A 56,915-nucleotide genomic window follows, 5' to 3' on the forward strand; every position below is an offset into this window, starting at 1 on the left:
CCCGCCCACCCGGCGGGCCATTTCTCATTTCGGCGCCTGTCCACCGCCTCAACGTGGCCCATAGACTGCTCGTGATCCTGCGGCGTCACGCCGCCTGACTTGCCCTGGAGGGTGTTCATGTCCGATGAGAACCGTGGCCCGCGTCGTGATGGCGGTCGGGACGAGTCCCGTCGTGGGGGGCCCAACCGGGATGGCTCCCGAGGTCGTGACGCCAGTGGCCGAGGGCCACGCGGGGCCGGCCGCGGCGAGGGCAGCAGAGACGGGCGCGGCGGTGACGAACGGCGCGGAGGCGGCTTCGCCGGTCGGCGCGATGATCGCCGAGACGACCGTGGACCTCGCCGCGAGGGCGGGCGGGATGACCGGGGCCGGTCTCCTCGGGGCGGCGTCGACCGTGACCGGGAGCAGCGCGGCGGTCCTCGCCTGGCTCCCAAGACGCCGAAGCTTCCCGAGCCTCGGATTCCCGATGGCGTGACGGGGAAGGAGCTTGACCGCTCCGTTCACCATCAGCTGCGCACCCTGAGCAAGGAGAACGCCGAAGGCGTTGCGCAGCACCTGGTCATGGTGGCTGCGCTCCTCGAAGCCGACGAGTTCGACGCGGCGATGGCGCACGCTGAGACCGCTGTGCGTCGGGCCGGCCGTGTTCCGGCAGCCCGAGAGGCGCTGGGGATGGTGGCGTACCGAACCGGTGACTTTGCCCGGGCTCTCGGTGAGTTCCGCACTGTGCGGCGGATCAGCGGATCGGACCACTTGATCCCGCTCATGGTCGATTGTGAGCGAGGGCTCGGACGTCATGAGCGGGCACTGGATCTTGCCCAGTCACCCGAGGCGAAGCGACTTCCCGCGCAGGAGAAGGTCGAACTGGCCATCGTCGTGTCCGGCATCCGACGCGATCTGGGGCAGACGGATGCCGCGCTAGTCGCTCTGCAGATCCCGCAGCTCAAGAAGTCGAATCAGCCCCGTCTGGCCTATGCGTACGCGGACACCCTGCTCAGCCTCGGTCGCGAGGCTGAGGCACGAGAGTGGTTCGAGAAGGCAGCCGAGGCCGACAATGAGTATGAAACCGATGCGGTGGAACGGCTCGAGGAACTCGACGGCGTCGCCATGACCGACCTCCTCGGGGGAGCCGAGGAGGAGGACGAGGTCAACGAGTGAGGCTGGTCGACCGCTACGCAGCGATCGTGTGCGACCTCGACGGCGTGGTCTACCGCGGCGACCCGGCAGTCCCGTTTGCGGTCGAATCGCTGAGAGAAGCCGGCATACCGATTCAGTTCGCGACCAACAACGCCTCGCGGCCGCCATCGGCAGTGGGTGACCACTTGCGAAGGCTCGGACTCGAGGTCGACGACTCGAGCGTCGCGACAAGTAGCCAGGCCGCTGCCTGGGTGCTGTCACAACACGTCGAAGCAGGAGCCCGCGTCCTGGCGATCGGCGGCCAGGGAGTCGCGGACGCCCTGACGGATGCCGGTTTCGTGCCTGTCTCCGCAGCGGACGAGGAGCCGGTCGCGGTCGTTCAGGGCTACGGTCCCGCGGTCACTGCGACAGATCTCGCGCAGGCGGCCTATGCGGTTGAACGGGGCGCCTTGTGGTTGGCGACCAACACTGACCACACCCTCCCGACAGCGTCGGGGTACGCGCCCGGAAACGGTGCCCTCGTCCTCGCGGTCGGGGCAGCAGTCGGTCGTGGTCCGGACCTCGTCGCAGGCAAGCCGGACGAGCCGTTGTACCTCATGTGTGCCGAGCGTCTCGGTGTCGCACCGGGAGAAGTGTTGGCGATCGGTGATCGGCTCGAAACAGATATCGAGGGTGCACATCACGCAGGGATGGAATCGCTTCTCGTCCTCACGGGGGTGCACGGGATCCGTGACGCTGTCACTGCTCCGCCGCAGGCTCGACCGACATGGGTCGCCGGAGATCTGCGCGCCCTTGTGGCGGACGTCGAATCTCTCGAGCCGATCGCGAGCGCACTGGGCGAGGAATGGAATGCCCGTGACGCCGCACCCACGGGCTCCGACGTTGCGAGGGTCCTGCCCGAGGTTCTGGCGTTCCTCGAAGCGCGACACGTCATGAGTGACGGTGCGCCACAACGGGTGCGCTCCGAGTAGCGTGGGTCGGAACCACCACGAACCACAGGAGGAACCATGGCCAAGCGGTCGATTCAGGGCTACGTCGAGCTCGCCTCGGGACTCGGTGAAATGACGAAGGGCGCTGCCAAGGACGCGGCCGCCGAACTCGTCGCCCTCACGAACAGCGACTTGTCTCCCAAGAAGGTCACCAAGCAGGCGAGCAAGTTGGCTGATGACCTGATCGCCGCGGCCAACACCAACCGCAAGAACCTCGTGGCGCTCGTGCGCGCTGAGGTGGACAAGGCCGTGAACCGTATCGACGTGGCTGGCCTCCAACAAGAACTCTCCACTGTCTCGGACACGGTGCATGCCCTTCGCGGTCAGGTGGAGGATTTGGCTGTCAACCTGTCCGGTCGGCCGTCTGCAGCCGCTTCGAGCGCAGCCACCGGTGTTGCCAAGGTCGCGGATGCGGCAGGTGACGCTGTCTCCGATGTGGCGGCGACGAGCGCGCCCGCCACCCGCCGACCCGCACGATCCGCCCTGAAGAAGACGGCCTCGAAGACCTCGGCGAAGAAGTCGGCGGGCACGAAGTCGGCCGCGACCACGAGCGCTGCTGCTCCTGCGAAGAAGGCCCCAGCCACGAAGACCGCCTCCGCCAAGAAGGCCCCAGCCACGAAGACCGCCTCCGCCAAGAAGGCCCCGGCGAAGAAGGCCCCGGCGAAGAAGGCCGCGACCACGAAGACCGCCTCCGCCAAGAAGGCCCCGGCGAAGAAGGCCCCGGCGAAGAAGTCGGTTCCGGCGTCATCCAGTACCGCGCGTACGGTCACCACCCCCGCGGACAGCGCGTGAGCCAGGAGTTCTCAGGGCACGACCCGCACGTCGACCCGCACGTCGACCAGGACGAGCCAAGTGACGTGCAGCTGGACGAGGCACGAGATGCGAGCGACGTCGGGGACGCCCCCCATGGCTCGGACGCTGCCAGTCAGGCCGAGGTGGTCGAGGACCCGCGCGCGGTGGAACCTGCCGCGCCCGATGCCAGTGCGGAATCCGCGCCGGAGACAGGGGACCTCGTGATCGATGCGGCACTCCGAGACCTTGCGGCAGCATCGGAGGACGATCTCGACGCCCAGATCGAGAAGGGTGAACAAGTGCAGCGGACACTTCAGGGTCGACTGAGCGACCTCGGAGGCTGAGATCGCTCGACTCGACGCCGAGCTCGTGCAGCGTGGGCTGGCCCGGTCTCGCGGTGAGGCACGTGAGCTCATCGAGGCCGGGCTCGTCACCGTTGACGGTCGGCAGGCACGCAAGGCGGCGACGCCTGCGGACAGTGCCAGCGAACTGGTCGTCGCGCACGGTGGACCTCGGTGGGTGGGGCGAGCGGCGCACAAGCTGGATCATGCGCTCACCACGTGGGCACCTCTCGGTCTCACGGTTGCCGACCGTGCCTGCCTCGACGTGGGCGCCTCGACAGGCGGTTTCACGCAGGTCCTGCTGACACACGGGGCGTCGCACGTGGTTGCCCTCGACGTGGGGCGCGACCAACTGGTTGCCGACATCAGGAACGACCCGCGCGTCACGGAACGCAGCGGAACGTCGATTCGGGACGTCACGCCGGAGGACCTCGGAACGTTCGACCTCGTCGTGGGTGACCTGTCCTTCATCTCGTTGACGCTGGTCATGGAACCTCTCGTCCGTCTCACGAAGCTCGGCGGCGACGTGGTGCTGCTCGTCAAACCCCAGTTCGAGGTGGGACGAGGGCGCTTGAGCAAGAACGGCATCGTCACGGATCCGCGCCATCGGCGACAGGCGCTGGCGGATGTCGTGGATGCCACCCGTTCCGCTGGGCTCGGGATCCATGGCCTCGAGCGCAGCCCGATCAGCGGGGGAGAGGGCAACACGGAGTACCTCTTGTGGGCGCGGTCGGGGGTTTCGGGCACGATGGACCCCGACGCGGTGACTGCCGCAGTCCGCGAGCTGAGCAAGGAGGCGCGACGGTGACCGACTCGCGACGCATCCTGCTCGTCGTCCACCCCGCCCGGCCCGAAGTGCACGACCACGCGCTGGGGGTCGTCAAGCGGCTCACGGCTGCGGGCGTGGCCGTCGCCGTCATCATGGACGAGATGCGCGGGACCCCCCTGGAGGGCCATGCCGACCTCATTGCCGCTGACCCCCACGACCCCACTCGCGGCTGCGAGCTCGTCTGCATCCTCGGGGGAGACGGGTCGATCCTGCGTGCGGCCGAGCTGTCCCGCGGCTCGGGGGTTCCCCTTCTCGGGGTGAACTTCGGGCACGTCGGGTTCCTCGCCGAGGTCGAGCGAGACGACCTCGACGTCACGGTCGAGCGGATCGTGTCACGGCACTACACCGTGGAGGAGCGGATGACCCTGGAGGTCATGGCGTTCCACGACGGTGAAACAGTCTTCGAGAGCTGGGCCCTCAACGAGGTGACGGTTGAGAAGGCCTCGCGCGAGCGCATGATCGAGCTCACTGTCGAGATCGACGGCCGTCCACTGTCCACCTGGGGGTGCGACGGCGTGGTCATGGCCACGCCCACCGGCTCGACTGCCTACGCGTTCTCCGCCGGGGGCCCGGTCGTGTGGCCCGACGTCGAGGCCCTGCTGCTCGCGCCCATCAGTGCCCACGCGCTCTTTGCGAGGCCCCTTGTCGTCGGACCGGAGAGCCAACTGGCGGTCGAGGTGGTGCCACGCACCGAGGGCTCGGGCGTCGTCTGGTGCGATGGTCGCCGCGCCGTTGACCTGCCACCGGGAGCGCGCATCCAAGTGCACAAGAGCGCCGATCCCGTGCGTCTCGCTCGCTTCGCCGCATCCCCCTTCACGGATCGACTCGTCGAGAAGTTCGACCTCTCGGTCCACGGGTGGCGTGGCGCGGCTCGCCGCGCGATGGAGTCCGGCCCTACGCCGGCGGGCGGACACGAAGCGGATCGCACGCCCGGCCCCCTCACCAAGGACTGAGCCACGGTGCTTCAGGAGATCAGGATCCAGGACCTCGGCATCATCGATGAGTCCCTCATCGAGTTCGGCCCGGGGTTGACCGTCCTCACTGGTGAGACGGGAGCCGGCAAGACGATGGTCGTCACGAGCCTTGGGCTCCTCCTCGGCGCCCGATCGGACTCAGGCCTGGTGCGCGAAGGTGCCGAACGCGCGGTGGTCGAGGGCGTCTTCGACGTCGCGAGCGATCACCCCGCGACCGTGCGCGCCACCGAGGCGGGGGGTGAGGCCGACGACGGTCTCGTCCTCGTGCGGACCGTCAACAGTGAAGGACGGTCACGGGCCCATGTCGGTGGTCGCAGCGCACCGGTCGGGGTCCTCGGGGAGCTCGGGGAGCACCTCGTCGCGGTCCACGGCCAAGCCGACCAATGGCGCCTGCGGCGGCCCGAGGAGCATCGCGAGTTGCTCGACGCGTTCGGCGGGGAGGATCTCGCACGTGAGCGAACGGCATACGACGCGGTCTTTGCCGCGCACGCGGAGGCGCACGCCGAACTCGAGACCCTGCGTGCGGCCGGGCGGGAGCGCGCCCAAGAGCTCGATCTGCTGCACCGCGGGCTCGAACGTCTCGAGTCAGTCGAGCCCCAACCGGGGGAGGACGAGTCGCTGCGCGTCGAGGACGAGCGCCTCGCACATGCCGAGGAACTGAGACGCGGTTCCTCCGAGGCTCACGACCTGCTGACCGGCGGTGACGAGGCGGATGGCGCCGCCGACGACGGTGCACTGGGCACCCTTGGCCGGGCCCGCGCGGCGTTGGCCCAGGTCAGCGCCAACGACCCGGCCCTCGCCCAGCTCGAGGGTCGCTTGACCGAGGTGAGCCACCTCATCACCGACCTCGCCGGCGACCTGTCCGGCTATGTCGCCGACATCGATCTCGACCCCGGGCGGCTCGAATGGGTCCAGGAGCGCCGCGCGACCTTGACCGAGTTGACGCGCAGCTACGGCGACACCGTCGACGACGTCATTGCGTGGGGGGAGCGTGCGGCGCGACGGGTGCTCGAGCTCGAGGGCGATGACGACCGGATCGACGAGCTCGCACACCGGGTCGCCGAGCTCGAGGTGCAACGGACCAACGCAGCCGAAGCGCTGAGCGCGGCACGGCGAGACGTGGCGGAGGCTCTGGGGCGACGCATCGGCAACGAGTTGTCGCATCTCGCCATGGGTTCGGCACGCGTGACCGTCTCCGTCTCACCGTCAGGGCGGCTCGGTCCGCACGGCGCCGACGAGGTGGAGATCGGCCTCGCCGCCAACGTCGGCAGCACACCCAGGAGCGTGAGCAAGGCAGCGTCCGGTGGTGAGCTCTCGCGCGTGATGCTCGCCATCGAGGTTGCGACCGCGGAAGCGACCGGGTCCGTGCCCACCTTCGTCTTCGACGAAGTCGATGCAGGTGTGGGAGGTCGGGCTGCCCTCGACGTCGGTGCCAGACTCGCTGCGCTCGCACGTTCTGCCCAGGTCATCGTCGTCACCCACCTCGCGCAGGTGGCGGCCCACGCCGACCACCACCTTGTCGTTTCCAAGGCCGACGATGGCCAGGTGACCCGAAGCGGCGTCCGCCGTGTGACGGGGGAGGAGCGGGTCACCGAGCTGGCTCGGATGCTCGCGGGCACTGTCAGCGCTGCCGCACTGGACCACGCGCGCGACCTGTTGGCCGACCTGGGTCAGGGCGTCGACGCCTGACCAAGGTCACACCGACCGACGGCTCCACGGTCTCGCCGCCGTGCCGTGCGCGAGCGCCGGGGCCGAGCGTGGCACGATGGGTGGGATGCCCTTCACGACCCGCCTGCGCCGCGAACGCGAGCCCGGCCCCGCCGGTGTCGGCGGTCCGGCCCGCGTCGATCCGCGGACCAAAGACCTGACCAAGCGACTCAAACCGGGCGACGTCGCCGTGATCAACCACGTCGACATCGACAGGGTCAGCGCCGAAGCGCTCGTCGCCTGCCGCCCCGCAGCCGTCGTCAATGCCGCCGAGTCGATCTCCGGCCGATACCCCAACCTGGGCCCCGAGATCCTGCTCAACGCGGGCATCCCGCTCCTTGATGCGGTGGGCGAGGCCGTCATGGAGCTCGCCGAGGGCACCGTGGTGCAGGTTGTCGGGAACGAGCTCCTGTCCGGTGACACGGTCGTGGCTGCCGGGACGGCGCTCGACACGTCGGGCGTGGCCGAGTCGATGAGCGAAGCCAGGGCCGGTCTCAACGTCCAGCTCGAGGCCTTCGCCGCCAACACGATGGAGTACCTCAAGCAGGAGCGAGCGCTGCTGCTCGACGGCGTCGGGGTCCCGGACATCAAGACCGACCTCGACGGCCGCCACGCCCTCATCGTGGTGCGTGGCTACCACTACAAACAGGACCTGCAGATGCTGCGGTCCTACATACGCGAGTACAAGCCGATTCTCATTGGTGTCGACGGGGGAGCGGACGCGATCGTCGAGGCCCGGCACAAGCCAGACCTCATTGTCGGCGACATGGACTCGGTGTCCGACGCCACCCTCAAGTGCGGTGCCGAGGTCGTGGTGCACGCCTACCGCGACGGCCGCGCACCCGGACTCGAGCGCGTTCGCGAGCTCGGAGTGGAGCCGGTGGTCTTCCCGGCGACCGGGACGAGCGAGGACGTCGCCATGTTGCTCGCCGACGACAAGGGAGCCAAGCTCATCGTCGCCGTCGGTACCCACGCCACCTTGGTGGAGTTCCTCGACAAGGGGCGCGCGGGCATGGCCAGCACCTTCCTGACCCGACTCCGCGTGGGCGGCAAGCTCGTCGACGCCAAGGGTGTGAGTCGGCTGTATCGCTCACGGATCTCGGGGACCTGGCTGCTGCTGATGGTCCTCGTCGGTCTGTTGGCCCTCGCTGCCGCCCTGTGGGCCACGCCCGGCGGCAAGGTGCTGCTGCAAGTGCTCGGCGCCCGCCTCGATGATCTTTGGTCCGCCATCGGAGGAATCTTCACGTGATCGACTTCCGCTACCACCTCGTCTCCATCGTCTCGATCTTCATGGCCCTGGCCGTGGGGATCGTGCTCGGGGCCGGTCCCCTCGAGGGGCAGATCGGCGACACGCTGACCCAGGAGGTCACCCAACTTCGCGAGGACCGTGCCGCCCTGCGCACCCAGCTCGACGAGGCCCGTCAGGCGACCAATGCTCGCGACGAGTTCACTGCGGACGCGCGCGCCCGCCTCGTCGGGGGAACACTCGCGGAGAAGAAGATCGCCCTCGTGGTGTTGCCGAGTGCCGATGCCGACCACGTGACCGCCATTGCCGAGACGCTGACGGCCGCCGGTGCCACGATCGCCTCCCGAACCACCGTCGAGGAGTCGTGGACTCCGCAGGACGAGGAGGCGACCCAGCAGATCGCGACGGTGGCGGCCGAACTCCGCCGCGCTGTCGGCCTTCCTGGGGCCGGGACGTCAGAGGACTCACCCCTCGACGCCGTCCTTGCCTCCGCCCTCGTCGCCTCGGACGCCAGTGCAGCGAGCGACGCGGCGAAGGGCGCCCTCGAGCGCCTTGCGAGTGAGAACCTCATCGACCTCGACGCAGCAGATCTCGAGCGGGCGCACGCCGCCGTGGTCGTCGGCGCTCCGATCCCTGGCGACGCGGCCGCAGAACGTGATCGCGTCGCCGCTCGTCTCGCCGGGCTCGCGTTGGCGCTCGACGAGGCGGGCCAGGGTGCCGTGCTCGCGTCCGATGTCGGCGTCGCCGGCTCCGCCGGGGCATCGTCGGTCGTGCGGGCTGCGCGGGACGACGCCGGGACGTCTCGCGCGCTCTCCACGGTCGATGACGTCAGCTCGTCCCTGGGCCAAGTCAGCGTCGTCTATGCCCTCGTGCAGCAGATTGGCGGGGGCGTCGGCCAGTACGGCCTCGGCGATGGTGTGTCGGCCGGCTACCCGCCCATCCCCGCGCCATGAGTCGGCGCCCCCTCGTCGCAGCAGTCGTTGCGGGCGCGGCCGCGGCCATCGCGATGTCGCAGCGGCACAGGCTCCCGGCGTCCTTCCGCAGCACGTGGGATCGCACCAACCACGCGGGGGACACGGTCACCCTTCTGGAAGGCCCCGTGTATGCCGTCGCCGCAGCTGCGGGAGCTGTGGCGGCGGGGTCTCCGTCGGCTGCCAGTCTCGTCGCCGGCCTCGGGTCGGCGGGCTTCGGTGCCGTCGACGACCTCGTGGGTGACTCCTCGAGCAAGGGGCTCAGGGGTCACCTCGGGGCACTGGCGCGCGGGCAGGTCACCACGGGTGCCGTCAAGATCGTCGGTCTCGGGGCCACCGGCCTCGCCGCCGCGGCCCTGGCCGATCGGCGGACCGATCGCGGCGTTGTGGCGACGCTCGTCGGAGGCGCCGCGATCGCAGGTGCCGCCAACATCGCCAACCTTCTCGATCTCCGCCCCGGACGGGCCCTCAAGGTGACGGCCCTCGCCGGTGCTCCGCTCGTGCTCGGTGGCGGGAGCCACGCCACCGCCTCAGCAGCCGCGGCGGTGGGAGCTGCTGTCGGATCCCTGCCGAGCGACCTTCGTGGTGAATCCATGCTCGGAGACACGGGTGCGAACGCGGCGGGTGCGCTGGTTGGCCTGGCGCTCGTGGAGCGCACCGGTCTGGGTGGGCGGCTGGTTGCCCTTGCGGTCACCGCAGGGCTCACCGTCCTGTCCGAGAAGGTGTCCTTCAGCAAGGTCATCGAGGGCAACGACGTGCTGCGACGCCTCGACGCCTGGGGGCGTCCGCAACGATGAGTGCGCGCCGGGCCGCGGCCGGGATCGCCGGCGCCGCGGGGCTCATCGCCGTCACCACCCTCTTCGCGCGCGTTGCGGGTGTGGGTCGGATTTTCGTCTTTGCCGACAGCGTGCGAGCGGGCGGTGTCGGTGAGATCTACCAGAGCGTCAACGCCCTGCCCAACGTCCTGTTCGAGGTCGCGGCCGGCGGAATCCTCGCGGCGGTCGCCGTCCCCCTCATCGCTCACTGGCTGGGCGCAGGTGATCGCGAGCGTGCCGACCGCATCGCTTCGGTCCTGCTCACCTGGGCCCTGGTGGTCCTCGTGCCTGCCGCGGTGCTCCTGTGGGGCGTCGCTCCGGCGCTGGCCGCCTTCCTCGTCGACGACTTCGACCCGCAGGCGCAGGAGGTCGGTGCGAGGTTGCTGCGGATCTTCGCGGTCCAGGTGCCCCTCTACGGCGTCGGCATCATCCTCACCGGGCTGCTCCAAGCCCACCGGCGGTTCCTCATGGCGGCACTCGCGCCATTGCTGTCCTCGGTCGTGGTGCTGGTTTCCTACCTCTGGTTCGGCGCTGTCGTCGACGGCGAGACCGCGCCGTCCCGGGTCAGCGACCATGCCCTCTCGATCCTCGGCTGGGGCACGACGCTGGGAGTCGTGGCCCTGTCACTGCCTCTCGTGGTCCCCGCTCTGCGGACCGGCTGGAGGTGGCGTCCTGCCCTACGCCTCGACCCCGAGGACGCCCGCCGCATCAGTGGTCTCGCCGGTGCCGGAATCCTCGGGCTTGTCGCCCAACAGGCTGCCGTCCTGGCGACGATGTGGCTCACGAACCACTCCGGTGATCGCGGGGCGTTCCCGGTCTACCAGTACGTCCAGGCCGTCTACGTCCTCCCGTATGCCGTCCTCGCGGTTCCCGTGGCCGTCAGCGCCTTCCCGGCCCTCGCCGCGCGCACCGGTGCCGGCGAGGATGTGGGCTCGACGCTGGCCAGGGCCGTTCGGGGGGTGCTCGTCCTCACCGGCCTCTCCGTCGGAGTCCTGCTCGCGGCTGCCCCCGCCATTGGCGCGTTCTTCCAGCTCCTCGATGCCCGTAGGGGTGATGCGGGGTCCAGTCCCGCCGCCCTCGCCGCGATGTCGGGCGCGCTCGTCACCTATGCGCCGGGTCTTGTCGGCTTCGGCCTCACGGCGCTCCTGACCCGTGCGCTCTACGTGCGCGGCCGACCTCTCCACGCCGGTGCAGCCGTGGCCGCGGGCTGGCTCGTGGCCGTGGTGCCGGTCTTCGTCGTGGGCCCCGACCAAGGGCCAGGGGCGACCCTGCGCGCACTGGGACTTGCCTCGACTCTCGGGATGTCGCTCTCGGGGTTTGTCCTCGCCCTTCTCGTCCGGCGCGAGTGGGGGGCGACGGCGACCCGGGGGGCGGCGCGCACCGCCGGTGCCTTGGTCGTGGCGGCGGCAGCGTCGCTCACGGTCGGGGACGTGATCACGCGCGGTCGTGCCCTGGATGACTTCCCGGAGGTGCTCGCCACTGGACTCGGAGCCGGTGCGTCCGCACTCGTGGCGGGACTCCTGGTCCTCTGGTTCGCGGACCGGGAGATGATGACTGAAGTCCTGCGCCGTGGCAGGGCCCGACGCAGGGGAGGGGATGCACCGTGAGGATCGCTCTCGTCATGGGGACGAGCTCCGGCGGGACCGGCAGGCATGTGCATGACCTCGTGTCCGGGCTCGTGACGGCGGGGCACGACGTGGTGGTCCTCTCACCGGGCGGCGAGCTGGACCAGTTCGACTATGCGGGGGTCGGCGCAGCGACCGTCGAGTTGAACGTGGCGGACCGGCCCCATCCGGCCCGCGATGCCCGAGCCGTCGCGACGCTGCGAGACGTCTGTGGGGGAGCCGACATCGTCCACGCGCACGGGGCCCGGGTCGGCGCCCTCGCCGTGCTGGCCCTCGCCGGACTCGATGTCCCTCTCGTGGTGACGATCCACAACGCCTCTCCCGGCGGCGGCCTCCTTGGACGCATCCACCGCGTGCTCGAGACCGTCGTCGCGAGGGGAGCAGACCTCGTGCTGGGTGTCTCCGCCGACGTCGTCGAGCGTCAACGGGAGTTGCGGGTCAAGCGGGCCGAACTGGCCGTGATCGCTGCTCCGCCCCCGCGAGCAGTGTCCCGCGATCGCTACGCCGTGCGCCGGGACCTTGGCATCGACGCACGCACACTGCTGCTGGTGACTGTGGCCCGGCTCGCCCCACAGAAGGACCTCGATCTCCTCATCGACGCTCTCGCCGAGATGCTGGTGCGCCATGACATCGACGTCGTCGCCGCGGTCGCCGGCGACGGGCCGGACCGAGAGCGACTCCAGACCCGCATCGACACGCTGCAGGTGCCGGTGCGTTTGCTCGGACACCGCGGAGACGTCCCTGACCTCATTGCCGCGGCAGATGCCGTGGTGTCCACTGCCCGCTGGGAGGGGCAGCCGGTCGGCCTGCAGGAAGCCCTGCACTCAGGCGCCGCCATCGTCGCGACGGATGCTGGTGGGACGGCAGCCGTTGTCGGTGACGCGGCGATCCTCGTCCCCGTGGGCGACGTGCCCTCCATGGCGCGGGCCTTGGCCGATGTGCTCCTCCACGGGGCCGTCCGGGACGACCTCCGGTCGCGGGCCATCGGTCGGGGAGCCGAACTCCCGACGAGCGCCGACGCGCTGGAAGCCGCGCTCACGGCATACCGTTCCGTCGTCTGATCGTGACGACTTCTCCCGCGCGTCGCACAAGGCGTTGGTCGGGAGAGTCGCGTCGATGACGTATTGTTGAAGTCCGTGGTGGCTCAGACGAAACAGATCTTCGTGACCGGAGGCGTCGCCTCTTCGCTCGGCAAGGGCCTCACGGCTTCAAGCCTCGGATTCCTGCTCAGGGCACGCGGCCTTCGCGTGACGATGCAGAAGCTCGACCCCTATCTCAACGTCGACCCCGGGACGATGAACCCGTTCCAGCACGGCGAGGTGTTCGTCACCGACGACGGCGCCGAGACCGACCTCGACGTGGGGCACTACGAGCGCTTCCTCGACCGGAACCTCGTCGGCACGGCCAACGTCACGACCGGGCAGGTCTACAACAAGGTCATCGCCAAGGAGCGCCGCGGCGAGTACCTCGGTGACACGGTGCAGGTCATCCCGCACATCACCAACGAGATCCAGGAGCGCATGCGCGCCCAGGCCGCGGGTGCACCCGGCGTGGACGACTCCGAGGCCCCCGACGTCATCATCACCGAGATCGGTGGCACCGTCGGCGACATCGAGAGCCTGCCGTTCCTCGAAGCCGCCCGTCAGGTGCGTCACAGCCTGGGGCGCGACAACGTCTTCTTCCTCCACGTCTCGCTCGTGCCGTACCTCGCACCAAGCGGCGAACTCAAGACGAAGCCGACCCAGCACTCGGTCGCGGCCCTGCGCCAGGTCGGTATCCAGCCTGATGCCCTTGTCCTGAGGGCGGATCGGGAGATTCCCGAGTCGATCAAGCGCAAGATCTCGCTCATGTGCGACGTCGACACCGAGGGGGTCGCGGCAGCCGTCGACGCGCCGAGCATCTATGACATCCCCAAGGTGCTGCACCGCGAGGGCCTCGACGCCTACGTCATCCGTCGCCTGTCGCTCATCTTCCGCGACGTCGACTGGACCGACTGGGACAAACTCCTCGGCCGGGTGCACAACCCGGAGCACGAGGTCGAGGTCGCCCTCGTCGGCAAATACATCGATCTCCCTGATGCCTACCTGTCCGTCACCGAGGCGCTGCGCGCCGGAGGCTTCCACCACGACGCCAGGGTCAAGATCCGCTGGGTCGCGAGCGACGAGTGCCAGACGCCGGCGGGGGCGCAGAAGTCTCTCGGCGGCGTGGATGCGGTGCTCGTGCCGGGCGGCTTCGGGGTGCGTGGCATCGAGGGCAAGCTCGGAGCGCTGACTTGGGCGCGCGAGCATCGCGTGCCGACCCTCGGGATTTGCCTCGGCCTGCAGTGCATGGTCATCGAGTACGCCCGCAACAAGGCGGGCATCGAGGGCGCCAGCTCGACCGAGTTCGACCCCGGCACACCGGCGCCGGTCATCGCGACCATCGAGGAGCAGAAGCAGTTCGTCGACGGAGCGGGTGACCTCGGCGGCACGATGCGTCTCGGCTCTCAGCGCGCCGACCTCGTGCCGGGCTCCCTCGCCAGTGAGGTCTACGGCGCGACGAGTGCTGACGAGCGGCACCGTCACCGCTACGAGGTCAACGACTCCTACCGCCCTCAGCTCGAGGCCGCGGGCCTGCGGATCTCGGGAACTCACCCCGAGCTCGGACTCGTCGAGTTCGTCGAGCTCGACCGCGAGGAGCACCCCTACTACGTCTCGACCCAGGCACACCCCGAGTTCAAGTCGCGCCCGACGCGGGCTCACCCGTTGTTTGCCGGGCTCATCGGGGCGGCCATCGAGGAGCAGCGCGCCGCGCGGCTCGTCGAGGTGGAGCGTCCCAAGGTGGCAGCCGACGCCGAGGTCCTGTGAGCGTCGAGCCACTGGCGGATCGGGTCGACCCCCAGCCGGTGACCCGATCTGACGTCCTGCTGCACGGGCGCGTCTGGGACGTGGTGCGTGACGAAGTGGATCTCGGCGATGCGGGCAGGCACGTACGCGAGTACGTCCGACACCCTGGTGCAGTCGCGGTTCTCGTCCTGGACGAGCAAGGCCGCACCTGTCTGATCCAGCAGTACCGCCATCCCATCCGCACCCGCGACTGGGAGATCCCTGCTGGGCTGCTCGATGTCCCCGGGGAGCCTGCCTGGGAGGCAGCGGCCCGCGAGCTCTTGGAGGAAGCGGACCTGCTCGTGGGAAGACTCGACGTCCTCGTCGACCTGCGCCCGTCCCCGGGGGGCCTCGACGAAGCGATCCGGGTCTTTCTCGCGCGTGGATGCACCCCGGTTCCCGAAGCGGATCGGCATGCTCGAGAGGCCGAAGAACACGGTATGCCGCGTGTCTGGGTTCCGTTGGACGACGTGGTCGAGGCCGCACTCGAGGGGCGACTTCAGAACGGCATCCTCGTCGCGGCCGTGCTTGCGGCTCAGGTCGCCCGCCTGCGCGACTGGGACACGCTCCGTCCGCACGACGCAGCGTGGCCTCAGCGGCCCGACGCACCGGAGGGAGACGCATCGTGAGTGCCGCGTCGGCGGAGCGCACGTGTCCGTGTGGTGGGAGGCCCGAGGGCGCGACCCTGGCTGCCTGCTGTGGCCCGTACCTCGCGGGGGAGGCGTGGCCCCCGGAACCGGAAGCGGTCATGCGATCGCGCTACACGGCGTACGCGACGGGTGACGCAGACCATGTCTTCCGCACTTGGCATCCGGCCACCCGGCCCAGCGAGGTCGACCTCGACCCAGCGATTCGCTGGACCGGCCTCGACGTGCTGTCCGCGTCCGGCGATGACACTGAGGGCACCGTCGAGTTCGCGGCGCACTGGCTCTCGGGTGACGGTGCGGCACGACAGCGGGGGGGTGATGCGTGAACGCAGTCGGTTCACCCGCCGCGCGGGACGCTGGTTCTACATGGACGGCGTGGTCGAGTCGGGCTGACGCTGGCTCGCGATTGGCCCGTGTCTGTTCCGCACGTGCGGCGTGACGTTGGGTATTTTCGAGAGGCCCCCACATGACGATTCGGGGGTGCCCCATGGCCGAGTGGCCGCGGGGCCGGATCGAATCGGAAGGACCAGCCCCCATGGGTTTCCTGGACGACCTCAAGAAGGGTCTCGGCTTCGACGACGACAACGACGCCGTCAACGAGGCACAGAAGCAGGCCGACGACGCCAAGAAGAAGGCTGACGAGGCAGCAGAGAAGGCCCGCAAGGAGAGCGGCGACAAGGCCGCCGAGGCCAAGAAGAAGGCGGACGAGGCCGCGGCAGAGGCCGCCAAGCGCAAGGCTGAGTACGAGCAGGCCGCCAAGGAGGCTGGCGAGCGCGCCGGCACCCCGGCTCCTGCTCCGGCTCCGAAGAAGGCCCCGGCGCCAGCGCCCGCGCCGAAGAAGGCCGCCCGTGTCCACACGGTCAAGAAGGGCGACACGCTCTCCGAGATCGGCGAGAAGTACGGCGTGAGCTGGAAGAAGATCGCCAAGGCGAACAACATCGAGAACCCGGACCTGATCTTCCCGGGCCAGAAGTTCAACATCCCCGACTGATCGGGGTCCGGCCTCGTGCCGGCAGTGACCGAGGGCCGTGTCCACAGCGTCGTGGGTGCGGCCCTCTGTCGTGCCCCACGAATCAGTGGAGGATTGCGGTTCGTGCCGATGGCCCGCCACTCCGTAGGATGAGCCGCGTTCATCCACACCCTCGAGAAGGATCTCCCGTGCTCCGCACCCATGAGGCCGGCACCCTGCGCGCCGACCACACCAGTTCGACCGTCACGCTCACCGGCTGGGTCGGTAAGCGTCGCGATCATGGGGGAGTCGCCTTCATCGATCTGCGGGATGCCAGCGGGGTCGTCCAGGTCGTCGCACGTGACGAGGTGTTGACCGGCGCGGCTCACGACCTGCGGGCCGAGTTCTGCATCAAGGTGACCGGCGAGGTCGTCGCCCGCACCGAGGCCAACGTCAACCCCGAACTCCCGACCGGTGAGGTGGAGGTGGTCGCCTCGGCGATCGAGGTGCTCGCGCCGAGCGCGCCGCTGCCCTTCCAGATCGACGAGCGCGTGACGGTCGGCGAGGAGGCGCGTCTCAAGCACCGCTACCTCGACCTGCGCCGTCCGGGGGCATCGTCGGCCGGCGCCGCGCTGCGCCTGCGGTCCAAGGTCAACGCCGCCGCCCGCTCGGTCCTCGGTGAGCGCGACTTCGTCGAGATCGAAACCCCGACCCTGACGCGTTCCACCCCGGAAGGTGCCCGCGACTTCCTCGTGCCTGCGCGTCTCGCACCCGGCTCGTGGTACGCCCTGCCGCAGAGCCCGCAGCTGTTCAAGCAACTCCTCATGGTCTCTGGCATGGAGCGCTACTACCAGATCGCCCGCTGCTACCGCGACGAGGACTTCCGCGCCGACCGCCAGCCCGAGTTCACCCAGCTCGACATCGAGATGTCGTTCGTCGAGCAGGCCGACGTCCTCGAGCTCGGAGAGGCCATCGTCAAGGCTGTGTGGAAGCTCATCGATGTCGACCTCGACACGCCGTTCGAGCAGATGACCTACGCGGACGCCATGAAGCGCTTCGGCTCGGACAAGCCCGACCTGCGCTTCGGCAACGAGCTCGTCGAGTGCACCGACTACTTCAAGGACACGCCGTTCCGGGTGTTCCAGGCCGACTACGTCGGCGCCGTGGTCATGCCCGGCGGTGCAAGCCAGCCGCGCAAGCAGCTCGACGCCTGGCAGGACTGGGCCAAGAGCCGCGGTGCCAAGGGCCTCGCCTACGTCCTCGTTCAAGAGGACGGCGAACTCGGTGGCCCGGTGGCCAAGAACCTGTCGGACGACGAGAAGGCCGGCCTCGCGGCTCACGTCGGCGCCAAGCCCGGGGACTGCGTGTTCTTCGCTGCCGGCCCGACCAAGTCGTCGCGTGCCCTCCTCGGCGCCGCGCGACTTGAGATCGGCAAGCGATGCGACCTCATCGACGAAAGTGCCTGGAGCTTCCTCTGGGTGCTCGACGCTCCGCTCTTCGAGCCGGCGTCGGAGGCCGTTGCAGCCGGTGACGTCGCGGTGGGTGGGGGAGCGTGGACCGCTGTGCACCACGCCTTCACCTCGCCCAAGGCAGAGTTCCTCGACACCTTCGACACCGACCCCGGCCCGGCCCTCGCCTACGCCTACGACATGGTGTGCAACGGCAACGAGATCGGCGGTGGCTCGATCCGAATCCACCGTCGGGACGTTCAGGAGCGGGTCTTCAAGGTCATGGGGCTCTCCGAGGAGGAGGCGCAGGAGAAGTTCGGCTTCCTCCTTGAGGCCTTCCAGTTCGGTGCGCCGCCGCACGGTGGCATCGCGTTCGGCTGGGACCGCATCGTCTCGCTCCTGGCCGGCACCGAGTCCATCCGCGACGTCATCGCCTTCCCCAAGTCGGGCGGCGGCTACGACCCGCTGACGGCCGCACCTGCCCCGATCACGCCGGAGCAGCGCAAGGAGGCGGGTGTCGACGCCAAGCCCGAGCCCAAGGGCGCGGCTCAGGGTGACGGTCAGGGCGAGCCGACGGCGGCGTCCGCCTGATGTCGAGTGCGGCCGATGCCCTGATGCAGGATGCCCGGCCGCTCGATCCAGCACGGCCCGTCCGCGTCCTCCTCTGGGACGCGGACGGGGTGCTGCAGCACCCGCAGCATGATTGGGATGCCGGCATCCTGGACCACTGGGGCGGTCCCGGCTTTGCCGAGGCGCTGTTCGCCGCCGAGGTTCCGGCACTCCGCGGTGAGGTGACCTTCAGAGAGTGCCTGGCAGACCTCTTGGATCAATGGCCTCTGGCCACCGCGGGGGTCGATGACCTGCTCGGTCTCTGGGAACGGGTCGACAGAGACGACGAAGCGATCCGTCTGGTGCGTGACGTGGCTGCCAGCGGGGTGACGTGTGTCCTCGCGACGAACCAGCAGGACCACCGCAAAGAGTTCCTGCGGCGGCACTTCGGCTACGACGAGGTGTTCGCCCGCTCATTCTATTCGTGCGACCTCGGCGCGATGAAGCCGGAAGCGGCCTACTTCGAGCGGGTGCTGGAGGCCCTGGGCGTCTCCGCGGAGGAGGTCGGCGGCGTGGGTTTCGTCGATGACAGCCGCGCCAACGTCGACACGGCGCTCGGACTGGGGATCCGTGCAGTGCACCACGACCCCACCTCCGGCGTTGTCGGGCTCCGAAGCCTGCTTGGGTGGACTCATGAGTGACCCCGAGGACCTCAACTCCGCGACTGCCAGCGCCCCTTCCCGCGGTGACGTCCTGCGCGAGGCGATCCAGCGCTACAGCGCGCTGCAGCCCGAGCTCCGGCAGGTCGCGGACGAGTTCGTCGCCATGGTCACCGTGCTGCTCGACGAGGCCGGCATCAACTACGTCAGCGTCACCGGGCGGGCCAAGAGCATCGCGTCGTTCGCCGGCAAGGCCGGCCGCACGGTCGATGGTGAACCGGTCTACGTCGACCCCTTCTCCGAGATCACGGACACGGTCGGCGTGCGTGTCGTCACCTACCTCCAGGGCGATGTTGCCGCGGTCGCCGATCTGCTCGCCCACGAGTTCAGCGTCCTCGACGACCGTGACCTCGGCCAGGAGACCGCCAGCGAGGGTCGTTGGGGTTATGCCAGCCGACACCTCTTGGTGACCCTCGACGACGAAGGCGTCGACCCGGCATACGTGCACCTTCGCGGTCGGTCCGCGTCCGTCCAAGTACGTACGATCCTCCAGCACGCCTGGGCCGAGTTCGAGCACGACGTGCGCTACAAGGGATCGGTTCCGGCGGCCGACCTGCCAGACCTCGATCGGCGCTTCACGCTGGCGGCCGGACTGCTCGAGCTCGCCGACCGGGAATTCACCGCGATCCGGGACCGTCTCCTGTCCGGCGTCGGCGCCCCGGGACTTGAGTCCGGGGACGACGACCCGCGACTCAGCGGCACCGATCTCGCGGCGTTCCTGTCGTCGCAGTTCCAGGAGGCGGGCTGGTCCCGCACCGACCACTACACGTGGATCGCCGGGCTCCTGCTCGAACTGGGCATCACGTCCCTCGACGAGCTGGGGGGACTGCTCGGCACCATCGACGTCGACGGGATCAACGAGCGGATGGGCTACAAGTACCCGGCGGGAGCAGTGCGCCGACTCGATGACGCACTGCTCGCCGTGTTCGGGCCGCGCTACATCAGGCTCCATGGCAACGCCCACCGGGTCGAGTCACTCACCGCCCGCCTCGAGAAGGTTCGTGGGTCGGCCGGACTCTGAGCTCACCGCGAGCCGACGACGAATCGCGTTCTCGCGGCGAAGCCGACGCGGTAGCCGAGGCGCTCGTACAGAACGCGAGCACGTGGGTTGTCCTCGAAGACACCCAGCGAGGATGCGCCCGTGCGGGCGATCGCTTCGCGTGTGAGGTATGCCGTGATCGCGCCACCCAACCCCTGCCCCTGGTGGGCGGAGTCGACGGTGATCCCGCCGAGCAGGGGGACCTCCGCGTTGCCGGGTTCGGCGCACCCGCAGCCGATGATCCGACCCGCTTCATCGCGGATCACCACCCACTCCTGCCCCGGCCGTGCGAACGGCGCCGCGTGCGTCCCCGGGTTGTGGGTGCGGAGGAAGTCGACGAGGGCGTCGTGCTCGTCGACCCGGATCGGCTGGACCCTGGACTCGGCTGGCGTCGCTGGGGGCGGAGTCACGGTCCACATCCAGTCCCAGGTGTTTCCCCCTCGGACCGGGAGGGCCGCGTCCACGGCCGAGTAGGCGTCGCGCGGTGCGGAGACATGCGCGGGTGCGTGCCCGGCGAACCACTCGGGAAAGGACGGCGAGGCGAGCAGATCCGAGAGCTCGTCGACCCTTCCGAGGAACTGCACGCCTCGCCGTCCATCGGGCCACGTCTGGGCCCACGCCACGGCAGTAGTCGACGTGAGCACCAGGGCTGGGAGCAGCAGGCCGGCGCCCGTGTCGAACCGAATGACAGGGTCGCCTGCGCTCGCGACCTCGAGCGCCTCTCGCGAGTCGAGGCGCTCGACGAATCCTCGCCCGCGACTCAACGCGTCAGGAAGTCAACGAGCGCCGCGTTGAACTCCTCGGCGTGGCTGACGTTGACGCCGTGTGGTCCGTCCTTGATGACGACGAGTTCGCTTCCGGCGACCTGCTCGTGGGCGCGCTGACCGGACACCTCCAGCGGCACGATGGCATCGGCGTCGCCGTGGATGACGAGGGTCGGCACCGTCACCTTCGCGAGGTCCTCCGTGAAGTCCGTGAGCCAGGACTCGATGCTGGCCTCGGCGGCATCGAGGTCGGCCTGGGCGGCCAGCGCGAGCGCTTCGGCACGCTGCTCCTCGGACACCTTGAGCTCCCCGGAGGAACTGAAGAAGTTCGTCATGAACGCGTCCAGGAATCCCTCCCGATCGGCACGCAGCCCAGCCTGCATCTTCTCTGCCTCGGCGCGGGGAAGGCCGCCGTCGGGGTTGTCCTCGTTCTTCTCGAGCCACGGCGGAATGGCGGCAGCGAAGGCGATGCTGTGCAGGCGGTCCTGCCCGTGGTTGCCGACATAGCGCGCGACCTCGCCGCCGCCCATCGAGAATCCGACGAGGGAGACATCACGCAGGTCGAGCTCCTCGAGCAGTCCAGCCAGGTCGGCTGCGAGGGAGTCATAGTCGTATTGCCCGTCCGGTGCAGGCTCGGATTCACCGAACCCGCGGCGGTCGTAGGTGATGACGCGGAGGCCGGCTGCCGTCAGCGCGGGAACGGTGTCACTCCAGGAGGCGCCGGACAAGGGCCAGCCGTGGATGAGGACGACCGGGCGCCCGTCGCCCCCGGTGTCCTCGCGGTGCAGCGTGGGGGAGTTGTCGGACATGACGTCACCTTCCGTCGGAAGCGCTGGGGTTCCCAGCCTATGCAGGCGGCGCCGGTGTGTCAGTCGTGGCCGTTAGGCTGATTCGGTGCCCGCCGCCGACCTCTTTGCTGCCAGCGAGGGGGATTCGACGACGTCGACCTTGCCCCCGCTCGCGGTCCGCATGCGACCCGCCACGATCGAGGAGGTCCGAGGGCAGGCCGACATCCTGAGGCCCGGTAGCCCACTACGACGCCTCATCGAGGGCTCTGGTGGCACGGCGGGCGCCCTGAGTGCGATCCTCTGGGGCCCCCCCGGCACGGGCAAGACGACGTTGGCCCATCTCGTGGCGACCGCGGCGAACCGCGAATTCGTCGAACTGTCGGCGGTGACTGCTGGCGTCAAGGACGTCAGGACCGTCATGGAGCTCGCGGCGCGCAATCGCGACCTCTACAACCGACAGACCGTGCTGTTCCTGGACGAGATCCACCGCTTCAGCAAGGCGCAGCAGGACGCGCTGCTGCCCGGCGTCGAGACCCGTCAGGTCATCCTTGTCGCCGCGACGACCGAGAACCCGTCGTTCTCCATCATTGCCCCACTGCTGTCGCGGTCGATGCTCATCACCCTGACCTCGCTCGATGACTCCGAGATCGGGGACGTCCTCGACGTCGCGGTGAGGGACGAACGTGGACTCGACGCGGCATACACGTTGACCGACGAGGCGAGGGAGCACCTCGTGCGCATCGCGCAGGGCGATGCGCGGAGGGCGCTCACCTCTCTGGAGGCATCGGCGGGGGTGGCGCTCGACGACGCGCCGGCCGGTCGGGCCGACGAGGAGCCCTTGGAGATCACGCTCGCGCACGCAGAACAAGCGGTCGCGCAGGCGATGGTGCGCTACGACAAGACGGGGGACCAGCACTACGACGTGGCTTCGGCCTTCATCAAGTCCATGCGCGGATCGGACGTCGACGCGGCCCTGCACTACCTCGCGCGGCAGCTGGAAGCGGGGGAGGACCCACGTTTCATCGCGCGCCGGATCGTCATCGCGGCCAGCGAGGACGTGGGCATGGGTGACCCGACGGCACTCCAGACGGCGGTGGCTGCCATGCATGCCGTGGCACAGATCGGCATGCCCGAGGCGCGCATCATCCTCGCCCAGGCTGTCGTCCACAACGCGCTCGCGCCCAAGAGCAATGCGGCGTATGCCGGGATCAACGCTGCCGTCTCCGACGTGCGTTCCGGACGTGGCGGGGCCGTGCCTGCCCACCTTCGGGGGAGCGGGTATGCCGGTGCGTCCCGACTCGGGCACGGCAAGGGCTACGTCTATGCCCACGACGAAGCCGACGGGGTGGCCAGGCAGCAGTACCTCCCGGACGACCTGCATGGGAAGACCGACTACTACCAACCCACCGACCGCGGGTTCGAGGCGCGACTCCAGGAGCGCTGGACCTGGCTCAAGGAGCGCCTCGGCCGCAACTGAGGCGATGTGCCCGGGTCAGACTCCACCGAATGTCGTTCGAGCGATTCCGCCCTGGTCCGTTCGTTGGTCGCGTTGCTTCGGGTCACGGATGCGCCCGCAACGGGTGCACTCGAGCGCGAAGACCGTCGGGTCTGCCGACCCGGTGTGGATCCGGCGGTCATGGTGGCGTCCCACGTAGCAGAAGGCCGCGCCGGATCCCGCCTGTGAACTCAGGACCTCCCAGCGAAGGTGAGGTGCCCCGAACAGGGTCGAGACGGCATACCCGAGTTGTTTGGTGCGTGGCAGGGACTCGAGATCCGCCTCGAACTCCGCGACGTAGCGGCGTCGGACCGGCGAGGGGAGGATCTTGATCGAGAGGCTGAGGAGGGGGTCGGCGAGTCGAGTCATGACGTCGCTCCTTGGGGTCGTGCTGCCGACGGGGCTCGCGAGGCGAGCCGGGCCTGCTTTGCCTTGGCGCTCGCGACCGCCGCCCGTGCCTGCGCCAGGCCGTCGCCCGTGAGCTGGTAGAGCCGTCGGCGAGGACGACCGGCGTCGACCGGATCGATGTCCTCCCACGTGCTCGTGACCCAACCGAGGCCCTCGAGGCGGGCCAGGATCGGATGGACGGTGCCGCTCGGCAGGGCGGTGGTGGCGCCGATCGCGAGTCCGTAGTGGACCGCGTCGGGTGCGGCGAGAAGGGTCTCGAGGACGGCTCTCGTCGGGCCCGTCATGCGCAACGTGCCTCGTGCCATGGTCTAACTCTACCTAGGGTGTCAAGGGTCGGCGAGGAACGCGGCGGCGCGCGGACGGACCGGACACGTAGGATTCACCGGTGCCCCATCCGGGCCTGACGCCTTCGACCAGATGCCTTTCGACCCCAGGGACTGACACACATGGAAACCGCTGAGATCCGGCGCCGCTGGCTCGCCTTCTTCGAGAAGAACGGCCACACGGTGGTGCCCTCCGCGCCCCTGATCCACGACGACCCCAACCTGCTGTTCGTCAACGCGGGCATGGTGCCGTTCAAGCCCTACTTCCTGGGTCAGGAGTCGCCCCAGTGGCAGCGGGCCACGAGCGTCCAGAAATGTGTCCGGACCGGTGACATCGAGGAGGTCGGCAAGACCTCGCGGCACGGCACCTTCTTCCAGATGAACGGCAACTTCTCGTTCGGGGACTACTTCAAGAAGGACGCGATCAAGTTCGCTTGGGCGCTGCTCACGACATCGCAGGACGAGGGCGGCTACGGGTTGGATCCCGACCGTCTGTGGGCCACCGTCTATGAGGACGACGACGAGGCCGAGCGTCTGTGGGCCGAATACACGACCATCCCCATGGAGCGCATCGTGCGCCGCGGCAAGGCCGACAACTACTGGCACATGGGTGTGGCAGGTCCGGGTGGCCCCTGCAGCGAGATCTTCTACGACCGCGGGGAGGAGTACGGCCAGGAAGGCGGCCCCGCTGTCGACGAGGACCGCTACATGGAGATCTGGAACCTCGTCTTCATGCAGTACGAACTGAGCGAGGTCCGGTCGAAGGTCGATTTCGACGTGTCCGGCCCGCTGCCGGCCGAGAACGTCGACACCGGCATGGGGCTGGAGCGCATTGCTTCGGTCCTGCAGGGCGTCGACAACCTGTACGAGATCGACGAGGTCTACCCGGTCCTCGAGAAGGCCGCGGAACTGACGGGCAAGACCTATGGGGCGCAGTCGGCGCACGACGCCGCGCACAGCCACCCGGACGACGTCCGGTTACGGGTCGTCGCCGACCACGTGCGTTCCTCGCTCATGCTCATCGGTGACGGCGTGACGCCGGGCAACGAGGGCCGTGGCTACGTCCTGCGCCGGATGCTCCGCCGCGCCGTGCGCTCGATGCGACTGCTCGGCTTCGACGAGCCGGCACTCCCGCTGCTTCTCCCGGTCTCCATGGAGCGGATGAAGCAGTCCTACCCAGAACTCGAGACGGGTTTTGACCGGATCAGCCAGATCGCCTATGCGGAGGAAGAGGCCTTCCGCCGCACACTTGCGTCGGGCACGACGATCCTCGACACCGCCGTCGCACGGACCAAGGAGTCCGGCGGGACGACGCTTGCGGGCGACCAGGCCTTCCAGCTCCACGACACCTACGGCTTCCCGATCGACCTCACGCTGGAAATGGCCGAGGAACAGGGCCTCGCGGTCGACCGCGAAGGCTTCACCCGCCTCATGCAGGAGCAGCGGGATCGTGCCAAGGCTGACGCCAAGGCGAAGAAGTCGGGCCACGCCAACACGGAGGTCTGGAAGGACCTGCGGGCAGCTGGCGAGACCGACTTCCGCGCGTGGCAGGAACTCACCAGCGAGGCGAAGGTCCTCGGCCTCGTCATCGACGGTGAGCGAGTGGAGGAGATCGAGCCGGGCCAGCGCGGCCAGGTCGTCCTCGATCGGACGCCCTTCTATGCGGAGTCCGGTGGCCAGATCGCCGACGAGGGCATCATCACGGCCGACGGAGTGCACCTCAAGGTCATCGACGTGCAGCGCCCCGTCAAGGGCCTCATCGCACACACGGTCGAGGTCGTGCACGGGCCGCTGCGAGCCGGTGCGCCAGTCCTCGCGGAGGTCGATCCGGAGTGGCGGCTCTCGGCCTGCCAGGCGCACTCGGGGACCCACGTCATCCACGCGGCCCTGCGGCAGGTGCTCGGCCCGTCGGCCCTGCAGTCCGGCTCCTACAACAAGCCCGGCTACCTCCGCCTCGACTTCGCCTGGGGTCAGGCGCTCTCGCCGGAGACCCGCAGTGAGATCGAGGAGGTCGCCAACCTCGCGGTCCGCAAGGACCTGCCCGTGTCCGCTTCATGGATGCCCTTGGCGCAGGCCCGCGAGATCGGCGCCCTCGCGCTGTTCGGCGAGACCTATGCCGAGGACGTGCGGGTCGTCGAGATCGGCGGCCCCTGGTCGCGCGAACTCTGCGGTGGCACCCATGTCGGGCACTCGTCGCAGGTCGGGGCCCTCACCGTCACCGGGGAGTCCTCGGTCGGCTCCGGTGTGCGTCGCCTCGAGGCCTACGTCGGCATGGACGCGTTGCGCTACCTGGCTCGCGAGCGGGCCATCGTCGCCGAGCTCACCGGCATCGTCGGCGGCCAGCCGGGCGAGCTGACCGATCGCGTCGGTGCCATGGTGTCGCGGCTCAAGGACGCTGAGCGCGAGCTGGAGCGAACGCGCAAGGAGGCTGTGCTTGCCGCGGCCGGATCGCTGTCCGACAAGGCCAAGGATGTCAATGGCGTCCGCTTCGTCGGCCATGACGCCGGTGGCGACACCGGTGCCGACGACGTGCGTGCCATGGTCCTCGATGCGCGACAGAAGCTCGGCGAAGGTGCCCCCTCGGTCGTGGCCGTCACCGGCAGCGCCAAGGGGCGGCCCGTCATCGTCATCGCCACGAACCAGGCGGCGCGCGACAAGGGCATCAAGGCAGGCGAACTCGTCCGCATCGCCGCACAGACTCTGGGTGGCGGCGGTGGCGGCAAGGACGACATCGCCCAGGGCGGTGGCCAGGATCCCGCGAAGACCGCCGAGGCGATCAACGCCGTCGAGTGGCGCGTCGGGGAGCTGGTCGGTTGAGCATGCGCCCCGGGGTTCGTCTGGGGGTCGACGTCGGCACCGTGCGTGTCGGGGTCGCCGTCAGCGACCCGGGGGGCGTTCTGGCCACGCCACACGCCACGCTGACGAGGTCGTGGCCGGACGCCTCGACGGGCCCTGATGACGTGGACGAGATCGTGGCCCTCTGTGCTGACCGAACGGCGATCGAGATCATCGTCGGACTCCCTCGATCACTTTCGGGTGATGAGGGACCGTCTGCTGCGGCAGCGCGCACGTATGCTGCGGAGTTGGCCCGGCGGGTTGTCCCCGTGGGTGTCCGTCTGGTCGATGAGCGACTGACCAGTGTGGACGCTCACAGGGCCTTGCGGGAGAGTGGAATGACTGGTCGGCGGCAGAGAGCCGTTGTCGACCAGGCCGCAGCAGTGCTCATCCTTCAGAACGCGTTGGACGAGGAGCGTAGTTCGGGCCGCCCAGCGGGCGAGCCCGTGAAGCACAAGCGGCGAAGGCCAAAGACGAAGGACGGACAACGGTGACGCAGAACCACCTCGACACGACCCTCTTCGGCGAGCCTCCGCCCGACGAACCACGACACCGCCGTCGCCAGCGCGAGAAGCGCAGCAAGGGCCGACGCACCATCGCGATGATCCTGGCCGTCCTCCTCGTCGGCACCGCCACGGTCGCGGCGTTCACGTTCCTGCGCCCCCTCGTCTCGTCGATCGGTGGTGGGAGCGGCTCCGAGGCCGAGGACTTCCCCGGTCCGGGCGAGGGAGACGTCCAGGTGACCGTCAAGCCTGGGGACAGCGGGGAAGCCATTGCGACGACGCTCAAGGCGGCCGGTGTCGTCAAGACCCGCACGGCGTACCTCAACGCCTCCGCAGCAGAACCGGCACTCAGCGCCAAGATCCAGTCGGGCACCTACACCCTCAAGAAGGGCATGAAGGGTGTCGACGCGTTCAGCGCGCTCACCGACCCGGCCAACCGCGGCGGGCCCCGGGCGACGATCCGGGAGGGCTTGTGGGTCAGTGAGACCTTCGCCGCGCTGAGCAAGGCCACGGGCGTTCCGGTCGAGGACTACGAGGCCGCAACCGAGGACCCCGAGGCCATCGGACTCCCCGCGGAGGCTGAGGGCAACGTCGAGGGCTATCTCTTCCCGTCGACCTATGAGTTCACCAAGGAGACGCCGGCCGCTGAGCAGCTCAAGCAGATGATCGCGATGACGCTCGCCGAGCTGGAGAAGACGGGTGTCGATCCAAGCGACTACACCCGCGTTCTCACCGTTGCCTCGATCATCGAGGGCGAGGTCAACGGAGACGGTGACCGGGCCAAGGTGGCACGGGTCATCGAGAACCGGCTGGCAGACCCCAATGGTCCGACTGTGGGGCTTCTCCAGATGGACTCGACGGTTCACTACATCGAGCAGGAACGCGGTCGCGCCGGCACCTCCAACGAGGCCCGCAACTCGGACAGCCCCTACAACACCTACAAGGTCAAGGGGCTCCCGCCCGGCCCGATCAACAGCCCGGGTGCCGCGTCGATCGAAGCGGCTGCGAACCCTGCGGACGGTCCCTGGTTCTACTTCGTCGCGGTGAACCCGACGACGGGGGAGACGAAGTTCGCGGTCACCCAGGCCGAGCACGACCGCAACGTGCAGGAGTTCCAGCGGTGGTGTTCGGAGAACAGGGACAAGTGTTGAGGGCTGCCGTCTTCGGCTCGCCCGTCTCGCATTCCCTGTCACCGATCCTCCACGAAGCCGCGTATGCCGCGCTCGGCCTTCGCGACTGGACCTACGGTCGACGTGAGGTCACCGCGGATGAGCTGGCAGCCGTCGTCGCCGGACTCGACCTCGAATGGCGCGGCCTGAGCCTGACGATGCCGCTCAAGGAAGTGGCCTTCGACGTCGCCGAGGCGGTGACTGACGTCGCCCGCGAGGCAGGGGCGATCAACACGCTGGTGCGTCGATCGGACGGCCGTTGGGACGGGGCCAACACCGACGTCGCAGGCATCGTCGGTGCCGTCGCCCACGCGAAGCAGGACGGTCGGGCGACGCTCCTCGGCTCCGGAGCGACGAGCCGCTCCGCAGCCCTCGCGCTCGTCCAGCTGGGAGTTCGCGACGTGCGGGTCGCCGCACGCAACGAGGCCGCGACCAACGACGTCCTTGCACTGCTGGAGAGGCACGGCGTCAGCGGTGCCCACGTCGCTCTGGCTGACTGGGCAGTCGAGTCCCGACCACTCGTGATCTCCACCCTTGCCCCCGCCGCGAGCTCCTCGGCGGCAGATGCCCTGAAGGAGGCTGGCTCGACCCTGGGCGGCGTCACCCTGCTGGACGTCGTCTACGCCGACTGGCCGACCCCGTTGGCGAGGGCTGCGGGAGATGCGGGAGCTGTGGTCGTGTCCGGCCTCGACATGCTGGTCCATCAGGCCGCCGAGCAGGTCGAGTTGTTCACCGGACGCCGGCCGCCAGTCGAGGTCATGTTCGCCGCCGCTCGACGAGCCACGATCGCCTGATGTCGTCCATCGTGCTCGACGTCGGCGCGGTCGTGCTGCTGGCCCTCGCCGCCCTGGTCATCGGCCACTTCACCGCGCGGGAACTTTCGACCGGCGGCTACCGCATCCCCGAGGACGAGGCGACGCATCCGACGCCGTCCTCGTGGTGGGTCGCACCGCTTCTGGCCGCCCTCGCCGTCCTTCTCGCCGTGACGATCGGTGACACGGCCGCGTATGCCGCGCTGCCGGCATACCTGCTCTTCGCGTGGTTGACCGTCTGTCTCGTGTGGATCGACATCGATGTCCATCGCCTTCCCGTTGGTCTCACGAGACCAGCGCTGCCGGCGTTCGCGATCCTGCTCGTGCCGCCCACGATTGCCACTGGGGAGTGGGACCGCCTGCTGACTGCGGGCCTGTGCAGTCTGGGGCTCACGGTCCTCTATGTCGCCTTCGCGTTCCTTCCCGGTGGCGGGTTCGGCGGCGGTGACGTGCAACTGGCCCCGACCATCGGGCTGTTGCTCGGCTGGTTCTCGGTCGGACACGTCGTCGTCGGCACGATGGCCGCGTTCGTCGTCGGTGGCGTGACTGCGCTCTTCCTCCTCGTCACGGGGCGGGCGGGGCGCAAGTCAGCGATGGCGTTCGGTCCTTCCATGTGCGCCGGCGCGATCATCGCCGTTGCCTGGACCGATCAGATTGTCGGTGGGCTCGCCGGTACCTGATCGTCCTGATCGACCGCCACGCTGCCCGTGTCCGGTCGCACGCTGAGCCTGCGTGCAGGGCGCCCGCGGGTGGTCATTGCAGTGGCCGCCACCGTGGGTGGTTGCCGCTGACGACTTCACCGCCGAAAGTCGGGACTACTCGGCCCCCGCCGATGGGGACCCGCAGCAGGCCGTCGAGGTCGTGGCTGGGGTCTGAGCCCACGAAGTCGACGAACGACCCGTCCGCCGAGAAGGTCGGCTGGATGCCTGTGCCGCCGCCCTTAGTCAGGTCTGTGAGTTGCCTCCGCCCGGTCCCATCCGCCTTGACGGTGAAGATCTCCGTTGGTTCGGAGCCGGCATTCACTCGCGCGTCGTAGGTGATGTGCTCGCCGTTCGGGCTCCAGTCGGCCGTCTCGGCGAAGACGGCCGGGTCGGTCAGCCCCTTCGTCGTCACAGGCGTGGTCGACAGGTCGATGAGCGTCAGGGTCGCGGCCGTGATCGCGTCGTAGTCGGTGGGCGTCGCCTTGACCCACTCTGCGACCAGGAATCGACCCGACGGGGAGGCCTCGGCGCCGACCAAGAACTCACCGGGTGGCGCCGTGATGAGGGTGGACGTCGCCCGGTCGGTGAGGTTCACCTGTTCGAGGCGCCCACCCGACTTCGGCCCGGGCTCGTGTCGGCTGTAGAAGATCAAGCCACCATCGGCGGACCACGTGGGGTCGTCGAAGTACTGGCAGGGCAGGGTGCAGTCGGCCACCTTCGTCAGTCCGCTGCCGTCGACATTGGCGACCCAGAGGTCGGCGGGGCCGCCCGTTGGGTCGGCTCCAGTGAAGGCCACCTGCTGCCCGTCGGGCGACCACACCGGGTTGTCCTGCGGCCCCGCGGCCTGCGGCAGGAGCTCGTGGTCGCCGGTGCCGTCGGCCCGAACGAGGTGGATCCGGGCATCCTTGTCCTCGTAGGCAAGCCAAGGATCGCCCGGCCCGATCATGGGACGGGAAGCGGTCGTGGCTCCGGCCGAAGGTTCACGCACGGATTCCGTCGACGGCTGCCGCTGGTCGAGGGCTCGGGTTCCGTCGGCGCACCCGCCCAGTAGCAGCGCGGTGACTCCTACGACGATCACGCTCCGGGTCATGTGCCACCTCCTCGAACGAGTGTCCACCCGCGACAAGCGGGTCCGCAGGCGGATGGAGATGTCTAGAACTGTTGGATCGGCCCCGGGGTGGCGACGTTGAACGTCTCGCGCAGGAAGGAGGCTTGGCCATTGGCCTCGAGTGCCTCGGCGGTCTTGTTCACCGAGCGCGCCCCGGGCCAGACGTGCAACACCATGAGCGCGAGCGAGACAACGGCGCCGACCGCATAGGTCCACACGCCGCCATCGATGATGAATGCGGCCACGAGCGAGCCGATGGCGACGACTTCGATGAGCGCGAACCGCAGCATCATGGAACTCTGCCAGCGAACGCGTCCAGCACTCGCAGCGTCCTCGTCGCTCATGCTCGGATCGAGCGGCTCAGCTCGGTAGCCCGCTGCTTCCACCGCGAGGTGGATCGCGACGCCAACACCGAGCTGCACCAGGAGCACCCACACCGGGGGAGTCGCGTCCGTCCCCAGCACGAAGAAGAGCGCGACCCCAAAGAAGACCAGCGCACCCATGAGGGCGCCGCACAGGGTGCGAGCGGAGAGGGCGAAGGCGGTGGCCGCAGGGGAGGGTGTCGTCATGGCGCGAGGGTAGCGGGTGATCACCCCGCAGGTGGGGTGCCCCCAAGTCGCTCGGTGAGGTGCACGGTGACCTCGTCGCCAGTGTCCTTGCCGATCGCCTGTCGCACCGGCTTGCTGAGGGCGAGCTTGTGCGTGCCGTCACCGAGGGCCATGAACGAGCCCCGGAACGGGTGGTCGTCGACCGTGCCGGCGACCTTGACGAGGCCGCGGGTGCCGAAGAACTCAGCGCTCCAGTCGGTGACGAGGTAGGTCCAGCCGCCGTCGGCCTCGCTCGTCACGAGGGTTCCGGTGAAGGTCTTGTCGAGGATGCTCATGTCTCGCTCCTTCGGGGAGGTGGCTCAGCCATACATCAGCGAGCCGGGGGTGGTGAGTTCGGTGCCGGTCTCGAGCCAGGTCTTCAGGCCGGAGAGCACCATGGGCCAGCCGCCGTGGATCGCCTCCGAGACGTCGTCGGGCAGTTGGTCGTGGGTCACGACGAGGCGACACGAGTCGCCGATCTCCTCGATCTCCCACGTGACGCGGGACGTGCCCGCGGACTCGGCGTCGTCGTCCCAATGCGCGCGGAAGCTCTGGACGAGCAGGCGCGGGGGATCGATGGTGAGGTTCTCGCCGTCCACGAGAGGGCCGTCGACGCCCTCATGGGTGACTGCGTAGGCAGATCCCTCGGTCCAGTCCGACGCGATGGTGTTGCCGAAGTGGAAGCGGCGCCGCACCTCTGGGTCGGTGATCGCGTCCCAGAGTCGCTCCGGGGACGTGCGGATATAGATCTCGAAAACCTTGGTCAGGGCCATGCTCGGTGCCTCCAGCTCGTCTCGCAGCCCCAGCAGGCCGGCGGCCCAGGGCTCGGTGTATTTGCTGACCCAGCGGTCGTGGACCTGACGGATGCCCACCGGGTTGAGGAAGTGATGCTTCTCGCGGCCGTCACGCCTGGTGACGACGAGACCCGCCTCCTCGAGCAGGGACAGGTGCTTGGCGACCCCGATGCGAGTCATGTCGAAGCGCGCCACAAGAGCCCCCAGGGTCTGGCCGTCCTCGATGAAGAGCGCGTCGAGGAGCGACCTGCGGGTCGGGTCGGCGAGTGCTCGGAAGATGAGGTCCACGTCCCCACAATAGGAAACCATATGGTTTCCTGTCAAGATCCCGTATGCCGTCCGCTCGCCCCTGCGCCCACGTGCTGACCGCGGCCGCGGGCCATCGTCGACCCCGTGCGAAGATCGGGCCCATGCTCCGTTGGTTGACCGCAGGTGAATCGCACGGCCCTGCACTCCTCGCCACGATCGAAGGCCTGCCCGCAGGGGTCGAGGTGACCCGAGTTGATCTCGCGGCGGCACTGGCCCGTCGGCGGCTCGGAGCCGGTCGGGGGGCCCGGATGAAGTTCGAGCAGGACGAGGTTGAGTTTCTCGGCGGTGTGCGGCATGGCCTGACGATGGGCTCGCCGGTCGCGATCCGCATCGGCAACACCGAATGGCCGAAGTGGCAGACGGTCATGTCCGCGGACCCGGTGTCCGACGAGGCCTACGCCGCCTCCGACGACGTGAACGCCGAGAAGGAGATCGCTCGCAACAAGCCGTTGACGCGCCCGCGGCCAGGTCACGCCGACCTCGTCGGGATGCAGAAATACGCCTTCGACGACGCCCGTCCCGTCCTTGAGCGGGCCTCCGCCCGTGAGACCGCGGCTCGGGTGGCTCTGGGTGAGGTCGCGGCTCGCTTCCTCGAGCAGGCCTACGGCATCCGCCTCGTCTCGCACACCATCTCGATGGGCACTGCGGCGGTGGCCGAGAACGCGCCGTTGCCGACGCCCGACCAACTGGCCGACATCGACGCCGACCCCGTGCGGACCCTTGACGCAGCAGGCTCCGCCGCCATGGTCGCCGAGGTCGAGGCGGCCAAGAAGGACGGCGACACCCTCGGTGGGGTCGTCGAGGTCCTGGCCTACGGGCTGCCCCCGGGCCTCGGCTCGCACGTCCACTGGGACCGGCGTCTGGACGCCCGGCTCGCTGGAGCCCTCATGGGGATCCAGGCCATCAAGGGTGTCGAGGTGGGTGACGGGTTCCGCACGGCGGCTCGTCGGGGCTCCGAAGCCCACGACGAGATGGAGCGAGACGAGAAGGGCGCCATCCGTCGTCGCACGGGCCGTGCAGGCGGGACCGAGGGCGGGATGTCGAACGGCGACGTCCTGCGAGTGCGGGCCGCGATGAAGCCCATCTCGACGGTGCCACGTGCGCTGGACACCATCGACACGACGGGTGAGGGCGAGGCCAAGGCCATCCACCAACGTTCCGACGTCTCGGCCGTGCCGGCAGCCGGCGTGGTCGCCGAGGCCATGGTCGCGCTGGTCCTCGCCGAAGCCTGTTTGGAGAAGTTCGGTGGCGACTCGGTCGAGGAGACGCGACGCAACCACGCGGCATACATCGCTTCGGTGCCCGAGACGATGCGCTCGTGGTGACCGCGACGCGTCCCGTGGCCGTGCTCGTGGGCCCCCCCGGGTCCGGCAAGTCAACGATCGGCGCAGCGCTCGCGGCGACGCTGGGCGTCGACTTCCACGACACCGACGCGGCCATCGAGTCCCAACAGGGCTGCTCGATCTCCGACATCTTCGTCCTTGAGGGCGAGCCGGCCTTCCGTGCGCTTGAGAGGGCCGAGGTGGCCCGGGCCGTGGGTGCCGAGAGTGGCGTGGTGGCCCTGGGTGGCGGCGCGCCCATGGAGCCGGCCACGCAGGAGGTGTTGGGGGACCACGTCGTCGTCTTCCTCGATGTGGGAATCGCCGATGCTGCCAAGCGTGTGGGCTTCGACGGCAGCCGACCGCTCCTTGCGATCAACCCACGTGCCGCGTGGACCAAGCTGATGAACGAACGGCGTCCCACCTACGAGCGGGTGGCGACGCATCGCATCGACACGGCGGGTCGGTCCGTTGACGACGTCGTCGCTGACATCGTCGAACGATTGGGGGCCTCCTCATGACAGTGGTGTCTGTCGGTGGTGACTACGACGTCGTGATCGAACGTGGCTGCTCCCACCGGGTCGCGGACCTCGTCGGTGACGGTGTGCAGCGCGCACTCGTCGTGCATCCGGCATCCATGCGGTCCTTGGGCGAGAAGGTCACTGCATCGTTGCGGGACAACGGAATCGATGCGTATGCCGTCGGCGTGCCGGACGCGGAGGACGCCAAGACTGCGGCAATCGCGGCAGATCTCTGGGCCTTCCTGGGACGCCACGGCTTCACGCGCACCGACGTCGTCGTGGGTGTCGGTGGCGGCACGGTGACGGACCTTGCTGGGTTCGTCGCAGCCACCTGGTTGCGGGGAGTGCCCGTGATCCAGGTCCCCACGACCCTGCTCGGCATGGTCGATGCTGCCGTCGGTGGCAAGACCGGGATCAACACCGCCGAGGGCAAGAACCTCGTGGGTTCCTTCCACCCGCCGCGAGCGGTCCTGTGTGATCTCGACGTGCTTGCCACGCTGCCTCGTGCTGACTACGTGGCCGGGATGGCCGAGATCATCAAGGCCGGCTTCATCGTCGACCCGGTGATCCTGGACCTCGTCGAGGCCGACCCCGAGGGCGCAACTCGGCCGGACAGTCCGCACACCCTCGAGCTCATCGAACGCGCCATCCAGGTCAAGGCCGACGTCGTCAGTGAGGACCTCAAGGAGTCTTCACTGCGCGAGATCCTCAACTACGGGCACACGTTCGGCCACGCGATCGAGCAGGTCGAGCGCTATCAACGGCGTCACGGCGAGGCAGTGGCGATCGGAATGGTGTACGCCGCCGAATTGGCCTGCGCTGCAGGTGTTCTCGCTCGTGACGTCGTGGCCCGTCACCGTGACGTTCTGACCTCCGTGGGCTTGCCGACGACCTATGAGGCCGGACGGTGGGCCGATCTCGAGACCGCCATGCGCCGCGACAAGAAGACCCGCGGCTCGCTGCTCCGCTTCGTCGTCCTCGAGGACATTGCCCGCCCCGTGCGGCTCGAAGGGCCGACACCGGAACAGTTGCACACGGCATACAACGCGGTCTCGGTCTGACAAGCCGCTGAACCCGACGAGAGTAGGCAGAATCCCGCCGCCGATCTCCGAAGGCGGGATTCTGCCTACTCTCGACTGGCGGAGCGCTCAGCCGGTGGCGGTGGGGGAGGCGGGAGCCTCAGAGACGTGATCGCTCTCCGGGGACATGATGCGAGTGATCTCGGCTGCGAGGTCAGGGCCCAGCGTGCCCCATCCCGGCTCGTAGTCGTAGACCTCGCGCAGAGGCACGCCCCGGCGGTTGCCGTGGAGGAACTCGACTGCGTCGGCGTCGATGAGGCCTGGGTGCGCGACGCCGCACGCCTCCGAGACCTGGAGGAGGTCGCGACGCAGAGTCGTCAAGTAGTTCGCGACCCGCACTGACTTCAGTGTCGGGTCGAGCCCGCGAACGAGCCACGGGTTCTGGGTCGCCACTCCGGTGGGGCAGTGGTCGGTGTGGCACTCCTGGGCCTGGATGCACCCGAGAGCGAACATCGCCTCGCGCGCGACGTTGACCATGTCGGCGCCGAGAGCGAACGCCACGAGCGCGTTGTCGGGCACCCCCAGCTTGCCGCCGCCGATGAACGTGACGTCATCGGTGAGCCCAGCCCGGGCGAAGGTGGAATACACGCGCGCGAAGCCGACCCGGAACGGGAGGGCGACGCTGTCGCTGAAAACGAGCGGGGCGGCGCCGGTGCCGCCTTCGCCACCGTCGATGGTGATGAAGTCAACGCCGCGGCTGCGGTCGGCCATGCGCTCGGCGAGCTCGGTCCAGATCTCCTGCTCCCCGACAGCCGACTTGATGCCGACCGGCAGCCCCGTCTCCGATGCGATGAGCTCGACGAAGTCGAGCATGCTGTCGACGCTGTGGAACTCGGCGTGCCGCGATGGGCTCGCGCAGTCCTCGCCCATCGGGATACTGCGGATCCGGCTGATCTCCTCGGTGATCTTCGCTGCGGGGAGGAGCCCGCCGAGCCCGGGCTTCGCTCCTTGGCTCAACTTGATCTCGATGGCTTTGACGGGTGCGCTCTGGACCAGGTCCTTGAGTTTGGCGAGATCGAACCGGCCCTGCGCGTCACGGCAGCCGAAGTAGGCGGTGCCGATCTGGAGGATCAGATCGCCCCCCTTGCGGTGATGATCCGAGAGTCCACCCTCTCCGGTGTTGTGCATGGCGCCGGCGAGGGCAACGCCGCGGTTGAGGGCTTCGATCGCGGGGGCGGACAGGGACCCGAAGCTCATGGCCGAGACGTTGACCACGGAGGTGGGGCGGAAGGCGTGGGTTCGGCCGCGCGGCCCCCCGAGGACCTTGGCAGCGGGCAGACGGACCACATCGTCGTGCTTGCCGTGCGCCACCGCCGTCGAGGGGGCGGAGGTGGAGAAGGTGCGGTGTTTGACGATGGGGTAGCCCTCGGCGTGCTCCACGTCGTTGTCCGTGCCGAAGCCGAAGTAGTTGTTCTCCTTCTTGCTGCTCGCGTAGACCCAGCTTCGCTGGTCGCGTGAGAACGGACGCTCGGCGTCGTTGCTCGTGATGATGTATTGCCTCAGCTCGGGCCCGATCGACTCGAGCATGTACCGAAAGTTGGCGATGACCGGGAAGTTGCGTTTGAGGGCGTGCTTCTTCTGGGTGAGGTCGCGGATCGCGACCCCGGCCAGTGCGACGACAGCGGCGCCCGCGAGCGATTTCCCGATCATGGCCTGCAGTCTGCCGTGAGTCGGGGACATCCGGAAGGAACACACTCACAGGATCCGCACAGTCGCGTCCCGGGCCAGAACGGGACGGGGGGAGGACAGTGGGGGCATGAGTGAACGCGATGTGCCCTCGCAGGCTCACCCCAGTCACGATCGTGGACTCGAGTTCGACGTCGCCACCCTGCTCGACCGACGGCGCGCGCTCGGGCTCCTGGGCGGCGCCGGCCTCATGGCGCTCGCCGGCTGCACCTCGGACGGTGGTGATGGTGGTGGCGCGACCACGAACGCGCCACCCGGCACACCGAGCACGAGTGCATCCGGCACACCGACTGGCACCGTAACCGCGAGTGCCTCGGGTGCCACCGCCGAGGTCCCCGACGAGACCGGAGGACCGTTCCCCGGCAACGGCACCAACGGGGCGAACGTCCTGGACGACTCCGGAATCATCCGCTCGGACATCACCCGCTCCATCGGCACGTCGACCACCAAGGCCGAAGGCGTCGCGCTCACCGTGAACCTCACGGTCACCGACAGTGCCAAGGGATATGCCGCCATGGAGGGCGCCGCCGTCTACGTCTGGCAGTGCGATCGCGAGGGCAGGTACTCGATGTACTCGGACGGCGTCGAGGACGAGAACTACCTGCGCGGCGTGCAGCCGACCAACGCCACTGGCACGGCGACGTTCAGGACGATCTTCCCCGCGGCGTACCCGGGTCGTTGGCCGCACATCCATTTCCAGGTGTTCCGGTCCACGTCCGAGGCGACCAGCAGTGGAGAGATCGTCAAGACCTCGCAGCTCGCGCTGCCGGACGCGGTATGCAGGGCGGTCTACGCGACACCCGGCTATGAGCAGAGCGCCACCGTCCACGCGGAGACCACACTCACCTCCGACAACGTCTTCGGGGACGACGGCGGGATCCACCAGCTCGCCACGGTGACTGGCGACGCGACGAGTGGATACATCGCGAACCTCACCATCGGCGTCTGACAGCGTCCGACCTACCTTCGCCTCACGCCTAGACTCCGAACATGGCCGACGACGCAGTGCTCACGTACCTCCTTGTCGATGGCGAGAACATCGATGCGACCCTGGGGACCTCGATTCTCGGTCGGCGTCCACAGCCGGACGAGCGGCCGCGCTGGGATCGCCTCCTCGACTTCGCCAAGGACGCCTGGGACCAGGAGGTCAAGGGGCTCTTCTTCCTCAACGCGACGACGACGATGCCGATGTCGTTCATCCAGGCGCTCAACGCCCTCGGCTTCCAACCGGTGCCGCTGTCCGGTGACTCCGACGTCAAGGTCGTCGACGTCGCCATTCAGAAGACTCTGCGGGCGATCAAGGACCGCGACGCCGACGTCATGCTCGTCAGCCACGACGGCGACTTCCTCGAGGAGGTCGAGGCCCTCCTCGAGGACGACGACCGGCGCGTGGGACTCATGGCCTTCCGGGAGTTCCGCAACAGTGGCTTCACGGCACTCGAGGCTGATGGTCTCGAGAGCTTCGACCTCGAGTACGACGTCAAGGCCTTCACGTCGGCGCTTCCGCGCATCCGCGTCATCCCGATCGAGCAGTTCGACCCGACCCAGTTCCTCTGAGTTGCCCCGGGGACGCCGCGGATTCGGGCTGGGTGGGCCGCGGCGGATAGACTCCTCCGCGATCCCAGCACGGCACCCACGGGACGTACCCGCGCGCCCGGCGCGACGGCATACCGGCCCTCCTGAACCGAAATCGAAAGCGAACACAACGTGGCATCGACGAACGACCTCAAGAACGGCCTCGTCCTCAACCTCGAGGGCCAGCTCTGGACCGTCGTGGAGTTCCAGCACGTCAAGCCCGGCAAGGGCCCGGCCTTCGTGCGCACCAAGCTCAAGAACGTCCTCTCGGGCAAGGTCGTCGACAAGACGTTCAACGCCGGCGTGAAGGTCGAGACGGCCAACGTCGACAAGCGCAACATGCAGTACCTCTACAACGACGGCACCGACTACGTCTTCATGGACGGCGACACCTACGACCAGATCTCGGTCTCGCCGGAGATCGTCGGCGACGCCGCGAAGTTCATGCTCGAGAACCAGGAAGCGATCGTGGCCCGCCACGACGGCAACGTCCTCTTCATCGAGCTCCCCGCGTCGGTCGTCCTCGAGATCCAGTACACCGAGCCCGGCCTCCAGGGCGACCGCTCGACCGGTGGCACCAAGCCGGCCACCCTCGAGACCGGCGCCGAGATCGGCGTCCCGCTGTTCCTCAACACCGGCGACAAGGTCAAGGTGGACACCCGCGACGGGTCCTACCTCAGCCGCGTCAACTGACCTGTGGCTGCACGCACCAAGTCGCGCCGCCGCGCAATCGACCTGCTCTTCGAGGCCGAGCAGCGCAAGGTCAACGCCGGTGAGCTGCTCAAGGAGCGTCTCGCCGCGCCCGTGACCGAGGCTCCGCTCAACGAGTTCACCGCGGACCTCGTCAGTGGCGTCGTCGACAACTGGAACCAGATCAACGACCTGCTCACGACGTACTCGCAGGGGTGGACGCTCGAGCGCATGCCGGCCGTCGACCGCGCGATCCTTCGAGTGGGGGCCTTCGAGGTGCTCTACTCCGAGGTGCCCGAGGGGGTCGCGATCAGCGAGGCCGTCGCGCTCGCGACCGAGTTGTCGACCGACGACTCGCCGAAGTTCGTCAACGGGCTGCTGGCCCGCCTCGCCGAGGTCAAGCCGACCTTGGCCTGACCCCGTTTCGTTTCAACCGACGGCCGCCGACCTTCCCAGGTCGGCGGCCGTTGCCATGTGGTCCAGACCTTCTTCTCGGTATGCCGTGCGCTCACCTCCGCTTCTGCCGCGCAGCGCTAGCATTGACAGCACTCTACGAGCGAGAGGGACAGCGATGAGCACACTGACGATCCGTCAGGTGAACGAAGACGTGAAAAGGCGGCTCCAAGTGCCCGCTGCCCAGAACGGGCGCTCCATGGAGGCCGAAGTGCGCGCGATCCTGGCTGAGGCGGTGTCGATCGACATCGCCGTGGAGACGGATGATCCTCTCTTCGCCGCATTGCGTGACTTCCGCCGACTGACCGGGGGCGTCGAACTGGACATCCCGTCTCGGTCCGACGACGTCGAGCGGCCTGTCCCTGACTTCTCGTGATCGTCCTCGACACCGACGTGCTGTCCGAGATGTTGCAGCCTGCTCCCGATGAGGGTGTGGTCACGTGGCTGCTCAACCTGCCCCATCAGCATCGCCGCATCACCGTGGTCACCGCAGCAGAGCTCTTGCAGGGGGTGTCCAGGACGGCCCAGGCTCGACGCCGAGACCAGTTGCATGGAGCTGTCGAAGGCATCCTGGAGACGTTCCACGGCCGAATTCTCGAAGCGGATCTGCGTTCCGCCCCCTACTTCGCCGACATCAGGGCCACCAGGCGACGACTGGGGCGCCCCATCGGATCGATGGACGCGTGGATTGCGGCGATCTGCCGCCGCCACGACGTCCCGCTCGCGACGCGCAACGTCAAGGACTTCGATGGCACGGGCATTGCCGTCGTCAACCCTTGGGAACCCGCCTGACAGGATCGGGTGATGCGCAAACTGGCCTACTACGTCGCTGTCACCCTTGACGGATTCATCGCCGGTCCGGGCGGAGGGGACCCGAGCGGAGCCGAGTTCTTCCCGATCACACCTGACCTGGTCGAGTTCATCGCGACGAACTACCCCGAGACGCTGCCCGGCCCGGCGCGGGACGCGATGGGGATCGAGGGCCCGGGCCAGCACTTCGACACGGTGATCGAGGGGCGGGCGTCCTACGAGCTCGGCCTGGCAGCCGGCATCGACGACGCCTATCCGCACCTGCGACACCTTGTCGTCTCGAGCACGCTGGGGGAGCGCGCGGACCTGCCGGTCGAGGTCGTGACCGAGGACCCGCTGGCTCGGGTGCGCGAACTCAAGGCCGAGGCGGGCCTCGACATCTGGCTGGTCGGCGGCGGCACGCTGGCCCACACCCTGTTGCCCGAGATCGACCGGCTCATCCTCAAGGTGAACCCGTCAGTCATCGGTTCCGGCATCGGGCTGTTCGCAGGGGAGTTCACGCATGCGCACTTCACCGAGGTCGACCAGGTGGCCTTGGTCGGCGGAGTTCGAGTCATCACCCTCGACCGGGTGTCATGACGGGGGCAGACGGTCGCCACGTTCGGTGACCGCTCCTGCGCATCCTCGACCTCGGTGGCGCCGACGCCTTCGAGACCTTCCGCATGCCGTCCGCGAGGATCCTGGCATCGTTGCGGATCCGGCTGCGGGCTTCCTCAGCTCACCGTGACGCGGCCGTGGCTGGGATCCTGGCGCCGAAGACGACCTCGGGCCAGGCAGCCCGGGCAAGCCACGCTCGATAGGTGTCGGCGTCCGCGTCGCGCGGCGGGAAGAGCGCCGGACGCGCCGGACTGGTGGCACACGTGTTGCCGGAGGTGGGTGTCGTGAGCGTCTGCGGGTGCACGGGTGCCTCCTTCGGCGGCTGGGTGAACGATCGCCATTACATCACGAGGTGTTGGGGCACGCATAGCGTGACGTTATGTGTCTCACGGCCTGAGAACTGCACACCGGGGCGGATTGGGGCCGTCACGACTCAGTCGCTACAGTGGGGCGACCGACATCCTTTAACGACCTGTCCTGTGAGGCAGGGAAGGAGGTCACGACACTGATGTGTCCTGACGCTGCTGTGCCCCCGCATTCCCAGAAGTCCCAGAGCTCCTCGAGTGAGACCGACCCCGCGCACGACGGGAGGACGGTCCTCGGAGCGGCCGACATCTCCCGGGCGTTGCGCCGCATCGCTCACGAGATCGTCGAAGCCAACAAGGGCGCCGACAACCTTGTCCTCGTGGGTATCCCGTCTCGCGGCGTGCCCCTGGCCCGGCGACTCGCGGCGACCATCGCCGAGTTCGAGGGTCGGGACATCCCCGTCGGGGCACTCGACATCACGATGTATCGCGACGACCTCCGTCATCAGCCGACTCGCGCTCCGATGCCGACGGACATTCCCGAGAGCGGAGTCGACGGCAAGGTCGTCGTCCTCGTCGATGACGTCCTCTACAGCGGGCGCACGGTCCGTGCCGCCCTCGACGCCCTGGCCGATCACGGACGCCCTGCTGCCGTGCGCCTGGCCGTCCTCGTCGACCGTGGTCACCGTGAGCTCCCCATCCGTGCTGACCACGTCGGCAAGAACCTTCCTACCGCTCAGAGCGAAAAGGTTCGGGTGCGGCTGGCAGAGACCGACGATGTCGACAGCGTGACGATCACCGGGGGCGATCGATGAGCGAGCAGGCGATTCCACAGCGGATGCCGCGCCACCTCCTCTCGATGGCCGATCTCGACGCGACCGCCATCCGCACGATCCTCGACACGGCGACGCAGATGCATGACGTGCAGAAGCGCGAGGTCAAGAAGATCCCGACGCTGCGCGGCCGGACCATCATCAACCTCTTCTTCGAAGACTCCACCCGCACGCGCAGTTCCTTCGAGATCGCCGGCAAGTGGATGAGCGCCGACACGATCAACATCACGGGCAAGGGCTCATCGGCGTCCAAGGGCGAGTCCCTGCGCGACACCGTCAGGACCATCGACGCCATGGGTGTGGACGCGCTGGTCATCCGGCACGGCGCTTCCGGGGCGTGCCATCAGGTGGCCGGTTGGGTCGATGCCCACGTCATCAACGCCGGAGACGGCACGCACGAGCACCCGACGCAGGCGCTGCTCGACGCCTACACGATGGAACGGCGCCTCGGATCGCTCGAGGGCAAGCACGTTGCCATCGTCGGTGACCTCACCCACTCGCGCGTGGTGCGTTCCAACCTCATCTCGCTGCGCCGCCTCGGCGCCGACGTCACGCTCGTGGCCCCGCCGACGCTCATGCCGAGTGGGATTCAGACCTGGGCGGAGCGCGACGGGTTCGCACTCAGCCACGACCTGGATGGTGTGCTGCAGGGCGGCGGGTCCGGCCGTCCGATCGACGCGCTCATGATGCTGCGCGTCCAGAAGGAGCGCATGAGTGGCGGCTACTTCCCGACCCCGCGTGAATACACCGTCGGCTACGGACTCACCCGCGACCGCCTCGCGCGGCTGACCGACCAGAACCCGGAGATCGTCATCTGTCACCCCGGCCCCATGAACCGAGGACTCGAGATCAGCGCAGACGCGGCCGACGCAGCCCAGAGCCTCGTGCTCGACCAGGTGAGCGCCGGTGTGGCAGTCCGGATGTCGGTGCTCTATCACCTGCTGGCGGGGGAGGAATCGGCCACGAACGTTGGGGCCACGAACGAGGGGAGTGCGGCATGAGCGACCTGCTCATCACGGGGGCTCGACTCCTCGGGGGCGAGGCCAAGGACGTCCTCGTCGTCGAGGGCAACATCGCCGAGATCGGCACGGGCCTGGACGCCCCGGACGGTGCCGAACGCGTCAACGCCGATGGTCTCGCCTTGCTGCCCGGTTTCGTCGACCTCCACACCCACCTCCGCGAGCCCGGGCGCGAGGACGCCGAGACCATCGCGACTGGGTCCGCCGCAGCCTCGGCCGGTGGCTTCACCGCCGTCCTCGCCATGGCCAACACGAACCCCGTGACCGACACCGCGGAGGCAGCGGAGCGCATCCTCGACCTCGGTCGTGAGGCCGGCCTGGTCGACGTGCAGCCGATCGGAGCAGTGACCAAGGGGCTGGCGGGCGAGGAACTGGCCGAGCTCGCCCTCATGCGTCGGTCGCGCGCGCAGGTCAGGGTCTTCTCCGACGATGGCCGCTGCGTCCACGACGCTCGGGTTATGCGTCGAGCGCTCGAATACGTCCGGGCCTTCGGCGGCGTCGTGAGCCAGCACAGCCAGGACCCCTCCCTGGCCGGTTCGAGCGCGTGCTGCCACGAAGGTGAGCTCAGTGGACGCCTCGGGCTGCCGGGGTGGCCGGCCGTCGCTGAGTCGAGCATCATCGCCCGCGACGCCCAGCTCGCCCAGCACACCGGCTCTCGCGTGCACGTCGCGCATGTCAGCACGGCGGAGGGCGTCGAGGTGATCCGGTGGGCCAAGGCGCGCGGCATCGACCTCACGGCCGAGGTCACGCCCCACCACCTGCTCCTCACCCAGGACCTGTTGAGCGGCTACGACCCCACGTTCAAGGTCAACCCTCCGCTGCGGCCGATCGAGGATGTCGAGGCGGTACGTGCGGCGCTCGTCGACGGCACGATCGACGCCGTCGCCACGGATCACGCACCGCATGCCCGGCACGACAAGGAGCACGCCTTCGTCGACGCAGCCTTCGGCATGCTCGGACTGGAGACGGCCTTCGCCGTGGTCCACGACACGATGGTCAGGAGCGGCGCCCTCGACCTCGCGGCTCTGGCGGATCGCATGTCGGTGGCACCCGCGCGCATCGCCGGATTGGCCGACCACGGCCGCAGCCTCGAGGTGGGCGCCCCCGCGAACCTCGTCCTCGTCGACACCGAGGCGACCCAGACGGTGGACGCCGCTGCGTCCAGGTCGCTGTCCCGCAACAATCCGTGGCACGGCATGACCTTGACGGGCGCCGTCCACACGACGATCCTGCGCGGCAGGGTCACGGCAACGCTTCAGGAGTCCGCATGAACACGCCACTGGCCACCCGCGCGCCCGCCGTGCTCGTCCTCGAGGACGGCCGCACCTTCACCGGACGGGCCTATGGCCACCGGGGCGAGACCGTCGGCGAGGCTGTCTTCTGCACCGCGATGACGGGCTACCAGGAGACCCTCACCGATCCGAGCTACCACCGTCAGGTCGTCGTCATGACCTCGCCGCACGTGGGCAACACGGGCTGGAACGACGAGGACGACGAGTCCTCGCGCATCTGGGTCTCCGGTTATGTCGTGCGCGACCCCGCGATCCGACCCTCGAACTGGCGCTCGCAGCGCACCCTCGAGGACGAGCTCGACTCCCAGGGCGTCGTGGGCATCTGTGACATCGACACCCGCGCCCTGACCCGACACCTCCGCGAACGCGGCGCAATGCGCGTCGGCATCTTCTCCGGAGAAGCAGCCCGTATGCCGTCCGCCCACCTTGTCGAGCGTGTGACCTCTGCGCCCCTCATGAAGGGCGCGGCCTTGGCGCAGGAGGTCAGCACTGACGAGACCTACGTCGTTCCCGCGGTGGGGGAGAAGCGCTTCACCGTCGCGGCGGTCGACCTCGGGATCAAGGCCATGACCCCGCAGCTGATGTCGGAGCACGGCATCGAGGTGCACGTCGTGCCCGCCGACGCGAGCTTCAGCGACATCACCTCCATCGAGGGCCTCGACGGCGTCTTCTTCAGCAACGGTCCGGGTGACCCTGCGACGGCCGACCACGAGGTCGGGGTGCTCCGCGAGGTGCTCGCGGCGGGCATCCCGTTCTTCGGGATCTGCTTCGGCAACCAGCTCCTCGGTCGGGCCCTGGGCTTCGGGACCTACAAGCTCAAGTACGGCCACCGTGGCATCAACCAGCCAGTCATGGACCGCACGACCGGCAAGGTCGAGGTGACCGCGCACAACCACGGGTTCGCTGTGGACGCGCCGCTCGACAAGGACACCGACACCGAGTTCGGCACGGCACGCGTATCCCACGTCTGCCTCAACGACGACGTCGTCGAAGGTCTCGAGCTCCGCTCGGACGCAGGCGAACTCACGGCGTTCTCGGTCCAGTACCACCCGGAAGCCGCAGCGGGACCGCACGACGCGGCATACCTGTTCGATCGTTTTGTGACACTGCTCGAGAACAACCAGAAGGTGGGCGCCTGATGCCGAAGCGCGACGACATCAAGAGCGTCCTGGTCATCGGGTCCGGCCCGATCGTCATCGGACAGGCCTGCGAGTTCGACTACTCGGGCACGCAGGCGTGCCGGGTGCTGCGGGAGGAGGGCGTCCGCGTCATCCTCGTGAACTCCAACCCGGCGACGATCATGACCGACCCCGAGTTCGCGGACGCGACCTACATCGAACCGATCACTCCCGAGGTCGTCGAGAAGATCATCGAGAAGGAGCGCCCCGACGCGGTCCTCGCCACTCTCGGTGGGCAGACCGCACTCAACTGCGCGATCGCCCTGCACGACAACGGTGTTCTCGAGAAGTACAACGCGCCCCTCATCGGCGCCAACGTCGAGGCCATCCAGCTCGGCGAGGACCGGCAGCTGTTCAAGGGAGTCGTCGAGCGCTGTGGGGCAGAGAGTGCCCGCTCGGTCATCTGCCACACGATGGACGAGGTGCTCGCCGGCGCAGACGAACTCGGCTACCCCGTGGTCGTTCGTCCCTCCTTCACCATGGGTGGTCTCGGGTCCGGCTTCGCCCACGACGAGGCGGAACTGCGCCGCATGGCCGGCGCAGGCCTCCAGGCCAGCCCGACCACCGAGGTGCTCCTCGAGGAGTCGATCCTCGGCTGGAAGGAGTACGAACTCGAGGTCATGCGCGACCACGCCGACAACGTCGTGGTCGTCTGCTCGATCGAGAACCTCGACCCCATGGGTGTCCACACCGGTGACTCGATCACGGTGGCGCCGGCGCTGACCCTGACCGATCGCGAGTACCAGCGGCTGCGTGACGTCGGCATCGCGATCATCCGCGAGGTCGGGGTCGACACCGGCGGCTGCAACATCCAGTTCGCGATCAACCCGCGCGACGGACGGATCATCGTCATCGAGATGAACCCGCGCGTGTCCCGATCGTCGGCTCTCGCGTCCAAGGCGACGGGCTTCCCGATCGCCAAGATCGCGGCCAAGATGGCGATCGGCTACACGCTCGACGAGGTCCCGAACGACATCACCCAGGAGACGCCGGCGAGCTTTGAGCCGAGCCTCGACTACGTCGTCGTCAAGGTGCCGCGCTTCGCGTTCGAGAAGTTCCCGGCTGCGGACGACACCCTCACGACGACGATGAAGTCCGTCGGCGAGGCCATGTCGATCGGGCGCAACTTCGCCGAGGCGATGCAGAAGGCCCTGCGCTCCATCGAACGCAAGGAGTCGTCGTTCCACTGGCGCGGCCAGACCCCGACACGCGACGAGGCGCTCGAGTTGCTGCGCGTCGCTGCCCGCCCGACCGACGGCCGGATCATCACGGTCCAGCAGGCCATGCGGGGTGGAGCGACGGTCGAGGAGACTCACGCCGCGACCGGCATCGACCCGTGGTTCCTCGATCAGATCGAGCTCATCAACGACATCGCCCACGAGGTGGGGGAGTCTCCCGAGCTGACGCCGGACCTGCTTCGGCTGGCAAAGCGTCACGGCTTCTCGGATGCTCAACTGAGCGAACTTCGCGGTATGCCGGAGAGTGTCGTTCGCGGCGTCCGTCACGCGCTGGGGGTGCGTCCCGTCTTCAAGACCGTGGACACCTGCGCTGCCGAGTTCGCCGCACGCACGCCCTACCACTACAGCTCCTACGACGAGGAGAACGAGGTCGCTCCTCGTGAGCGGGAGGCCGTCATCATCCTCGGCTCGGGGCCGAACCGGATCGGTCAGGGCGTCGAGTTCGACTACTCGTGCGTCCACGCGAGCTTCGCCCTGCGCGACGCGGGCTACGACACGATCATGGTCAACTGCAACCCCGAGACGGTGTCGACCGACTACGACACGAGTTCGCGCCTCTACTTCGAGCCGCTGACGCTCGAGGACGTGCTCGAGGTCTACCACGCGGAGAAGCAGGCCGGTCCGATCGCCGGCGTCATCGTGCAGCTCGGCGGCCAGACCCCACTCGGTCTGGCGCGCGCTCTCAAGGAGGCGGGCGTGCCGATCGTCGGTACGTCACCCGAGGCGATCGACCTGGCCGAGGACCGCGGTGCCTTCGGGCGCGTCCTCGCGGAGGCGAAGCTGCCCGCGCCAAAGCACGGCACGGCATACAGCGCCGCCGAGGCGCTCGCGGTCGCGCAGGACATCGGGTACCCCGTCCTCGTCCGCCCGTCCTACGTCCTGGGTGGGCGCGGCATGGAGATCGTCTATGACGACGACACGCTCGTGACCTACGTCGAGCGGGCCACACACGCGTCGCCCGAGCACCCGGTTCTCGTCGACCGGTTCCTCGACGACGCCATCGAGATCGATGTGGACGTGCTCTACGACGGCACGGAGATGTATCTCGGCGGCGTCATGGAACACATCGAAGAGGCCGGAATCCACTCCGGCGACTCCGCCTGTGCGCTCCCGCCCGCAACCTTGGGCAACGCCGAGATCGAGCTGGTGAGGGAGTCGGCTCGCAAGCTCGCCGAGGGAATCGGTGTCGTCGGCCTGATGAACGTCCAGTTCGCTCTCGCCCAGGACATCCTCTACGTCCTCGAGGCGAACCCGCGTGCGTCGCGCACCGTGCCCTTCGTCGCCAAGGCCACTGGGGTGGCGCTGGCCAATGCGGCGAGCAGGATCATGCTCGGCGCGACGATTGCCCAGCTGCGCGAGGAAGGAGTCCTCCCGCCGAGCGGGGACGGTGGCACTTTGCCCCCGCACGCGCCGATCTCCGTCAAGGAGGCGGTCCTGCCCTTCCACCGGTTCCGCACCACCGACGGCACCATGGTCGACAGCCTCCTCGGACCGGAGATGCGGTCGACCGGTGAGGTCATGGGAATCGACTCCACGTTCGGGCGAGCCTTCGGGAAGAGTCAGCTCGCGGCATACGGCGGTCTTCCCACCACGGGAACGGTCTTCGTCTCCGTCGCCAACCGCGACAAGCGGGCGATGCTCTTCCCCGTCAGTCGTCTCGTCGACCTGGGCTTCACCATCGTGGCAACGTCGGGTACAGCAGATGTGTTGCGCCGCAACGGAATCCCGGCGGACGTCATTCGCAAGATCACCGAACGCGAGGGTGACGCCGAGGCGAGCGATGCGCGGTCCATCGGGCAGCTCGTGCTCGACGGCGAGATTGCCATGGTCATCAACACGCCCACCGGCCAGAGTGCCCGGGCCGACGGCTACGCGATCCGGGCCGCTGCGAACACGGCCGACGTGCCGCTCATCACCACCGTTCAGGAGTTCGCTGCAGCCGTTCAGGCGATCGAGGCGCTTCGTCGTGGTGACCTCACGGTGACCTCACTGCAGGAGCACGCGCTGGCCCTCGACCTCATGCAGGTGGCCGGCCGATGAGCGCGTCTCGGGAATCCGGCGTCGTGCAGGTTCAGGGTGAGGTGATCGCGACCCGCCGGGTCGGCGCCTACCACCACCTGACGATCGTGGCCCCGGGTGTCGCCGAACTCGCCAAGCCGGGCCAGTTCGCCGCGCTCGCGGTCGGAGGCGTCACCACCGGCAACCTGCTGCGGCGCTCCTTCTCCATCCACAAGGTGAGCCCCTCCGGCACCTACGGCGGCACGCTCGATCTCGTCATCGCGGCCAAGGGGGCCGGAACCGAATGGCTCGCAGCGTTGCGCGCCCACGACGCCGTGGACGTCGTGGCTCCGCTGGGACGGGCCTTCCCCCTGCCGACCGAGCCCGTTCCCTGCGTGCTCGTCGGTGGCGGCTATGGATCTGCGCCCCTTTTCTGGCTTGCCGAGCTCCTGCGAGAGCGCGGCTGCACTGTCGAGATGGTGCTCGGCGCAGCCTCGGAGGATCGCCTGTTCGGGGTCGTTGAGGCACGACGGGCGGCCGACCACGTCACCGTGACCACCGATGACGGTTCCGCCGGCGTCAAGGGGTGGGTCAGCGACGTCCTCCCAGAGGTGTTCGAGCGCACGGGAGCACCGGTGGCCTACGCCTGTGGGCCGATGGGGATGCTCCAGTCGGTGACCCGCGTGGCATCGGAGCACGGAGCCGTGGCCCAGGTCGCAGTCGAGGAGGCCATGGCCTGCGGTGTCGGCGTGTGCATGACGTGTGTCATGCCTGTGCGTGACAAGGCAGGGGTCACGAAGATGGTGCGCTCGTGTGTCGAGGGGCCGGTGTTCCGGGGTGACCGGGTCCGCTGGGAAGCCTTCCACGACGGGGTGTGCGGGGTCCCGGAGGACGCTGTCGGTGCTCCGAGGGTGGGAGGTCACTGATGGCCGTGGACATGTCGGTGACCTTCGGTACCCGGACGCTGCCCAACCCCGTGATGACCGCCTCGGGGTGCGCCGCCAACGGCCGCGAGCTGCACCGGTTCTTCGACGTCTCGAAGCTCGGGGCCTTCGTCACCAAGACCGTGATGATGGATCCGCGCTCTGGACGTGGCACGCCGCGCATGGCCGAGACGGCGTCGGGGATGCTCAACTCGATCGGGCTGCAGGGCCCCGGGATCCACGCGTTCGTCGAGCAGGACCTGCCATGGCTGAAGTCGGTCGGCGCACGGGTCCTCGTCTCGATCGCAGGCAACACGGCTGGGGAGTTCGCCGACGTGGCGCGCGTCCTGGCCGCCAGCGATGCGTTCGACTGCGTCGTGGGTGTCGAGGTCAACATCTCGTGCCCCAACGTCGCCAACCGAGGGCTCGTCTTCGCCTGCGACCCGCTCGCGTCGGGCAAGGTCATCGCCCTCGTGCGCGAGCAGCTGCCGCGGGACGTCCCGATGTTCGCCAAGCTCACGCCGGACGTCACCGACATCGTCGCCATCGCCGGCGCGGCGGTGAAGTCTGGGGCCACGGGCCTCACGATGATCAACACGCTGCTGGGCATGGTCATCGACACCGACCGCCTGCGCCCGCACCTGGGCGGCATCACCGGCGGGCTGTCCGGCCCGTCCATCCGACCCGTGGCCGTCCGGGCCCTGTGGCAGGTGACGGCGGCCATGCGTGAGGGGCGGTTCCAGACGGTCCCCTTGTTGGGTGTCGGGGGCGTGCGCACCGGTCGTGACGCTCTCGAACTCATTGCCGCCGGCGCTACCGGTGTCCAGGTGGGGACAGCGACGTTCAACGACCCGATGGCCCCGCAGCGGGTCCTCACTGAGCTCGAGGCCCTGGCCGAGTCCCACGGCGTCGACCGGATCACGGATCTGGTCGGAGTGGCTCACGACAGGATGGTGATCCCGTGACTTCCCTCTCCACGCTGACCTTCGGCCAACGACTGCGCGCAGCCACGGACCTCCACGGTCCTCTGTGTGCCGGGATCGACCCGCATCGGTCGCTCGTCGAGTCCTGGGGGCTGGGCTACGACCTCGACGGGCTCAGGATCTTCGCCCGCACCTGCGTCGAGGCTTTCGGTGGTCACGTCGGGGTGGTCAAGCCCCAGTCGGCCTTCTTCGAGGTGTTCGGCTCGGCAGGGGTCGCGATCCTGGAGGAGGCCGTCCGGGACCTGCGCGCCGCAGGCACCCTCGTCATTCTCGACGCCAAGCGCGGTGACATCGGCACGACGATGGATGCGTACGCCGAGGCATTCCTCGGCAAGGACGCCGTCGACGCTCCCGATGCACTCACCGTCAGCCCCTACCTCGGCTACGGCTCGCTGCGGCCGGCCATCGACCTGGCGCACCAGACCGGACGCGGGGTCTTCGTGCTCGCCCTGACCTCCAACCCCGAAGGGCCGGCTGTGCAACACGCCGTTCGTGGGGGGAGGTCCGTGGCCGGCACGATCGTCGACGGGGCCACGGCCGACAATGCCGAGGCGCGGTCGCGAGGCGAACCTGGCCATGTGGGACTCGTGGTCGGAGCCACCGTCGGCAGTGCGGTCCAGGACCTCGACCTCGACCTCGCCGCCATGGGTGGTCCACTGCTCGCGCCCGGCGTCGGTGCGCAGGGGGGCACGGGTGACGACCTCAAGCGTGTCTTCGGCGACGCTCTGCCCCACGTTCTGCCCGCGAGCAGCCGCGAGGTTCTGTCGGCGGGCCCGGATGTCGACGCGTTGCGCGCGGCCGCCCGTCGCACGAGCGAGTCCCTGGCAGCCCTGCTGCGCTGAGAGCGGGCTCGCGGCCCTCAGGGCTCGATCCGCACGGGACGGAACACCCGGACCAATGCGCGGGCCGCGAGTACGAACGCGAAGAAGAACAGCGTCCCTCCGAGGAACGCGAACAGCCGCACCTCACCGACCAACAGCGGGCCACGGTCTGCGACGAAGAGGACGACGCCGCAGATCGCGCACGCCGACGCGAGGACGGTGATGACAAGTTGCCGGATGACGTCGTCGACGAACGCGCGGTCCCGTGGGTCGGCCAGGATCCGAACCCCGACGGAGAGACGCCCGTCCTCGATCTGATCGGTGATCGCGGCGAGCCGCCTGGGGAGACGCTGCAACATCGGGGCAAGGGTGAGGAGCTGGTCCTCGAGCGTGGCGCGGACCTCCGACGGCATGAACTGCTCGCCCAGGAGCGCGCGACCGTGCCTTCGGGCCGAATCCACGAGGTCGTGGTCGGGGGCGATCGTCGCAAGGGTTCCCTCGAGCGCGCCCAGGGCACGCAGTGCCGCGGCGACCTGAGGCGGCACTCCGAAGTGATGGCGCAGGATGATCGTCATCAGAGCCGTGAACATGCCCGAACTGCCCGCCGAACCGAAGCCGCCCCGATAGCGCGAGATCACCTCACCGAGCTCGCGCCCGAAGGCCCTGTCGTCGAGGCGCTCGGGGCGCACGAGCACGTCGATGAGGGCATCGGCTGCGGCCACGTTGTCGTTGCGGTCCACGGCATGGAGGAAGACGCCCAAGCTGCGTGACGCAGTGGCATCGAGGCGCCCGACCGAACCGAAGTCGAGCAGCTGAAGCAGTCCCCGGTCGTCGAGGAAGACGTTGCCCTGGTGGAGGTCTGCGTGGAAGGTCCCGTCGACGAGGACCTGGCGAAGGATCACGTGGAGCAGGTCGTCGGCGAGCGCTCGCCGGGTGGCTCCGTCCAGCCGTGCGAGCTCGTCGCCGGACTCGGAGACCGGACGGCCGGACAGGCGCTCCATCACGAGGAGGCGAGGACCGGACCACGCGGCATACACGCGTGGAACGGTGACGGACGTGACGTCACCGCGATCCAGCGCCGCCCCGATCGTCGTCGTGTTGGCCAGTTCGACGGTGTAGTCGAGTTCCTCCTCGAGGCTTGTGGCGAATCCTTCCGCGAGTCCTCGGACGCCCAGCGCACGTCCCCAGACCGTCGACCGCTGCAACCAGGAGGCGAGTCGCAGGACGATGTCGAGGTCCGCGGTCACCTGGGCTCGGGCGCCGGGGCGTTGGACCTTGACCACCACCTGTGTCCCGTCGGGCAGAGTCGCGGCGTGGACCTGTGCCACTGACGCCGCAGCAAGCGGCTGGCGGTCGACGGACGCGAAAACCTCCGACCACGGTCGGCCCAGTTCTGCGGCGAGGACGGGTTCGATCTCTGACCACGGCGCTGGGGGCACCTGGGTCTGCAGCGTCGCGAGCTCCGCTGCGGCATCCGCCCCGATCACGTCGGGCCGAGTGGCGAGCATCTGCCCCAGCTTGACGAACGTCACCCCACCGTCGGCGAGGGCATCGCGCAGACGCCGCGCAACCGACGTCGACGATTCGGTGGGGGAGAGGCGCGAGCGTCCCCGCAGGAAGCCACCGAGGCCGTGACGAGCAGCGATCCCGACGATCTGGGTGTAGCGGCGGGCCCGTCGGCGGCGCGCCGACCAGGTGCGCACCATCGCCACCGGGCTGGGGATGGTGCCCGTCGGCACGATCGCCTCGAGAACGACGAGTGCCGCCAGTCCCAGCGCGAACGCCCAGGCAATGGCCAGTGTGAGGACGAGACCAGAGCCCGCGTTCACCGGCTCGCCGGGCGTGGCACCGGGGAGGTCGAGAGTGTCGGCGAGTGCGGTGATGGCCGCGCCGCCGGACTGGACCACGACGAGGCTGACGACGATCGTTCGGGGCCACCCCACAGGGACTCCGAGGAGGCGACGGGCGAGGATTCCGAGGATCACGGCGTTCGCGAGCGCGCTGGCGGCGAGGAAGAGGGGGAGCACACCGCCATGATGTCCGCGCCAGCCCGGGATCGCTTCCGGATTTCCCCCGAATCGGGCGCCGACCTGCCCTGACTTCGAGGTGCGGCACACTCATGGCGACGTGGTTAAATCGCCGGAGCGGTGTTGAGAAACCAGCGCCGACCACGGATCACGTACGGAGGACTTCCGCGATGGCACTCCCGCCGCTGACACCGGAGCAACGCTCTGCCGCGCTCGAGAAGGCGGCAATGGCGCGGCGCGAGCGGGCCACGGTCAAGAACCGGCTCAAGTACGCCCAGGGTGACCTCGGCGAGGTCATCACCGAAGGGAAAACCAACGACGTGATCGGCAAGATGCGCGTCTCCGCGCTGCTCGAGTCGATGCCCGGTGTCGGCCGGGTCAAGGCCAAGGCACTCATGGAGGAGATCGGGATCAGCGAGAGCCGACGTGTCCGCGGCCTCGGACAAAATCAGATCTCCGCCCTGCTCGCACGGTTCGACAAGGCGTGAGCCGCCCGTCCCGCCTCACCGTGCTCGCCGGTCCCACGGCGGTCGGCAAGGGCACCGTTGCAGCCCATGTGCGCGAGCACCATCCCGATGTCTGGCTGTCCGTGTCGGCGACGACTCGACGCCCCCGTCCCACCGAGGTGGATGGCCGCCACTACCACTTCGTGTCCAACGAGGAGTTCGGTCGCATGGTCGACCACCACGAGTTCCTCGAGTGGGCCACGGTCCACGGACGTGCCCAGTACGGCACACCCCGAGGCCCGGTCGAGGCTGCGCTCGCTGCAGGACGCCCGGCACTGCTCGAGATCGACCTCCAGGGCGCGCGGCAGGTGCGCAAGACGATGCCCGAGGCCCTTTTCGTCTTTCTGGCCCCGCCGAGCTGGGACGAGCTCGTACGCCGACTTGTCGGTCGTGGCACCGAGTCCGAGGAGGAGCGTGAGGTTCGACTCACCACCGCCAGGGCCGAGTTGGCCGCCGCCGAGGAGTTCGATGTCACGATCGTCAACGACGACGTTCGGCGGGCGGCCGACGAACTCGTATCATTGATGCGCACCCCCCACCAGACGAAACGAGACTGATTCCGTGTCAGGCACCAAGGCCAACCCCATCGGCATCACCAACCCGCCGATCGACGAGCTGCTCACCCAGGCCGACTCCAAGTACGCCCTGGTCCTCTACTCCGCGAAGCGGGCGCGTCAGATCAACGCCTACTACGCGCAGCTGCAGGAGGGTCTCCTCGAGTACGTCGGCCCACTCGTCGAGTCCGAGGTTCACGAGAAGCCGCTGTCGATCGCCCTGCGCGAGATCAACGGCAACATGCTCACCGCAGAGAAGATCGAGGACTGAGCCACTCGTGCGCGTCGTCCTCGGTGTGGCGGGCGGCATTGCGGCCTACAAGGCCTGTTCGTTGCTCCGACTTCTCGCCGAGGCGGGGCACGACGTCACTGTCGTGCCGACGGCCGCGGCCCTGAAGTTCGTCGGTGCCCCGACGTGGGCTGCCCTCTCGGGGAAGCCGGTCAGCACTGACGTGTGGGACAACGTCCACGAGGTGCCGCACGTGCGGCTGGGCCAGGAGGCCGACCTCGTCATCGTGGCCCCGGCAACGGCCGACCTGCTCGCGAGAGCGGCCACCGGTCAGGCCGACGACCTGCTCACCAATGTCCTCCTGACGGCCCGCTGTCCGGTGGTGCTCGCACCCGCGATGCACACCGAGATGTGGGACCACGCCGCTACTCAGGCCAACGTCGCGACGTTGACCGAGCGTGGCGTGCATGTCGTCCCACCGGCGAGCGGTCGACTCACCGGCAAGGACACCGGTCCCGGTCGCCTTCCCGAACCCGAAGAGCTGTATGCCGTGTGCGAGCGTGAGCTCGCCCGCTCCCGTTCCCACGATGCCCGAGCCACGACTGCTGGGTCGGCGCCGACTCGCGACCTGACAGGCCGCCACGTGGTCGTCAGCGCCGGGGGGACCCGTGAGCCGCTGGACCCCGTGAGGTACCTCGGCAATCGCAGCTCAGGCAAGCAGGGGCACGCCCTCGCGGTGGCTGCGGCTGCCCGGGGTGCTCGCGTCACCCTCGTGACGTCGGCGAAGCCGGACCTGCCGGGGGTGGACGTGGTCCACATCGAGACCGCACTGCAGTTGCGGGACGCGATGCACGCCGCTGCGGCCGACTGCGATGTCGTCGTCATGGCCGCGGCGGTGGCCGACTTCCGGCCGGCCACCTACGCGCCGACCAAGATCAAGAAGACGCACGAGTCGCGTCCCGATGGCTCGGCCGACGAGTCCGCGCCAACCATCGAGCTCGTACGCAACCCCGACATCCTCGCGGAACTCGTCGCACGCCGAGGTGGTGCAGCCACTCCGATCATCGTGGGCTTCGCGGCCGAGACAGGCGACGAGGACGGTTCCGTCCTCGACCACGGTCGCGCCAAGCTGGAACGCAAGGGGTGCGACGTCCTCGTGGTCAACGAGGTCGGTGAGGGCAAGACGTTCGGCGCCGACGACAACACGGTGACCGTGCTGCGTCGTGGCAGCGACGCGGCGGTTGAGGTCGGGCCAGCCACGAAGGCGGTCGTCTCCGATGCCGTGTGGGACGTCGTGGTCAGCCTCTTCTGAGGGAGCGACGGGAACTTCACGCGGAGCGGAAGCCTCTCTCAACTGGGTGAACTTCCAAGGCGGGTGGGAAGCCGCGTCGTTGCCCGAGCACTGACGACGAAACGCCGTGAGCAGTCGCTGCTCACGGCGTTTCGTGATTCCCGGACGGGAAGGCCGAGGGGGTTTCGGGCTCAGCGGGCCCGCGCGGCGCCGTTGGCCTGTGCCGACTCCGAGGGCTCAGCCTCTGTCTCCTCGGCCTCGACCTGGACGTCGGTGGAGTCTTCGGTCGCCTCGGGCGCGTCGGCTGCACCCTCATGTTCCGGTCCCTCGGACGTGGTGGGCTCCTCCTCGACCGCCTCGCCGAAGGCCTGCCCCAGAGCAGAGGCGCCGCCCAGCGTGGCGAGCATGTTGCGGACGTTGCTCAACTGGGCCGTGATGCTGTCGCGGCGTGCGGTCGCGGCTGCCAGCTCTCGCTCGGAGTCACGCTTGATCCGGTCGGCCTGCTCCTTGGCCGACGTGACCATGCCAGAGGCCTCGGCCTTGGCCTGGTCAAGGATGGACACGGCCTCCGCAGAACGAGCCAGCCGCTCCTCCTCGGAGTCCTTGGCGAGCTGGTCGGCGCGCTCCTGCAGTTCCGACAAGCGCTGCTCGTGGCCGGCTTTCGCTTGGGTGAACTCGTGGGCGGCCTTGTCGCGCCGCTCCTGCAGGGTGCTCTCGAAGTCTGCGGCGGCAGCGGCGGCGCGGGCCCGTTGGCTCT

At 68.8% G+C, this 56,915-nt stretch carries 60 protein-coding genes (1 of these 60 running past the window's edge); 48 read left to right on the plus strand and 12 right to left on the minus strand.

Annotated features, from left to right (window positions below):
- Positions 1-133: 133 nt before the first annotated feature.
- The 20 genes from N802_RS19425 to N802_RS09310 all read left to right on the plus strand — a co-directional run bounded on the left by N802_RS19425 (position 134) and on the right by N802_RS09310 (position 19,617).
- A complete protein-coding gene (locus tag N802_RS19425; protein ID WP_156971347.1) occupies positions 134-472 on the plus strand; it encodes a hypothetical protein in 339 nt (112 codons plus the stop codon).
- Positions 469-1,152 (plus strand): tetratricopeptide repeat protein, encoded by a 684-nt coding sequence (locus tag N802_RS09220; RefSeq protein WP_052109713.1) that lies wholly within the window; start codon positions 469-471, stop codon positions 1,150-1,152. The genes N802_RS19425 and N802_RS09220 overlap by 4 nt, the downstream gene beginning before the upstream one ends.
- Positions 1,149-2,102: an HAD-IIA family hydrolase gene (locus N802_RS09225; RefSeq protein ID WP_084072088.1), complete on the plus strand. Its 954-nt coding sequence runs from the start codon at positions 1,149-1,151 to the stop codon at positions 2,100-2,102. Before N802_RS09220 ends, N802_RS09225 begins: the two co-directional genes overlap by 4 nt.
- A gap of 36 nt (positions 2,103-2,138) precedes the next feature.
- Entirely contained in the window at positions 2,139-2,912 is a 774-nt protein-coding gene (locus N802_RS20620; RefSeq protein ID WP_052109715.1) for a hypothetical protein, read from the plus strand.
- On the plus strand, positions 2,909-3,256 hold the full coding sequence (locus N802_RS09235) for a hypothetical protein (protein WP_035915215.1): 348 nt from the start codon (positions 2,909-2,911) through the stop codon (positions 3,254-3,256). The genes N802_RS20620 and N802_RS09235 overlap by 4 nt, the downstream gene beginning before the upstream one ends.
- A 1-nt stretch (position 3,257) precedes the next feature.
- Positions 3,258-4,061 (plus strand): TlyA family RNA methyltransferase, encoded by an 804-nt coding sequence (locus N802_RS09240; RefSeq protein WP_084072089.1) that lies wholly within the window; start codon positions 3,258-3,260, stop codon positions 4,059-4,061.
- Positions 4,058-5,035 carry an NAD kinase gene (locus N802_RS09245; RefSeq protein ID WP_052109717.1) on the plus strand — a complete coding sequence of 326 codons (978 nt, stop codon included), beginning with the start codon at positions 4,058-4,060 and terminating at the stop codon, positions 5,033-5,035. The genes N802_RS09240 and N802_RS09245 overlap by 4 nt, the downstream gene beginning before the upstream one ends.
- A 6-nt stretch (positions 5,036-5,041) precedes the next feature.
- Positions 5,042-6,745 (plus strand): DNA repair protein RecN, encoded by a 1,704-nt coding sequence (gene recN, locus N802_RS09250; protein ID WP_035915220.1) that lies wholly within the window; start codon positions 5,042-5,044, stop codon positions 6,743-6,745.
- Positions 6,746-6,830: 85 nt separating this feature from the next.
- Entirely contained in the window at positions 6,831-8,012 is a 1,182-nt protein-coding gene (steA, locus tag N802_RS09255) for a putative cytokinetic ring protein SteA (protein ID WP_035915223.1), read from the plus strand.
- Complete coding sequence (locus tag N802_RS09260; RefSeq protein ID WP_035915225.1) at positions 8,009-8,962, plus strand: copper transporter; 954 nt, start codon at positions 8,009-8,011, stop codon at positions 8,960-8,962. The genes steA and N802_RS09260 overlap by 4 nt, the downstream gene beginning before the upstream one ends.
- Positions 8,959-9,777 carry a hypothetical protein gene (locus tag N802_RS09265; protein ID WP_035915226.1) on the plus strand — a complete coding sequence of 273 codons (819 nt, stop codon included), beginning with the start codon at positions 8,959-8,961 and terminating at the stop codon, positions 9,775-9,777. Before N802_RS09260 ends, N802_RS09265 begins: the two co-directional genes overlap by 4 nt.
- Positions 9,774-11,402 carry a murein biosynthesis integral membrane protein MurJ gene (gene murJ / locus N802_RS09270; RefSeq protein ID WP_035915228.1) on the plus strand — a complete coding sequence of 543 codons (1,629 nt, stop codon included), beginning with the start codon at positions 9,774-9,776 and terminating at the stop codon, positions 11,400-11,402. Before N802_RS09265 ends, murJ begins: the two co-directional genes overlap by 4 nt.
- A complete protein-coding gene (locus N802_RS09275; RefSeq protein ID WP_035915231.1) occupies positions 11,399-12,481 on the plus strand; it encodes a glycosyltransferase family 4 protein in 1,083 nt (360 codons plus the stop codon). Before murJ ends, N802_RS09275 begins: the two co-directional genes overlap by 4 nt.
- A gap of 75 nt (positions 12,482-12,556) precedes the next feature.
- Entirely contained in the window at positions 12,557-14,266 is a 1,710-nt protein-coding gene (locus tag N802_RS09280) for a CTP synthase (protein ID WP_156971348.1), read from the plus strand.
- Positions 14,263-14,913 carry an NUDIX domain-containing protein gene (locus tag N802_RS09285; RefSeq protein WP_035915234.1) on the plus strand — a complete coding sequence of 217 codons (651 nt, stop codon included), beginning with the start codon at positions 14,263-14,265 and terminating at the stop codon, positions 14,911-14,913. The genes N802_RS09280 and N802_RS09285 overlap by 4 nt, the downstream gene beginning before the upstream one ends.
- A complete protein-coding gene (locus N802_RS20830; RefSeq protein ID WP_245613895.1) occupies positions 14,910-15,257 on the plus strand; it encodes a YchJ family protein in 348 nt (115 codons plus the stop codon). The genes N802_RS09285 and N802_RS20830 overlap by 4 nt, the downstream gene beginning before the upstream one ends.
- A 209-nt stretch (positions 15,258-15,466) precedes the next feature.
- Positions 15,467-15,922 (plus strand): LysM peptidoglycan-binding domain-containing protein, encoded by a 456-nt coding sequence (locus tag N802_RS19435; RefSeq protein ID WP_052109719.1) that lies wholly within the window; start codon positions 15,467-15,469, stop codon positions 15,920-15,922.
- Between the two features lie 167 nt (positions 15,923-16,089).
- Positions 16,090-17,919 carry an aspartate--tRNA ligase gene (gene aspS, locus N802_RS09300; RefSeq protein WP_035915237.1) on the plus strand — a complete coding sequence of 610 codons (1,830 nt, stop codon included), beginning with the start codon at positions 16,090-16,092 and terminating at the stop codon, positions 17,917-17,919.
- 23 nt (positions 17,920-17,942) lie between these two features.
- Positions 17,943-18,578, plus strand: coding sequence for an HAD family hydrolase (locus N802_RS09305; RefSeq protein WP_035915735.1), 636 nt, complete (start codon positions 17,943-17,945; stop codon positions 18,576-18,578).
- On the plus strand, positions 18,571-19,617 hold the full coding sequence (locus N802_RS09310) for a GTP pyrophosphokinase (protein ID WP_052109723.1): 1,047 nt from the start codon (positions 18,571-18,573) through the stop codon (positions 19,615-19,617). Before N802_RS09305 ends, N802_RS09310 begins: the two co-directional genes overlap by 8 nt.
- A gap of 2 nt (positions 19,618-19,619) precedes the next feature.
- On the opposite strand, the gene N802_RS19440 is transcribed toward N802_RS09310, so the two are convergent.
- A complete protein-coding gene (locus N802_RS19440; RefSeq protein WP_052109726.1) occupies positions 19,620-20,399 on the minus strand; it encodes a GNAT family N-acetyltransferase in 780 nt (259 codons plus the stop codon).
- Positions 20,396-21,208, minus strand: coding sequence for an alpha/beta fold hydrolase (locus N802_RS09320; protein ID WP_035915239.1), 813 nt, complete (start codon positions 21,206-21,208; stop codon positions 20,396-20,398). Before N802_RS09320 ends, N802_RS19440 begins: the two co-directional genes overlap by 4 nt.
- A gap of 85 nt (positions 21,209-21,293) precedes the next feature.
- On the opposite strand from N802_RS09320, the gene N802_RS09325 reads away from it, so the two are divergent.
- Positions 21,294-22,664, plus strand: a complete 1,371-nt coding sequence (locus N802_RS09325) for a replication-associated recombination protein A (RefSeq protein WP_035915241.1) — start codon at positions 21,294-21,296, stop codon at positions 22,662-22,664.
- Between the two features lie 15 nt (positions 22,665-22,679).
- On the opposite strand, the gene N802_RS09330 is transcribed toward N802_RS09325, so the two are convergent.
- Both N802_RS09330 and N802_RS09335 read right to left on the minus strand, forming a co-directional pair.
- Complete coding sequence (locus N802_RS09330) at positions 22,680-23,051, minus strand: hypothetical protein (protein ID WP_035915245.1); 372 nt, start codon at positions 23,049-23,051, stop codon at positions 22,680-22,682.
- Positions 23,048-23,395 carry a PadR family transcriptional regulator gene (locus tag N802_RS09335; RefSeq protein WP_245613896.1) on the minus strand — a complete coding sequence of 116 codons (348 nt, stop codon included), beginning with the start codon at positions 23,393-23,395 and terminating at the stop codon, positions 23,048-23,050. The genes N802_RS09330 and N802_RS09335 overlap by 4 nt, the downstream gene beginning before the upstream one ends.
- Positions 23,396-23,536: 141 nt before the next feature.
- On the opposite strand from N802_RS09335, the gene alaS reads away from it, so the two are divergent.
- From alaS to N802_RS09360, 5 genes are read left to right on the plus strand one after another with little or no spacing between them, the layout of a single operon-like run.
- Positions 23,537-26,230: an alanine--tRNA ligase gene (alaS, locus tag N802_RS09340; protein WP_035915247.1), complete on the plus strand. Its 2,694-nt coding sequence runs from the start codon at positions 23,537-23,539 to the stop codon at positions 26,228-26,230.
- Positions 26,231-26,232: 2 nt separating this feature from the next.
- The gene (ruvX, locus tag N802_RS09345) at positions 26,233-26,742 is read left to right on the plus strand and encodes a Holliday junction resolvase RuvX (RefSeq protein ID WP_035915249.1); all 510 of its coding nucleotides are present in this window, start codon (positions 26,233-26,235) and stop codon (positions 26,740-26,742) included.
- Complete coding sequence (gene mltG, locus N802_RS09350) at positions 26,739-27,902, plus strand: endolytic transglycosylase MltG (protein ID WP_052109730.1); 1,164 nt, start codon at positions 26,739-26,741, stop codon at positions 27,900-27,902. The genes ruvX and mltG overlap by 4 nt, the downstream gene beginning before the upstream one ends.
- Entirely contained in the window at positions 27,872-28,714 is an 843-nt protein-coding gene (locus N802_RS09355) for a shikimate dehydrogenase (RefSeq protein ID WP_035915251.1), read from the plus strand. Before mltG ends, N802_RS09355 begins: the two co-directional genes overlap by 31 nt.
- Positions 28,714-29,412 (plus strand): prepilin peptidase, encoded by a 699-nt coding sequence (locus N802_RS09360; protein WP_052109732.1) that lies wholly within the window; start codon positions 28,714-28,716, stop codon positions 29,410-29,412. The genes N802_RS09355 and N802_RS09360 overlap by 1 nt, the downstream gene beginning before the upstream one ends.
- A gap of 73 nt (positions 29,413-29,485) precedes the next feature.
- Here N802_RS09360 and N802_RS09365 read toward each other — a convergent pair whose 3' ends face one another.
- The 4 genes from N802_RS09365 to N802_RS09380 form a co-directional block, all read right to left on the minus strand.
- Positions 29,486-30,523 carry a TolB-like translocation protein gene (locus N802_RS09365; RefSeq protein WP_035915254.1) on the minus strand — a complete coding sequence of 346 codons (1,038 nt, stop codon included), beginning with the start codon at positions 30,521-30,523 and terminating at the stop codon, positions 29,486-29,488.
- A 62-nt stretch (positions 30,524-30,585) separates the two neighbouring features.
- Positions 30,586-31,110 (minus strand): hypothetical protein, encoded by a 525-nt coding sequence (locus tag N802_RS09370; protein WP_156971349.1) that lies wholly within the window; start codon positions 31,108-31,110, stop codon positions 30,586-30,588.
- 20 nt (positions 31,111-31,130) lie between these two features.
- A complete protein-coding gene (locus N802_RS09375; protein WP_035915259.1) occupies positions 31,131-31,424 on the minus strand; it encodes a DUF1905 domain-containing protein in 294 nt (97 codons plus the stop codon).
- Positions 31,425-31,448: 24 nt separating this feature from the next.
- Complete coding sequence (locus N802_RS09380) at positions 31,449-32,210, minus strand: ArsR/SmtB family transcription factor (RefSeq protein WP_035915263.1); 762 nt, start codon at positions 32,208-32,210, stop codon at positions 31,449-31,451.
- 122 nt (positions 32,211-32,332) lie between these two features.
- Between N802_RS09380 and aroC the strand changes: the two genes are divergently transcribed.
- From aroC to aroB, 3 genes are read left to right on the plus strand one after another with little or no spacing between them, the layout of a single operon-like run.
- The gene (gene aroC, locus N802_RS09385) at positions 32,333-33,556 is read left to right on the plus strand and encodes a chorismate synthase (RefSeq protein WP_035915755.1); all 1,224 of its coding nucleotides are present in this window, start codon (positions 32,333-32,335) and stop codon (positions 33,554-33,556) included.
- Positions 33,550-34,071 carry a shikimate kinase gene (locus N802_RS09390; RefSeq protein WP_035915266.1) on the plus strand — a complete coding sequence of 174 codons (522 nt, stop codon included), beginning with the start codon at positions 33,550-33,552 and terminating at the stop codon, positions 34,069-34,071. Before aroC ends, N802_RS09390 begins: the two co-directional genes overlap by 7 nt.
- Positions 34,068-35,132: a 3-dehydroquinate synthase gene (gene aroB, locus N802_RS09395; protein ID WP_035915268.1), complete on the plus strand. Its 1,065-nt coding sequence runs from the start codon at positions 34,068-34,070 to the stop codon at positions 35,130-35,132. Before N802_RS09390 ends, aroB begins: the two co-directional genes overlap by 4 nt.
- 87 nt (positions 35,133-35,219) lie before the next feature.
- Here the strand turns inward: aroB and N802_RS09400 are convergent, their stop codons facing one another.
- On the minus strand, positions 35,220-36,800 hold the full coding sequence (locus N802_RS09400; RefSeq protein ID WP_035915270.1) for an FMN-binding glutamate synthase family protein: 1,581 nt from the start codon (positions 36,798-36,800) through the stop codon (positions 35,220-35,222).
- A gap of 106 nt (positions 36,801-36,906) precedes the next feature.
- Between N802_RS09400 and N802_RS09405 the strand changes: the two genes are divergently transcribed.
- The 7 genes from N802_RS09405 (at position 36,907) to N802_RS09435 (ending at position 40,943) form a co-directional block, all read left to right on the plus strand.
- The gene (locus N802_RS09405) at positions 36,907-37,785 is read left to right on the plus strand and encodes an intradiol ring-cleavage dioxygenase (RefSeq protein WP_035915274.1); all 879 of its coding nucleotides are present in this window, start codon (positions 36,907-36,909) and stop codon (positions 37,783-37,785) included.
- A 41-nt stretch (positions 37,786-37,826) separates the two neighbouring features.
- Positions 37,827-38,393 carry an NYN domain-containing protein gene (locus N802_RS09410; protein WP_035915277.1) on the plus strand — a complete coding sequence of 189 codons (567 nt, stop codon included), beginning with the start codon at positions 37,827-37,829 and terminating at the stop codon, positions 38,391-38,393.
- 150 nt (positions 38,394-38,543) lie between these two features.
- A complete protein-coding gene (gene efp / locus N802_RS09415; RefSeq protein ID WP_035915279.1) occupies positions 38,544-39,104 on the plus strand; it encodes an elongation factor P in 561 nt (186 codons plus the stop codon).
- Between the two features lie 3 nt (positions 39,105-39,107).
- Positions 39,108-39,518 carry a transcription antitermination factor NusB gene (gene nusB, locus N802_RS09420; RefSeq protein ID WP_035915281.1) on the plus strand — a complete coding sequence of 137 codons (411 nt, stop codon included), beginning with the start codon at positions 39,108-39,110 and terminating at the stop codon, positions 39,516-39,518.
- A 154-nt stretch (positions 39,519-39,672) separates the two neighbouring features.
- Positions 39,673-39,930, plus strand: coding sequence for a FitA-like ribbon-helix-helix domain-containing protein (locus N802_RS09425; RefSeq protein WP_035915283.1), 258 nt, complete (start codon positions 39,673-39,675; stop codon positions 39,928-39,930).
- On the plus strand, positions 39,927-40,346 hold the full coding sequence (locus N802_RS09430; protein ID WP_035915285.1) for a type II toxin-antitoxin system VapC family toxin: 420 nt from the start codon (positions 39,927-39,929) through the stop codon (positions 40,344-40,346). The genes N802_RS09425 and N802_RS09430 overlap by 4 nt, the downstream gene beginning before the upstream one ends.
- A 12-nt stretch (positions 40,347-40,358) precedes the next feature.
- Positions 40,359-40,943 carry a dihydrofolate reductase family protein gene (locus N802_RS09435; RefSeq protein WP_035915287.1) on the plus strand — a complete coding sequence of 195 codons (585 nt, stop codon included), beginning with the start codon at positions 40,359-40,361 and terminating at the stop codon, positions 40,941-40,943.
- Positions 40,944-41,082: 139 nt separating this feature from the next.
- On the opposite strand, the gene N802_RS09440 is transcribed toward N802_RS09435, so the two are convergent.
- Complete coding sequence (locus tag N802_RS09440; protein ID WP_035915289.1) at positions 41,083-41,265, minus strand: hypothetical protein; 183 nt, start codon at positions 41,263-41,265, stop codon at positions 41,083-41,085.
- Positions 41,266-41,469: 204 nt separating this feature from the next.
- On the opposite strand from N802_RS09440, the gene pyrR reads away from it, so the two are divergent.
- From pyrR to pyrF, 8 genes are read left to right on the plus strand one after another with little or no spacing between them, the layout of a single operon-like run.
- Complete coding sequence (gene pyrR, locus N802_RS09445; protein WP_052109735.1) at positions 41,470-42,081, plus strand: bifunctional pyr operon transcriptional regulator/uracil phosphoribosyltransferase PyrR; 612 nt, start codon at positions 41,470-41,472, stop codon at positions 42,079-42,081.
- Positions 42,082-42,104: 23 nt separating this feature from the next.
- Entirely contained in the window at positions 42,105-43,100 is a 996-nt protein-coding gene (locus N802_RS09450; RefSeq protein ID WP_035915757.1) for an aspartate carbamoyltransferase catalytic subunit, read from the plus strand.
- On the plus strand, positions 43,097-44,389 hold the full coding sequence (locus N802_RS09455; protein WP_035915293.1) for a dihydroorotase: 1,293 nt from the start codon (positions 43,097-43,099) through the stop codon (positions 44,387-44,389). Before N802_RS09450 ends, N802_RS09455 begins: the two co-directional genes overlap by 4 nt.
- The gene (carA, locus tag N802_RS09460; protein WP_035915295.1) at positions 44,386-45,549 is read left to right on the plus strand and encodes a glutamine-hydrolyzing carbamoyl-phosphate synthase small subunit; all 1,164 of its coding nucleotides are present in this window, start codon (positions 44,386-44,388) and stop codon (positions 45,547-45,549) included. The genes N802_RS09455 and carA overlap by 4 nt, the downstream gene beginning before the upstream one ends.
- The gene (gene carB / locus N802_RS09465; protein WP_035915297.1) at positions 45,549-48,866 is read left to right on the plus strand and encodes a carbamoyl-phosphate synthase large subunit; all 3,318 of its coding nucleotides are present in this window, start codon (positions 45,549-45,551) and stop codon (positions 48,864-48,866) included. The genes carA and carB overlap by 1 nt, the downstream gene beginning before the upstream one ends.
- Complete coding sequence (locus tag N802_RS09470; RefSeq protein ID WP_035915300.1) at positions 48,863-49,750, plus strand: dihydroorotate dehydrogenase electron transfer subunit; 888 nt, start codon at positions 48,863-48,865, stop codon at positions 49,748-49,750. Before carB ends, N802_RS09470 begins: the two co-directional genes overlap by 4 nt.
- A complete protein-coding gene (locus N802_RS09475) occupies positions 49,750-50,712 on the plus strand; it encodes a dihydroorotate dehydrogenase (protein ID WP_035915302.1) in 963 nt (320 codons plus the stop codon). Before N802_RS09470 ends, N802_RS09475 begins: the two co-directional genes overlap by 1 nt.
- Positions 50,709-51,572 (plus strand): orotidine-5'-phosphate decarboxylase, encoded by an 864-nt coding sequence (pyrF, locus tag N802_RS09480; RefSeq protein WP_035915305.1) that lies wholly within the window; start codon positions 50,709-50,711, stop codon positions 51,570-51,572. Before N802_RS09475 ends, pyrF begins: the two co-directional genes overlap by 4 nt.
- Positions 51,573-51,589: 17 nt before the next feature.
- Here pyrF and N802_RS09485 read toward each other — a convergent pair whose 3' ends face one another.
- Positions 51,590-53,578: an ABC1 kinase family protein gene (locus N802_RS09485; protein WP_035915309.1), complete on the minus strand. Its 1,989-nt coding sequence runs from the start codon at positions 53,576-53,578 to the stop codon at positions 51,590-51,592.
- Positions 53,579-53,748: 170 nt separating this feature from the next.
- On the opposite strand from N802_RS09485, the gene mihF reads away from it, so the two are divergent.
- Genes mihF through coaBC form a run of 4 tightly spaced genes read left to right on the plus strand, consistent with a single transcriptional unit; the run spans position 53,749 to position 56,179 of the window.
- Positions 53,749-54,066 carry an integration host factor, actinobacterial type gene (gene mihF / locus N802_RS09490; protein ID WP_035915310.1) on the plus strand — a complete coding sequence of 106 codons (318 nt, stop codon included), beginning with the start codon at positions 53,749-53,751 and terminating at the stop codon, positions 54,064-54,066.
- On the plus strand, positions 54,063-54,641 hold the full coding sequence (gmk, locus tag N802_RS09495; protein WP_035915314.1) for a guanylate kinase: 579 nt from the start codon (positions 54,063-54,065) through the stop codon (positions 54,639-54,641). Before mihF ends, gmk begins: the two co-directional genes overlap by 4 nt.
- A gap of 4 nt (positions 54,642-54,645) precedes the next feature.
- A complete protein-coding gene (gene rpoZ / locus N802_RS09500) occupies positions 54,646-54,909 on the plus strand; it encodes a DNA-directed RNA polymerase subunit omega (RefSeq protein ID WP_035915318.1) in 264 nt (87 codons plus the stop codon).
- A 7-nt stretch (positions 54,910-54,916) separates the two neighbouring features.
- Complete coding sequence (coaBC, locus tag N802_RS09505; RefSeq protein ID WP_035915321.1) at positions 54,917-56,179, plus strand: bifunctional phosphopantothenoylcysteine decarboxylase/phosphopantothenate--cysteine ligase CoaBC; 1,263 nt, start codon at positions 54,917-54,919, stop codon at positions 56,177-56,179.
- A gap of 170 nt (positions 56,180-56,349) precedes the next feature.
- Here the strand turns inward: coaBC and N802_RS09510 are convergent, their stop codons facing one another.
- On the minus strand, positions 56,350-56,915 hold the 3' portion of the coding sequence (locus N802_RS09510; protein ID WP_052109737.1) for a coiled-coil domain-containing protein. It continues 520 nt past the right edge of the window; only the last 566 of its 1,086 coding nucleotides appear in the window; its start codon lies beyond the right edge, outside the window — the gene reads right to left on this strand; it ends in the stop codon at positions 56,350-56,352.

This window comes from Knoellia sinensis KCTC 19936, assembly GCF_000768705.1.
Classification (GTDB): domain Bacteria; phylum Actinomycetota; class Actinomycetes; order Actinomycetales; family Dermatophilaceae; genus Knoellia; species Knoellia sinensis.

Bases quoted from the DNA above. Each gene is read 5' to 3' on its own strand.
- N802_RS20620 (WP_052109715.1), top strand. From the start codon at position 2,139: ATGGCCAAGCGGTCGATTCAGGGCTACGTCGAGCTCGCCTCGGGACTC.
- steA (WP_035915223.1), top strand. From the start codon at position 6,831: ATGCCCTTCACGACCCGCCTGCGCCGCGAACGCGAGCCCGGCCCCGCC.
- N802_RS09265 (WP_035915226.1), top strand. From the start codon at position 8,959: ATGAGTCGGCGCCCCCTCGTCGCAGCAGTCGTTGCGGGCGCGGCCGCG.
- murJ (WP_035915228.1), top strand. From the start codon at position 9,774: ATGAGTGCGCGCCGGGCCGCGGCCGGGATCGCCGGCGCCGCGGGGCTC.
- N802_RS19435 (WP_052109719.1), top strand. From the start codon at position 15,467: ATGGGTTTCCTGGACGACCTCAAGAAGGGTCTCGGCTTCGACGACGAC.
- N802_RS09305 (WP_035915735.1), top strand. From the start codon at position 17,943: ATGCAGGATGCCCGGCCGCTCGATCCAGCACGGCCCGTCCGCGTCCTC.
- N802_RS09310 (WP_052109723.1), top strand. From the start codon at position 18,571: ATGAGTGACCCCGAGGACCTCAACTCCGCGACTGCCAGCGCCCCTTCC.
- N802_RS09320 (WP_035915239.1), bottom strand. From the start codon at position 21,208: ATGTCCGACAACTCCCCCACGCTGCACCGCGAGGACACCGGGGGCGAC.
- N802_RS09330 (WP_035915245.1), bottom strand. From the start codon at position 23,051: ATGACTCGACTCGCCGACCCCCTCCTCAGCCTCTCGATCAAGATCCTC.
- N802_RS09335 (WP_245613896.1), bottom strand. From the start codon at position 23,395: ATGGCACGAGGCACGTTGCGCATGACGGGCCCGACGAGAGCCGTCCTC.
- alaS (WP_035915247.1), top strand. From the start codon at position 23,537: ATGGAAACCGCTGAGATCCGGCGCCGCTGGCTCGCCTTCTTCGAGAAG.
- ruvX (WP_035915249.1), top strand. From the start codon at position 26,233: ATGCGCCCCGGGGTTCGTCTGGGGGTCGACGTCGGCACCGTGCGTGTC.
- N802_RS09360 (WP_052109732.1), top strand. From the start codon at position 28,714: ATGTCGTCCATCGTGCTCGACGTCGGCGCGGTCGTGCTGCTGGCCCTC.
- N802_RS09365 (WP_035915254.1), bottom strand. From the start codon at position 30,523: ATGACCCGGAGCGTGATCGTCGTAGGAGTCACCGCGCTGCTACTGGGC.
- N802_RS09370 (WP_156971349.1), bottom strand. From the start codon at position 31,110: ATGACGACACCCTCCCCTGCGGCCACCGCCTTCGCCCTCTCCGCTCGC.
- N802_RS09375 (WP_035915259.1), bottom strand. From the start codon at position 31,424: ATGAGCATCCTCGACAAGACCTTCACCGGAACCCTCGTGACGAGCGAG.
- aroC (WP_035915755.1), top strand. From the start codon at position 32,333: ATGCTCCGTTGGTTGACCGCAGGTGAATCGCACGGCCCTGCACTCCTC.
- aroB (WP_035915268.1), top strand. From the start codon at position 34,068: ATGACAGTGGTGTCTGTCGGTGGTGACTACGACGTCGTGATCGAACGT.
- N802_RS09400 (WP_035915270.1), bottom strand. From the start codon at position 36,800: ATGATCGGGAAATCGCTCGCGGGCGCCGCTGTCGTCGCACTGGCCGGG.
- N802_RS09405 (WP_035915274.1), top strand. From the start codon at position 36,907: ATGAGTGAACGCGATGTGCCCTCGCAGGCTCACCCCAGTCACGATCGT.
- N802_RS09410 (WP_035915277.1), top strand. From the start codon at position 37,827: ATGGCCGACGACGCAGTGCTCACGTACCTCCTTGTCGATGGCGAGAAC.
- N802_RS09425 (WP_035915283.1), top strand. From the start codon at position 39,673: ATGAGCACACTGACGATCCGTCAGGTGAACGAAGACGTGAAAAGGCGG.
- N802_RS09435 (WP_035915287.1), top strand. From the start codon at position 40,359: ATGCGCAAACTGGCCTACTACGTCGCTGTCACCCTTGACGGATTCATC.
- pyrR (WP_052109735.1), top strand. From the start codon at position 41,470: ATGTGTCCTGACGCTGCTGTGCCCCCGCATTCCCAGAAGTCCCAGAGC.
- N802_RS09450 (WP_035915757.1), top strand. From the start codon at position 42,105: ATGCCGCGCCACCTCCTCTCGATGGCCGATCTCGACGCGACCGCCATC.
- N802_RS09455 (WP_035915293.1), top strand. From the start codon at position 43,097: ATGAGCGACCTGCTCATCACGGGGGCTCGACTCCTCGGGGGCGAGGCC.
- carA (WP_035915295.1), top strand. From the start codon at position 44,386: ATGAACACGCCACTGGCCACCCGCGCGCCCGCCGTGCTCGTCCTCGAG.
- carB (WP_035915297.1), top strand. From the start codon at position 45,549: ATGCCGAAGCGCGACGACATCAAGAGCGTCCTGGTCATCGGGTCCGGC.
- N802_RS09470 (WP_035915300.1), top strand. From the start codon at position 48,863: ATGAGCGCGTCTCGGGAATCCGGCGTCGTGCAGGTTCAGGGTGAGGTG.
- N802_RS09475 (WP_035915302.1), top strand. From the start codon at position 49,750: ATGGCCGTGGACATGTCGGTGACCTTCGGTACCCGGACGCTGCCCAAC.
- mihF (WP_035915310.1), top strand. From the start codon at position 53,749: ATGGCACTCCCGCCGCTGACACCGGAGCAACGCTCTGCCGCGCTCGAG.